Origin of the sequence: Saccharicrinis sp. 156, assembly GCF_050589685.1 — a bacterium.
Classification (GTDB): domain Bacteria; phylum Bacteroidota; class Bacteroidia; order Bacteroidales; family Marinilabiliaceae; genus Saccharicrinis.
The window spans coordinates 57,672-115,342 of the sequence record NZ_JBNGOS010000015.1 but is presented as its reverse complement, the minus strand read 5'-3'; the positions used below and the strand labels follow the sequence as shown (position 1 = coordinate 115,342).

Annotated in this window: 30 protein-coding genes (2 of these 30 cut by a window edge); 29 read left to right on the top strand and 1 reads right to left on the bottom strand. The window is 39.6% G+C overall.

Translation table 11 applies throughout. From position 1 onward, the window contains the following. The 23 genes from ACRD64_RS11430 to ACRD64_RS11320 all read left to right on the top strand — a co-directional run. Window positions 1-148: the 3' portion of a glycoside hydrolase family 30 protein gene (locus ACRD64_RS11430; RefSeq protein ID WP_430933488.1), read on the top strand. 1,247 nt of this gene lie to the left of the window's left edge; only the last 148 of its 1,395 coding nucleotides appear in the window; the start codon falls outside the window, past its left edge; its stop codon occupies window positions 146-148. 44 nt (window positions 149-192) lie between these two features. Further along, entirely contained in the window at window positions 193-2,805 is a 2,613-nt protein-coding gene (locus tag ACRD64_RS11425; protein WP_430933487.1) for a glycoside hydrolase family 3 C-terminal domain-containing protein, read from the top strand. A gap of 211 nt (window positions 2,806-3,016) precedes the next feature. Next, window positions 3,017-4,606, top strand: coding sequence for a sulfatase family protein (locus ACRD64_RS11420; RefSeq protein ID WP_430933486.1), 1,590 nt, complete (start codon window positions 3,017-3,019; stop codon window positions 4,604-4,606). A 170-nt stretch (window positions 4,607-4,776) separates the two neighbouring features. Further along, window positions 4,777-6,099: a sulfatase gene (locus ACRD64_RS11415; protein ID WP_430933485.1), complete on the top strand. Its 1,323-nt coding sequence runs from the start codon at window positions 4,777-4,779 to the stop codon at window positions 6,097-6,099. Between the two features lie 10 nt (window positions 6,100-6,109). Further along, window positions 6,110-7,891, top strand: coding sequence for an arylsulfatase (locus ACRD64_RS11410; protein ID WP_430933484.1), 1,782 nt, complete (start codon window positions 6,110-6,112; stop codon window positions 7,889-7,891). Window positions 7,892-8,153: 262 nt separating this feature from the next. Next, a complete protein-coding gene (locus ACRD64_RS11405; RefSeq protein ID WP_430933483.1) occupies window positions 8,154-10,463 on the top strand; it encodes a glycoside hydrolase family 95 protein in 2,310 nt (769 codons plus the stop codon). 136 nt (window positions 10,464-10,599) lie between these two features. Then, window positions 10,600-11,970 (top strand): sulfatase family protein, encoded by a 1,371-nt coding sequence (locus tag ACRD64_RS11400; RefSeq protein ID WP_430933482.1) that lies wholly within the window; start codon window positions 10,600-10,602, stop codon window positions 11,968-11,970. 52 nt (window positions 11,971-12,022) lie between these two features. Then, window positions 12,023-13,591 (top strand): sulfatase family protein, encoded by a 1,569-nt coding sequence (locus tag ACRD64_RS11395; RefSeq protein ID WP_430933481.1) that lies wholly within the window; start codon window positions 12,023-12,025, stop codon window positions 13,589-13,591. A 225-nt stretch (window positions 13,592-13,816) separates the two neighbouring features. Beyond that, a complete protein-coding gene (locus ACRD64_RS11390; protein ID WP_430933480.1) occupies window positions 13,817-16,501 on the top strand; it encodes a glycoside hydrolase family 3 N-terminal domain-containing protein in 2,685 nt (894 codons plus the stop codon). Between the two features lie 10 nt (window positions 16,502-16,511). Beyond that, window positions 16,512-17,417 (top strand): family 43 glycosylhydrolase, encoded by a 906-nt coding sequence (locus ACRD64_RS11385; RefSeq protein ID WP_430933479.1) that lies wholly within the window; start codon window positions 16,512-16,514, stop codon window positions 17,415-17,417. A 372-nt stretch (window positions 17,418-17,789) separates the two neighbouring features. Continuing rightward, window positions 17,790-19,217 (top strand): glycoside hydrolase family 30 protein, encoded by a 1,428-nt coding sequence (locus ACRD64_RS11380; protein ID WP_430933478.1) that lies wholly within the window; start codon window positions 17,790-17,792, stop codon window positions 19,215-19,217. Window positions 19,218-19,230: 13 nt separating this feature from the next. After that, window positions 19,231-20,028 carry an SGNH/GDSL hydrolase family protein gene (locus ACRD64_RS11375; protein WP_430933477.1) on the top strand — a complete coding sequence of 266 codons (798 nt, stop codon included), beginning with the start codon at window positions 19,231-19,233 and terminating at the stop codon, window positions 20,026-20,028. Between the two features lie 151 nt (window positions 20,029-20,179). Beyond that, window positions 20,180-22,021: a beta-N-acetylhexosaminidase gene (locus ACRD64_RS11370; protein WP_430933476.1), complete on the top strand. Its 1,842-nt coding sequence runs from the start codon at window positions 20,180-20,182 to the stop codon at window positions 22,019-22,021. A gap of 230 nt (window positions 22,022-22,251) precedes the next feature. Continuing rightward, window positions 22,252-23,751: a sulfatase-like hydrolase/transferase gene (locus ACRD64_RS11365; RefSeq protein WP_430933475.1), complete on the top strand. Its 1,500-nt coding sequence runs from the start codon at window positions 22,252-22,254 to the stop codon at window positions 23,749-23,751. Between the two features lie 12 nt (window positions 23,752-23,763). Then, on the top strand, window positions 23,764-26,064 hold the full coding sequence (locus tag ACRD64_RS11360; RefSeq protein WP_430933474.1) for a GH92 family glycosyl hydrolase: 2,301 nt from the start codon (window positions 23,764-23,766) through the stop codon (window positions 26,062-26,064). A 284-nt stretch (window positions 26,065-26,348) separates the two neighbouring features. After that, a complete protein-coding gene (locus ACRD64_RS11355; protein ID WP_430933473.1) occupies window positions 26,349-27,659 on the top strand; it encodes an alpha-L-fucosidase in 1,311 nt (436 codons plus the stop codon). A gap of 267 nt (window positions 27,660-27,926) precedes the next feature. Next, window positions 27,927-30,389: an alpha/beta hydrolase-fold protein gene (locus ACRD64_RS11350; protein ID WP_430933472.1), complete on the top strand. Its 2,463-nt coding sequence runs from the start codon at window positions 27,927-27,929 to the stop codon at window positions 30,387-30,389. Window positions 30,390-30,401: 12 nt separating this feature from the next. Further along, complete coding sequence (locus ACRD64_RS11345; protein ID WP_430933470.1) at window positions 30,402-31,904, top strand: sulfatase-like hydrolase/transferase; 1,503 nt, start codon at window positions 30,402-30,404, stop codon at window positions 31,902-31,904. 97 nt (window positions 31,905-32,001) lie between these two features. Continuing rightward, window positions 32,002-33,438 carry a sulfatase-like hydrolase/transferase gene (locus ACRD64_RS11340; protein WP_430933469.1) on the top strand — a complete coding sequence of 479 codons (1,437 nt, stop codon included), beginning with the start codon at window positions 32,002-32,004 and terminating at the stop codon, window positions 33,436-33,438. A 212-nt stretch (window positions 33,439-33,650) separates the two neighbouring features. After that, window positions 33,651-35,948 (top strand): family 20 glycosylhydrolase, encoded by a 2,298-nt coding sequence (locus tag ACRD64_RS11335; protein ID WP_430933468.1) that lies wholly within the window; start codon window positions 33,651-33,653, stop codon window positions 35,946-35,948. A gap of 18 nt (window positions 35,949-35,966) precedes the next feature. After that, the gene (locus ACRD64_RS11330; protein ID WP_430933467.1) at window positions 35,967-38,597 is read left to right on the top strand and encodes a transglutaminase-like domain-containing protein; all 2,631 of its coding nucleotides are present in this window, start codon (window positions 35,967-35,969) and stop codon (window positions 38,595-38,597) included. 136 nt (window positions 38,598-38,733) lie between these two features. After that, entirely contained in the window at window positions 38,734-40,554 is a 1,821-nt protein-coding gene (locus ACRD64_RS11325) for an arylsulfatase (protein WP_430933466.1), read from the top strand. A 164-nt stretch (window positions 40,555-40,718) separates the two neighbouring features. Beyond that, complete coding sequence (locus ACRD64_RS11320) at window positions 40,719-42,287, top strand: sulfatase family protein (protein WP_430933465.1); 1,569 nt, start codon at window positions 40,719-40,721, stop codon at window positions 42,285-42,287. Window positions 42,288-42,451: 164 nt separating this feature from the next. On the opposite strand, the gene ACRD64_RS11315 is transcribed toward ACRD64_RS11320, so the two are convergent. After that, a complete protein-coding gene (locus ACRD64_RS11315) occupies window positions 42,452-46,492 on the bottom strand; it encodes a two-component regulator propeller domain-containing protein (RefSeq protein ID WP_430933464.1) in 4,041 nt (1,346 codons plus the stop codon). A 274-nt stretch (window positions 46,493-46,766) separates the two neighbouring features. On the opposite strand from ACRD64_RS11315, the gene ACRD64_RS11310 reads away from it, so the two are divergent. From ACRD64_RS11310 to ACRD64_RS11285, 6 genes are all read left to right on the top strand, one after another. Continuing rightward, window positions 46,767-47,951 carry a glycoside hydrolase family 88 protein gene (locus ACRD64_RS11310; RefSeq protein ID WP_430933463.1) on the top strand — a complete coding sequence of 395 codons (1,185 nt, stop codon included), beginning with the start codon at window positions 46,767-46,769 and terminating at the stop codon, window positions 47,949-47,951. Between the two features lie 75 nt (window positions 47,952-48,026). Then, window positions 48,027-51,182, top strand: a complete 3,156-nt coding sequence (locus ACRD64_RS11305) for a SusC/RagA family TonB-linked outer membrane protein (RefSeq protein WP_430933462.1) — start codon at window positions 48,027-48,029, stop codon at window positions 51,180-51,182. 13 nt (window positions 51,183-51,195) lie between these two features. After that, on the top strand, window positions 51,196-53,004 hold the full coding sequence (locus tag ACRD64_RS11300; protein ID WP_430933461.1) for a RagB/SusD family nutrient uptake outer membrane protein: 1,809 nt from the start codon (window positions 51,196-51,198) through the stop codon (window positions 53,002-53,004). A 76-nt stretch (window positions 53,005-53,080) separates the two neighbouring features. After that, window positions 53,081-54,760 (top strand): DUF4979 domain-containing protein, encoded by a 1,680-nt coding sequence (locus ACRD64_RS11295; RefSeq protein ID WP_430933460.1) that lies wholly within the window; start codon window positions 53,081-53,083, stop codon window positions 54,758-54,760. A gap of 207 nt (window positions 54,761-54,967) precedes the next feature. Further along, window positions 54,968-57,250, top strand: coding sequence for a T9SS type A sorting domain-containing protein (locus tag ACRD64_RS11290; RefSeq protein ID WP_430933459.1), 2,283 nt, complete (start codon window positions 54,968-54,970; stop codon window positions 57,248-57,250). A 10-nt stretch (window positions 57,251-57,260) separates the two neighbouring features. Then, on the top strand, window positions 57,261-57,671 hold the beginning of the coding sequence (locus ACRD64_RS11285) for a T9SS type A sorting domain-containing protein (protein ID WP_430933458.1). Its footprint extends 1,863 nt past the window's final position; only the first 411 of its 2,274 coding nucleotides appear in the window; it begins with the start codon at window positions 57,261-57,263; its stop codon lies beyond the right edge, outside the window.

Genomic DNA, 57,671 nt, shown 5'->3' with positions numbered 1-57,671 from the left:
GCTGGCAGATGAAAAGAACGTATATCTCTTTATAAAAAATGAGTCTGACAAACCAAAGACATTTGATATTTGGCTAAAAGATGAGCAGGCAAATGTAGTTGATATACCCGCTCAGTCCATATCGGTTGTAGTGGTAAATAAAGATTAAAACCATTTAAAAAAGCCAATAATAAATCTAATAAGAAAATAATCATGTTAAGTCTAAAAGCAAATATTTCAAAATTATTCGCCTTGTTCCTTTGGGTGTTTATATGTGTTGCAAGCCATGCTCAGGAAGAAGGTAAACCTGCCTATTTAAACGAATGTTTGAGTTTTGAGGAACGTGTTGATGACCTTGTTTCCCGAATGACCTTGAAGGAAAAGGTGGGGCAAATGATGAACGATGCGCCTGCTATTCCGCGATTAGAAGTTCCTGCTCATGAGTATTGGAACGAATGTTTGCACGGTGTTGCCCGGGCAGGTAAAGCAACTGTTTTCCCGCAGGCTATTGGTTTGGCTGCTACATTTGATAGCGATTTGATTTATCGTTCGGCAATGGCCATTTCCGACGAGGCTAGAGCCAAACATCATGAGGCATTAAGAAACAACTCATTTAAAAGATACGAGGGGCTTACCTACTGGACGCCCAATGTTAATATTTTTCGTGATCCACGCTGGGGTCGCGGACAGGAGACCTACGGAGAAGATCCATACCTGACCGGTCGCATGGGTGTGAGCTTTGTAAAAGGCTTGCAGGGAGATGATGAGAAATACCTGAAACTGGTGGCTACACCTAAACACTTTGCGGTACATAGTGGTCCTGAGCCTGAAAGACACTTCTTTGATGCTGCCGTAAACGAACGTGATTTTCATGATACCTATTTGCCTGCTTTCGAAGCTTGTATCAAAGAGGGTAAAGCTTATTCAGTCATGGGAGCATATAACCGTACCAATGGCGAGCCTTGTTGTGCAAGTCCTCGTTTATTGACCGATATCCTGCGTAAAGATTGGGGATTTGAAGGGTATATCGTTTCGGATTGTAACGCTATTCGGGATGTATATGACTACCATAACTTTACCGACTCTGAAGAAGAAGCGGCAGCGGTTTCTGTTCAGGCAGGATGTGACTTAAATTGTGGTTTTAGATATGCTTACCTTGAAGGGGCAGTTGAACAAGGATTGATTACCGAGGAGGAAATTGATGTGTCTTTGAAACGAATTTTTATGGCACGTTTTAAATTAGGTATGTTCGACTCGCCGGAGAATGTACCCTATGCTCAAATTCCGATGGATTTGGTGAGTTCTCCAAAGCATCGTGCGTTATCGTTGGAAACTGCCCACAAATCAATGGTATTGCTTAAAAATGAAAATAACACCTTACCATTGAAAAAAGAGATCGGATCCATAGCAGTTGTTGGTCCTAATGCCAATCACCTGGAAGTGTTATTAGGTAATTACAACGGTTTTCCTGAAAATTACATTACTCCACTTCAGGGAATTGAAGAAAAAGTTGCTGAGAATACAAAAGTTTATTTCGAAACAGGATGTAACCTGATTGATACAAAACAAGCATTTACGCTTATCCCTTCCTATTTTTTAAGTTATGACGGTAAACCAGGTTTGCAGACTACATACTATAACAGTGGAGATTTAACGGGGACAGCGCTAATATCAAGGATGGAGAAGGTGATTAACTCTAACTGGAATACCACTGAAGTCGAAGGTCTGGAGAAAGATGGAGAGTTCTCAGCAAATGTTAAAGGTATTTTAAAAGTAGATGTGTCGGGTGAGTATACGTTGTCGTTAACGGCAGGTAATGCAAGCAGACTCTCAATCAATGACGAAATATTGATTAATAATTGGGAGGAAGTCAAACGCAGAAGACAAACAGCAAAAGTTTTCTTGAAGAAAGGAAAAAAATACGCCATCAATATCGATTGTAAACATATTGGTTACCCAACAAAGATGATTCTGGAATGGATTAAACCTGAGACAAGTTCTTACGATAGGGCTATCGAAATAGCAAAAAAATCGGAAGCAGTAATTTTTGTGGGGGGTATCTCAGCTGCTGTTGAAGGTGAGCAAATGCGGGTTCCATATGATGGTTTTGATGGAGGTGATAAAACCAACCTTCAATTGCCTGCCATTCAAAAGCAATTAATCAAAGATTTACACGCCACAGGCAAACCAGTCGTTTTTGTCATGTTAAACGGCAGTGCTCTGGCTATTAATTGGGAAGACGAAAACCTGCCGGCTATACTGGAAGCCTGGTATCCCGGAGAGTTGGGCGGAACCGCCATTGCCGATGTGTTGTTCGGAGATTATAATCCTTCAGGAAGACTTCCGGTGACTTTCTATAAATCAGTGAAAGACCTGCCACAATTTGTCAGTTATCACATGAGAGGCAGAACCTACCGATATTTTGAAGGTGAAGCACTTTATCCATTTGGTTATGGTTTAAGTTATACGGATTTTGATTATAAGGATATAAGTGTTTCGGAATCTAAAATAAATGCGGATGAATCTGTAGAAGTAAGTGTTACAATAACCAATACTGGAAGAGTAGCCGGAGAGGAAGTAGTACAGTTATATGTAACCGATAAGGAAAGCAAAGAAGTAAGACCATTAAAAAGTCTTAGAGGCATTAAAAGAATATTTCTTGATCCTGGAAAATCAACCCAAGTTACATTTACGGTTTCACCGGATGACCTTTCATTTTTTGATGTAGCGCAACAGAAAAAAATAGTAGAACCGGGAGAGTTTGAATTAGGCATAGGTTCATCATCCGCAAAAATGATTAAAGCACAGGTTGAAGTTATGGACTAAACCCCATAGGAATGTAGAGTAATAGCCTAGTGCAGCCCAGCGGAGCCCCAGGTATATAATATGAGTAAAACCGATGCATCTCCTTATGTTAGGGATACTTTGGAATACAAAGTTGAATGTATCGGAATGGAGATAATAATCAGCAAAGCACCTGGTTTCGATGTTTTGTGTTATAAAAAAGCCCTAAAAATTAGAATTAATATAATTAACAATGAATAAACAAATTAAATGGGTCCTATCACTAGCTATTATCGTTTCAGGATTAGCTAGTTGTACAAATGCTAAAAAGACCGACAACAAAACAATACCTAAACGTCCAAATATTCTTTATATCATGGCCGATGACCATACTGGACAGGCATGGGGTATTTATGGCGGTATTCTTAAAGATTATGTGCACACGCCCAATATCAGCCGGTTGGCGGATGAAGGCTGTGTGTTGGAAAACTGTTTGGTGTCTAATTCTATTTGCACCCCCAGTAGAGCAACTATTTTAACAGGACAATACAGTCATCGTAACGGAGTTAAAACACTGAGCGGTTCACTTTTCCCAAAGCAAAATAACATTGCCAAAGTCCTAACAGCATCTGGTTACCAAACTTCGATTATTGGAAAGTGGCATCTTAAAAAAGAGCCAACCGGTTTCGATTATTACTGTGTTTTGCCAGGACAAGGAAGATATTGGGATCCAATATTAAAAACAAAAGAAAACTGGGGCGATGGACATGAAGGGGGTATCCCTTATGAGGGCTTTAGTACAGATGTAATCGCGGATATGACCATCGACTGGATTGAGCATCGCGACCAGTCCAAACCATTTATGGCCATGTGTCACTTTAAAGCGACGCATGAACCATATGATTATCCCAAACGCTTCAGTCACTTATATCGTAATGAGGAAATACCGGTACCAGACTCATTTTGGGACAGAGGTGCGGAAGAAACAGGTCGCTCTTTCAAAGGTCAGTCTATTGATAATTTAAAAAAACGTTACCTTTTTGCTACAGAACACCCTGATGAGAAAGCAGATTATATGTTTTATCCCGAGCTGCCTTTTTCGGTCGATGGATTAACGCACGAAGAAGCCCGCATGAAGACCTATCAGAAATTTGTAAAAGATTTTATGCGCTGCGGGGCAGCTATCGACGATAACATAGGTAAACTTTTAAAGTATCTGGATGAATCAGGACTGGCAGAAAACACAATCGTTATTTATACAGCGGATCAGGGATACTTTCTGGGAGAACATGGTTGGTTCGATAAACGAATGATTTATAAAGAATCCATTCATATGCCGTTTGTTATTCGATATCCTAAAGAGATTCCGGCAGGAACCCGTAATACAGATATTATTGAAAACGTGGATTTTTCAGCCTTATTTGCAGATTATGCAAAAGCGAAGTATCCTTCGGAAATGCAGGGGCATAGTTTCCGTTCGAACTTACGAGGGAAAACGCCAAAAGATTGGAGAGAATACGGCTATTACCGCTATTGGGAGCACCAGACCAACCGTCCGGGACATTTTGGTATCCGGGGCGAACGCTTTAAGCTGGCTTTTTTCTACGGTCATGGGTTTAAAGATAATGAGTATGAGGAAGGTGCAAATACAGGTAAATACTGGGATTTCTTTGACTTAGAAAAAGATCCGAACGAATTGCATAACGCCTACGATGATCCCGAATATCAGGAAATCATCAAGGAAATGAAGGAGGAAATCTTAAGGCAAAGAATCGCTCTGGGCGATACAGATGCCGAAAACCCTGAGATACTTGATATTATTGCCAGGCATTGGGATGATTAAAAATTTGACATGATTAACATGTTGAAAAAATAATTTTAGGAAATGTGTATTTTTCCAATAATCTAAAGGCCCTTCCCCTTAGCCTAGAGGCTAAGGGAACTGACGCACCAAAAGTGCGGGGATGGGGATGTTAAAAAACTGTGAATAAAACTGTTTAATAAAGTGGATCAATGATAAAATGTCATTTTATATTATTTTGTGTGTTTTTAGGGGTAATTTTTGTCAATTGTTCGCCTAAAAAAACAGAGCAGCCAAATATTATTATTATCATGGCCGATGACCTTGGTTACGGTGATTTATCTTGTTACGGAAATAAGTACATTAATACGCCAAATCTGGATAAAATGGCTCATGAAGGAATTCGGTTTACTGACTTCCACTCTAACGGACCGGTTTGCAGCCCCACACGGGCAGCATTGTTAACGGGTAAATATCAGCAACGTGTGGGTATTGACGGTGTGGTAACGGCAAAGCATCACCGACATCATGGTTTGGCAACAAGCGAAAAAACATTTGCAGAAAGTTTTAAAGAGGCCGGGTATGTAACCGGAATGTTTGGGAAATGGCATGTAGGTTACCAAACAAAATTTAATCCTGTTCATCAGGGATTCGATGAATATATAGGTTACGTTTCAGGTAATGTGGATTATCACTCGCATATCGATCAGGAAGGTTATGAGGATTGGTGGTATGACGATACACTAAAGAAAGAATCGGGGTATTCAACCGATTTAATTACAAAACATTCCGTTGATTTTATTAAACGTCATAAAGACAAACCTTTTTTACTGTATATCCCGCACGAGGCTCCACACGGTCCTTTTCAAGGTCGAAACTCAAAAGCAGAAAGGTCTATTGGCTGGAAAAACGATCCGAAATTAAAGGTTAATATACCGCAAGAAGAACTAGACTTGATTTACAAAGAAATGGTAGAGGTGATGGATGAAGGTATTGGCAAAGTTATGAGTACCTTGAAAGACTTAAACCTGCATAAGAACACCTTTGTATTCTTTTGTTCCGATAATGGCGGAATTAAAAAAGTAGGAAGTAATGGACCTCTAAAAGGATATAAGTCAAATCTTTGGGAAGGTGGGCATAGAGTTTCGGCCATGGCATGGTTTCCGGGTAAAATTGCCCCCAACCAGGTAAATGACCAGACTATTTTAACCATGGATCTTTATCCTACCATCGTGGATATGATAGGTGCAGAAATGCCTAAGGAAATTGATGGGATTAGTATTAAAAATCTTTTATTCAAAGGAGAAGATTTGCCGCAACGTGAACTATTCTGGGGGTATGTTAAAAGAAGAGCAATGCGCAAGGGTGACTGGAAATTGATGTTGCCAAATAAGGAAGCTGAACCTATGTTGTTTAATCTGAAATCGGATATTGGAGAAACCAACAATGTGGCCAATGAAAATCCGGAATTGGTTAAAGAGATGGTTGAAAAAATAGATTTGTGGGAGAGGGCTATAAAAAACAATATTTACTAACGAAACTGTGATGAGAAAATCCATCGATTATCTGGGTATATTTCTGATATTAGTTTTGGGAGGTTGCACTCATGTTAATGAAACTGGCAAGTCTTCAAAACCTAATGTCATTTTAATCATGACGGATGATCAGGGCTTTGGCGATTTGGGTTATTATGGAAACCCGCATATAAAAACACCTGTTCTGGATAAATTTGCCGGAGAGAGTGCCCGATTCAGCGAATTCCTGGTATCTCCGGTTTGTGCTCCAACACGCGCTTCTTTATTAACGGGGCGTTATTCTTTACGAACAGGAGTACACGATACCTATCAAGGTGGAGCTATCATGGCAACCAGTGAAATAACCCTTGCCGAAGTATTAAAAGATGCAGGATATAAAACGGGTATGATTGGTAAATGGCATTTAGGTGATAACTACCCATTTCGTCCGGAAGACCAGGGGTTTGGCTATACCTTGCGTCATTTGTCGGGTGGAATTGGACAATGGGGAGATTGGCCTAACCATTTAAAATTTAATAAGAGCTATTTTAGTCCTACCTTATGGAGTAACGGTAAAATAGTAGAGCGTGAAGGATATTGTTCCGATGTGTTCACAAATGCCGCTATCGATTTCGTTGAAGAAAATAAGGAAGAACCTTTTTTCCTTTACCTGGCATTTAATGCACCGCATGATCCACTGCAGGTTCCGCAGGAGTATTACAATAGGTATCAAGATATTGATCCGGCATCGGGCTTTGAGAATGATGGCAGACCTTTTCCTGAAATGACAGAACCAATGAAGGAAAAGGCCAGAAAGGTATATGCTATGGTAAGTAATATTGATGATAACCTGGGTAGATTGTTTGCTAAAATTGATCAACTAAATCTAAAAGAAAATACTTTGATGATTTTCATGACCGACAATGGACCCATACCTTATCGATATCTGGCCGGAATGCGAGGTCGTAAATCATCGGTGTACGAAGGCGGGATTCATGTGCCATGCTTTTGGCGATATCCGGCAGCATTTAAAGGAAACAGGGATATTGAGGTAACAGCATCGCATTTCGATATTTTTCCAACTATTGCAGCCTTGTGTGGAGCGAAAATTCCAGATGATAGAAAGATTGACGGTGTAAGTTTATTGCCATTGTTAAAAGAGGAACAAAGCGATTTGCCCGAACGTTCCATTTGTCGCTACTGGACGCGAAGAGAACCTCAACGATATAAAAACATGATGGTTCGCAGGGGGGAACATAAGTTTGTTGGGAATTGTGACCAGTCGTCAGGAATAGAGGAGTTTGAATTGTATAACTTAGCTAACGATCCTTACGAGCAGAACAATATTGTAAACAGCAATACAAAGGTAGCTATACAATTGAAAGAAGAACTGGATACCTGGCTTACAGACATGCAGGCTTCTCCAAACATTGTGCATTCACCACGAATGGTGATTGGAACTGAGTTCGAAAATCCAGTCTATCTTAATTTAAACGATGTGCACTTCACAGCTCACAAGGATGCAGAAAAGGAAGTTGTATATTGGGAAACGGAAATAGCACAAGCCGGCAAATATGAAATTAACCTTTATTTTAAGAAGGTGATTGAAGGTAATGGCGAGGTTCAGCTAAAAATTGGAAAAGAGGAACAAAACTTTTCTTTTGAGCATGTTTTGGATCGAAAGCTTTCGTTGGGTCAGTTTGACCTAGGTAAAGGGGAAGCAGATATTATTCCGGTAGTATTGATAAAAGAAAAGGATAAAATAAAGTACCTCATGCCTTTTTACGTAGAGGTAAAAAAGAGTAAGGAATAAAATCAAAGTTTCAGGCAGCCTTAAATTAGGGTAATAAGGGAGTGCAGTACCAGGCTTGCTTGAACCTGCTGAAGGTAGCAATAATCTTGAAAGAAAAAATGGAGAGCGTCTCCGGCTTTAATAGAATAGAGAGGGTCAATAAACAATGAAGATGTTCCATTATAAAAAAAATAAAGCATCATAGTTTTTCCTTTAGTCTGTTTTTGTGATGAGGAAAATATATCTTTTAGAATTAATTAGTTTGATACTAAATTTGAAAATCATGATAAAAAGTAAGTTAATAATTGCATTTATGTTGGGTTTTGCAGGTGTAATATCCGGCGGTGCAACTGAAAACCAAACTGCTTTTCGTTTGTTCTACAATCAGCCTGCCGATAAATGGACTGATGCCTTGCCCATTGGAAACGGTCGCATGGGAGCCATGATATACGGAGGAGTTGAAAAGGAACATATCCAGTTTAACGAAGAAACCTTATGGACCGGGCAACCTCATGATTATGCCCATAAAGGAGCACATAAATATCTGGCTCAAATAAGACAGTTGCTTTCAGAAGGAAAACAATTGGAAGCTACACATCTGGCTTCGGATGAATTTATGAGTGTGCCACTCAAACAAAAAGCTTATCAACCTTTTGGTGATGTATTTATCGAATTTCCGGGGCACGAAAACTACACAAATTATTCCCGTACTCTGGATATTGAAAAGGCCATTTCAAGCGTTTCGTATAAAGTGGGTAAAACCAACTTTAAGCGAGAAGTATTGGCCAGCTTTCCCGATCAGGTCATTGCCATTCAATTATCGGCTGATAAGAAAAAAGCCCTCGACTTTAAATTATTTTTTGATGCGCTGCATGAGCAGAAATCAGTGAGTATTGCTGAAAATGCAATGACGTTGGAGGTACAAGTAAAAGATGGTGCCCTGAACGGGATCGCCAGCTTGAAAGTAAAAACCAATGGTAAACTGTCGGTTGAAGATGGGAAAATACGGGTAAGTAAAGCCAGATATGCCACCATATATCTTACAGCAGCTACTAATTACATTAATTTCAAGGATGTTAGTGGGATTGCTAAGGATTTGGCAAACTCAGCAATGCAACAAGTAGAGGATAAAAAATTTGAAGATGTAAAAACGGCTCATATTGAAGATTATCAAAAACTGTACAAACGCTTTAATCTCGATTTTGGTGATAACGGTAAATCTAAAATAACCACCGAAAAGAGAATTGAAGCTTTTGCATTAAATCCTGATGATCCTCAACTGCTTGCTTTATATGTTCAGTACGGTCGTTATCTGATGCTAGCGAGCAGCAGGCAGGGAACTCGTCCCGGAACCCTTCAGGGGATCTGGAATGATAACATAAGGCCACCCTGGGAAAGTAAGTATACGGTAAATATCAATACCGAAATGAACTACTGGCCTGTCGAACTGACTAACCTGTCGGAGTGTCATGAGCCTTTATTTACTATGCTTGAAGAGGTAGCTCAATCAGGAAAAATTGTGGCTAAAGAACATTACGATTGTAACGGCTGGGTCCTACATCACAATACAGATATTTGGCGGGGAGCTGCACCTATTAATGCTTCCAATCACGGGATTTGGGTAACAGGAGGGGCGTGGTTATCCACACACATATGGGAGCATTATTTGTTTACGCAGGATAAAGATTTCTTAGAAGAAAAGTACCACCTGATGAAAGGGGCTGCACAATTTTTCACGGAGTTTCTGTATGAAGACCCCAACACAGGTTATTTGATTAGTTCCCCTTCTAACTCGCCTGAAATTGGAGGATTGGTGGCCGGACCAACTATGGATCATCAGATTATAAGAGCATTGTTTGAAATATGTATAGAAGCTTCCGAAATCTTAGGCGTGGATAAAGACTTTTCAAATAAGTTAGCGGCCTTGATTCCGAGAATCGCACCAAATAAAATTGGACAATATGGTCAGTTGCAAGAGTGGTTGGAAGATAAAGATGATCCTAAAATAAAACATAGGCATGTATCTCATTTATGGGCTGTATACCCCGGTAAGGAAATTAATCCGGTTGAAACACCAGAATTCATGAAAGCGGCAAAACAGTCTCTTGAATTCAGGGGCGATGGCGGAACCGGTTGGAGTCTGGCCTGGAAAATTAATTATTGGGCCCGGTTTCTAGATGGGAACAGATCTTATAAAATGATCCATAAACTGTTAAGTCCTGCGGAAAGGCCGGATGGGAAAGTGGGAGGAGGGTCGTATACAAACTTGTTTGATGCACACCCGCCATTTCAGATTGATGGTAATTTCGGAGGAACATCAGGTATTATCGAATTATTGGTTCAAAGTCATTTAGATCATATTCATTTGCTGCCGGCTTTACCGGATGCATTGCAACAGGGTAATATTTCAGGAGTATGCGTACGAGGAGGTTTTGAACTAACTTTTAGCTGGAACGACGGTAAGCTTGAAAAGCTGAATGTGCTGTCTAAAGCAGGAAAAGTCTGCAAGTTAAAATATAAAGACAAGCAAATAGAATTGAATACCGAAATGGGAAAGACGTATTCCTTAAATGGCAGTTTAGAGGCTTTGTAAGTTATTGGAGTAAATATTATAAGGTTTTTTTAAGAAAAAAAAATACTAACCACTGAGAATCAAAAAAAACACAGGGAACCACAACGATTTATTTTTATAATCGTTTGCCGTGGGTAGTATTAAAAAATAATTAAGTATGAATATTTTATCAAGGGGTAGCGGAATAATAAAAGGATTATTGTTTTGTATTAGTTTAATGATGATGGGGTGTACACAAACGCCTCAACCACCCAATGTAATCATTTTTTTTACCGATGACCAGGGCTATCAGGATGTGGGATGTTTTGGCTCACCGTTGATCAAAACGCCTAATCTTGATCAAATGGCCGAGGATGGTATGCGTTTTACAGATTTTTATTCCGCATCGTCAGTGTGTTCTCCTTCCAGAGCAGCTTTATTAACAGGTTGTTATCCTCCAAGAGTAGGGGTGCCAAGAGTTCTTTGGCCTTATAGCGAGACTGGACTTGACACCAAAGAGGTAACCATTGCAGATTTGCTTAAACAACGAGGTTATGAAACTGCCTGTATTGGAAAATGGCATTTGGGCGATAAGCCTGAACACTTGCCTGTTTCACAGGGGTTTGATCGATATTTTGGAATTCCCTTTAGCAATGATATGTCGGTCAACCGTAATTTCAAAGTGGCTTCAGATATTGTTTTAAGGGAAGGAATGACCTTGGATAGCCTTCGGGAAGAAAAATGGCGGGGGGGTAAAGTTCCGTTAATGGAAAATGATGAGGTAATTGAATATCCTGTCGATCAAACCTATTTAACCAAACGATATACCGAAGAAGCGATAAAATTTATTCAGGATAAACGTGATAAGCCATTTTTCTTATATCTGGCTCATACCATGCCACACATTCCATTATATCCATCTCCTGATTTTAAAGGGAGAAGTGAAAGAGGATTATATGGTGATGTCATTGAGGAACTGGATTGGAGTATGGGGCAAATCCTAAAATCGCTTGAAGACCTTGGTTTAGATAAAAATACCTTGGTAGTGTTTACCTCAGATAACGGACCCTGGAATTTAAAGAATGGTCACGGAGGAAGCGCGTTGCCTTTGCGGGGATTTAAGTTTCAAACCTACGAAGGAGGTATGCGCGAGCCAATGATCGCGCAATGGAAAGGAAAAATACCGGCTGGTACCGTCTGTTCCGAAATAGCTTCAACCATTGATCTAATGCCAACTATCGCTAATCTAACCGGATCCTCCCTGACGGAAAAATCGCTGGATGGTAAAGATATCTGGCCGCTTTTATCAGGCCAGAAAGGTGCGAAAACGCCCCACGAGGCTTTTTATTTTTATAAGGACACCGTATTGGAGGCTATTCGTAATGCGGAATGGAAGCTAAGGGTTGTAAACGAAAATGTGGAATTGTATAATCTGAAAAATGATATTTCAGAAACGACCAATAGGGCCGATGAGAATCCTGAGGTGGTTCAAAGATTGCAGAAGATGATGGAAGATTACGATAATGATCTGAAGAATAATCTGCATTAATAGAAGAACTTAATCATCTGGAAAAATGTATAACAGCGTCAATAGAATAACAATGATACGGATTTTATTTATAATTTTTTTATGCGTTACTACTTGCTATAATATATGTGCTAATAGAGGAGAGAAATACAAACCTAATATCATTTACATATTAGCAGATGATTTAGGTTATGGAGATGTCTCTTGTTACAACAATGCGTCAAAAATATCTACTCCCAATTTGGATAAACTGGCTTCGGAAGGAGTTATGTTTACAGATGCACATACCAGTTCATCGGTATGCACCCCTACCAGGTATGGTATTTTAACGGGGCGATATAACTGGCGAAGTAAATTAAAACAAGGGGTATTAAGCGGTTATTCAAAGTCGCTTATAAAACAGGACCGTACAACGGTTGCTGATCTTGTTAAAAAAAATGGATATAACACAGCCTTTATTGGCAAATGGCATCTGGGTTGGGATTGGACTTTAAACAACAGTGACTCTATTGACATTGACAAACTGAACGCCCGTCCGGAAGTGGACTTCACCAAACCAGTTAAAAATGGCCCGAATACTCACGGCTTCGACTATAGTTACGGTTTTTGCGGATCTTTAGATATGCCTCCTTATGTATGGGTGGAAAACGATAAGCCAACAATGGTGCCCACCCACATCACCGTAGGAAAGGTTAAACAAGCTACCTGGCGAAAAGGCTTAACATCTGATGATTTTTCGCACGAACAGGCACTTCCCGAAATAACAAAGAGAACAGTTGATTACATTGGCGCTCATGCCAGTCGGGATAATCCATTTTTTATCTATATGCCGCTGCCGGCACCCCATACACCAATTTTACCGACCAAAGAGTTTCAAGGTAAAAGTGGTTTGGATAATCCTTATGGCGATTTTGTTTTAATGGTGGATTGGGTGGTTGGTGAAGTGATGAATGCTATAAACGAAAATGGCATCTCCGAAAATACACTAATTGTTTTTACCAGTGATAATGGCTGTTCTCCGCAAGCTAATTTTAAACAATTGCTTTCAAAAGGACATGACCCAAGTTATGTGTTCAGAGGTTATAAATCCGATATTTTCGAGGGCGGTCATCGTGTGCCTTATATCATGACTTGGAAAGGAAATATCAAACCAGGTAAATCTGAACAACTGGTTTGTACTACCGATTTTTTTGCAACGGTAGCTGATTTACTGGGAGAAAAATATGAGGATAATACCGCCGAGGACAGTTACAGTCATTTAGGAGCTACAGGAATTTCAAGTACAGCTCCACTTCGAAAAAGTATAATTCATCACTCCGTAAGAGGCGATTTTGCTTATCGCAAAGGAGATTGGAAGCTAATATTATGTCCAGGTTCAGGAGGATGGAGTTATCCTAATGTAAGTAGAAATAAAGCTGTAACGGATACCATGCCCAAAGTGCAACTTTACAATCTGAAAGACGATGTTGAAGAAGTAAATAATTTAGAAGCCGAACATCCTGAATTACTTGAAGTATATCGCAATGATTTATTACAAATTATCGAATTCGGCAGAAGCACCAAAGGAAAAATACTAAGCAATGACGGGGTAGAAGAATGGCAGCAATTAGAGAATGTTAAAAAAGACAAGATACGGGAGTAGGTTCTCCTTCTTGCACAGGAGGGCCTGTTCCGCTCAAACGGAAAGTACCTCGACGCAGGAGAGGGGAGGTGGTTTTAGTACCTTTATTAAGTATATTCTTATATGATGGAAAATAAGTATTTATACCACCTCTCGGTTCGTACCTCACCAGACTCCTCTTGTTAAGGAGGAGAACTGATTTACATGACTTAAGAATGATTTGTTGAAATGATAGAAAAAAGAAATATGAAGAATCTTAAAAGAATATTGAAAGGCCTGCTAATTTGCGGATTGATATTAAGCGCACTTACTGCATCAGCTAAGAAGAAACATCCATATCAAACTCCTAAATTACCCTTGGAAGAAAGGGTGGAGGATCTATTGAGCAGGATGACCCTGGAAGAAAAATTCTGGCAAATGTTCATGATTCCGGGTGATTTGAGCGACGATATGAGCAAATACAAAAATGGTTGCTTTGGTTTTCAGGTAGCCAGTAAAGGGAAACAGGGCAATGCCGCCGAGCAGATGATGGATTATGGTTCCTCAGGTACAGCGTTTGAAATGACCCAGAAAATGAACAAGATTCAACGTTTTTTTGTGGAGGACACTCGTTTAGGTATTCCTTTAATCCCTTTTAATGAAGCGTTACATGGTTTAACGCGCGATGGAGCTACGGCCTTTCCGCAGGCCATAGCATTAGCTGCTACCTGGGATACCACTTTGGTGGGCGATGTAGCCAGGGCTATCACACGGGAAACAAAAACACGAGGCATCAGGCAAATCTTATCTCCCGTTTTAAATATCGCACGTGATGTTCGATGGGGAAGGGTTGAAGAAACTTATGGAGAAGATCCTTATTTGACCACGCAAATGGCTATGGCTTTTATCAGCCAGTTCGAAAACCAAGGAGTAATAACTACGCCAAAACACTTCGTGGCCAATGTGGGAGCAGGAGGACGCGACAGTTATCCCATTAGTTTTAGCGAACGCTTGTTGGAGGAGATTTATTTCCCGGCCTTTAAATCGGTATTTCAAAAAGCAGGGGCAAGATCTGTGATGACTGCTTATAATTCGGTTGATGGCAGTCCATGTACGGCCAGTGAGTGGCTACTGCGTGATAAGCTTAAGAAAGAATGGGGTTTCAAGGGATTTGTAATCTCGGATGCAGGAGCAACAGGTGGATCTAATGTATTGCACTTTACCGCAAAAAACAATGCGGAATCAACTAAAGAAGCAGTGGAGGCCGGGTTAGATGTGATGTTTCAAACCAACTACGATCACTATCCATTGTTTTATAAAGCCTTTAAAGAGGGAATAATTAACGAAGAAGCAATTGATGAAGCAGTAAGTAGAATCCTTAAGGCGAAGTTTGAATTGGGTCTGTTCGAAAACCCTTATGTAGATCCTGAAAAGGCAGCTCATTGGAACGGACACCAAACACACTGGGAATTGGCACGTAAATCAGCTGCCAAATCGATGGTGTTATTGCAAAACAACAATCAAGTTCTTCCCTTAAAAAAGTCAAACATTAATAAGATTGCTCTTATAGGCTATGATGTTAAAGCGGGCCGTTTGGGTGGTTACAGTGGACCGGGCAACAATATTGTGAACATCTATGATGGTGTAAAAAATGTAATAAGTGAGGATAATATTCATTATGCAAGCGGTGTTCCACTCAATAGCAGAACATATCAAGTGGTTCCTTCCGGGTTTTTATCCACAGTAAAAAATGGCGACAAAGTCAACGGATTGACAGGAGAATATTTCAATAACATAAAATTGGAAGGTGAACCTCAAGTAAGTCGTAACGACAAGAAAATTCAATTTGGCTGGACGCTGTTCTCTCCCCATAAGGACTTGGCCTATGATTGGTATTCAGTGCGTTGGACAGGAAAGATCAAGGGGCCTGAAACAGGTGCTTTCAAAGTTGGTATTGAAGGTAACGATGGATACCGTTTATATATTGATGGTAAGTTGTTGATTGATAACTGGAAAAAACGATCGTACCAAACCATTCTTAAAGATTTTTATTTTGAGAAAGGTACAGAGTATGATATAAAAATAGAGTTTTTTGAGTCGGCCGGAAATGCCAGGTTTAAGCTAGTGTGGGATGCCAATGTAGTGCAGGAGTGGGAACAACAAATTGCCGGCGCAGTTGAAGCTGCACAGAAAAGCGATGTGGCTGTCGTTGTTGCCGGTATTCACGAAGGAGAATTTCAGGATCGTGCCCTATTGGCGTTACCGGGTCATCAGGAGGATATGATCAAAGCAGTAGCTGCAACAGGAAAACCTACCGTTGTTGTTCTGGTTGGTGGAAGTGCCATAACCATGAGTAACTGGATGAATCAGGTAGATGGCATCATCATGGCCTGGTATCCGGGTGAAAATGGAGGTAACGGTTTAGCAGACGTCTTATTTGGCGAAGAAAATCCCGCTGGTAGGTTACCGATAACTTTTCCTGTGGATGAAGCGCAGTGCCCGTTGTATTACAACAATAAACCAACAGGTAGGGGTGATAACTACCATAACCTGACTGGGCAGCCATTGTTCCCATTTGGTTATGGCTTAAGCTATACGTCATTTGAATATTCTGATCTAGGTTTTAGTAAAAACGGTATCAACACCAATGAATCAGTTACCATAACCTGCAATGTAAAAAACACGGGTAAAGTAAAAGGAGATGAAGTGATTCAACTTTATATTCGCGATGAATTGGCTTCGGTTTCACGACCTATTAAAGAACTAAAAGGCTTTAAAAGAGTTACATTAGATGCCGGACAGCAAAAGCAATTATCATTTACACTGACTCCCGATGACCTTTCAATGTTAAATATCGATATGGAAAGAGTTGTTGAACCGGGAGACTTTAGAATTATGATTGGGGCTTCTTCTAAAGACATTAGATTAAGAGGTATACTGAACGTAAAATAATTGATTCATCATGATTAGAAGAACTGTATTAATTATATTTCTGGTTATTTGCGCACAAATCGTTAAATCTCAGAATCCAATATTGAATAAAAGCGATCCAGGTTTCTTGTATGCAGCTGATCCTGCAGCAGAAGTATTTAACGGGAAGGTATATGTGTATTGTTCACACGATCAGGATACGGCTGTAAATTTCAGCACGATGCAAGACTATCTGGTGTTGGAATCGGCAGATATGGTCAACTGGAAAAACCATGGTGTGGTTTTAAAACCTCGTGAATATGCCTGGGCACAAGGACAGATGAATGCACCGGATGTGGCCTATAAAGATGGCTGGTATTATTTTTATTTTCCATACGATAAAACACACATTGGTGTAGCAAAGTGTAGAACACCTGTAGGTCCTTGGGAAGAAGCAGTATGTGATAAAATCACCACCATTTTTGATCCAACCGTAATAGTGGATGAAGATGGACAAGCCTATATTTATGGCAATGACCATAAAGTAAATATAGGCGATAAAGGAGCACATATAATGGGAGCAAAACTCAAAGATAATATGGTTGAGCTGGATGGACCATGGGTTCGTTTAAGTAAAGAAACAGTTAGTGAAGCTGTGCACGTATTTAAACGCAATGGCATTTATTATTTTCATGCCAGGGTTGGTAAAGTAACCAAATATTGGATGGCAGATGAACCTTTACCTCAATATGCGACTTTAAAGGGGGTATTGGCGCCGGATGCTCCCCAGGCCCCTAATCATGCATCTGTTATTGAATGTAATGGCAAGTGGTATTTCTTCTATCATAGAGGAGATGTAAACCAAGGTTCTTTTCATAAACGATCAGCCTGTTTTGAAGAAATGTATTTTAATGAAGATGCTACCATCCAAACCATAAAGTATATATTAAATAGGTAATATTTGTACTGAAATAGATCTACGTAATAACAAAATCAACATTCACACTTTAAAAATAAATTAGTGAATGTTGTTTTTTTTCGTGAGTTTAGTCGAAGTTGTGGATATTATATTATGTAAGCGCGGATTGTTCGAGTCTCTGTTTAACCCGGATTAGGCATTAGAACTTCGTCGTGAACATTGAAAATGTAATAAAACAAGGCTTTACTGAAACGAGGCATTACTTGTCCCGATTACTTTCGGGAGCATCGTTATGGTGAGTTGAAGTGAAGCAGCGGAGTGTCTTGTTTTGAAATTATTTCAATGTGTAATAGATTTTCTAATGCATATTGCGGGTTTAAATCAGCATTGTTTCTATAATAAAAAATACATATGAAAACTATCAAATTAAGTCTGCTAGCGGTCATCTTTTCTTGCCTGGCCTGCACAACAACCCCAGATGTAAAATGGGTAAGTACAACAGATCAAGACCGTTGGGTAACAAATGAAATTTCTTCCCCATCGAAAGAAGGATTGCAACATGTAGTTGTAAATATAGATACGGAAAAGCAGCAACAAGAAATAGAAGGTTTTGGCGGTTGTTTTAACGAAATGGGTTGGGAAGCGTTGAATATGGTTACGCCTAGCGAAAAACAACAGCTATTAAACGACTTGTTTAACACGGAAACAGGGTGTAAATTTAACTTGTGTCGTATGCCTATCGGTGCTAATGATTATGCAGTGAATTGGTATAGTCATAACGAAACACCTGAAGATTTTGCAATGGAGAACTTTTCCATCGAACGCGATAAGCAACGTCTGATACCATACATCCATGAGGCTCAGAAACTGAATTCGCAGGTCAGAGTTTGGGCTTCTCCATGGTGTCCGCCATCCTGGATGAAACATAACAAGCACTATGCTTGTAAAGCGAATCCTAATGTAAACGATTTGGATCCTAAATTAAGTTCAACAGAAGAATTAGTTTCCAGGTTTATTACCGAGCCGGAGTATTTTAGAGCATATGCACTTTACTTCTCTAAATTTATAAAAGCCTACGCAAAGGAAGGAATTCCAATTGAGGCAGTACATGTTCAGAACGAACCTAATTCGGCCCAAAACTTCCCTTCTTGTGTATGGAAACCCAAAGACCTGGGGATTTTTATAGCGGACTATTTAGCCCCACAATTCAATGAGGATAACATTGAATCTGATATCTGGTTAGGTACAATTGAGCGTCCGCATATAGAAAGAGTAGACAGTGTACTTCTCTATAAAAATGCACTGGATATCGTAAAAGGAGTTGGTTTTCAGTGGGCTGGGAAAGGAGCTATTGAAAAAGTTCATGCCAAATATCCTCAAATGAGTTTAATGCAAACGGAAACCGAATGTGGAGATGGTTCTAACGATTGGAAAGCAGCAGAGTACACCTTCAACCTGATGAAACATTACTTCGAAAATGGTACCAATGCTTATATGTATTGGAATATGATCTTGGATGAAACGGGAAAAAGCCAGTGGGGTTGGAAACAAAATTCGATGATTTCTATTGATAGCCAAACAAAATCAATCACTTATAATCCTGAGTTTTATTTGATGAAACACCTAAGCGCTTTTGTGATGCCCGGTGATGTGAAAATAGATACTGACGGTAACGACCAAAACACACTGGCATTTTATAGCTCACAAACAAACGAAGTTAAAGTGTTGGCATACAATCCTAACAAAGAAAAGAGCTTGTTGCAACTTAATGTTAACGATAAAGTTGTGAAGGCTGAAGTAGATGCTAAATCATTTAACACTTTTGTGGTCGGATTGTAATTTGTTGTAAGAAATGGAAAGACGAGAGTTTTTAAAATATATGGGTGCGTCCTCAGTAGTACTTGGATTAACTTCTAATTTATGGGCAGGAGGGAGTAAAAGGTGCAAAGAGGAGGTTTGTCGTGAGGCATGGACAAAATTATGTGATTATAGAATCAAAGAGGCAGCATATGCATATGTACATCCACAAAAACGATTGCCGAATGTTTTTTTATATGGCGATTCCATTTCAATTGGTTACACGTTAAAGGTACGTGAACAGTTACAAGGAAAAGCCAATGTATTTCGAACTTACCGCAATGGAGGTGCCACTCAAAATTTTATTCCTGGAATGGAAAAGATGAAAAAAGCCATGTTTCAGCCTTACCTTAAAAATGGTTGGGATTTTAAATGGGATGTGATTCATTTTAATGTTGGCTTGCACGACTTAAAATATATGTCGAAAGGCAAATTGGATAAAGAGAATGGTAAACAGGTATCATCCATCGAAGGCTACAAGGAAAAACTCGATGAAATTTGTACATATCTAATGAAAGAATTTCCTACAGCAACACTGATATTTGCTACAACAACTCCGGTTCCCCAAGGCGCAGCAGGTAGGTTGGCAGGCGACAGTGTAAAGTACAATAAAGCCGCGTTAGATGTATTGGCCAAATACCCTTCTATTATGATCAACGATTTATATGCCTTTACCAAACCCAATTTTAATGAATGGTGCATTGAACCAGGCAATGTGCATTATAATGAAACGGGGAAAAAGGCTCAAGGAAAGGAAGTAGCACGAATCATCGCAGAAAATTTATACAACTAAAATATCTTCTTCCCTCAGTTTGCATGGGCTGGGGGAAGTACCATGCCAATGCCTTTACCATAGGATACGGCCGTCGCTGTAAGATGTGGGATATTAATTAGCTGTATATACTATTCCAATAGTTGATACATCTTTAATAAATTTAATTAGAATGAAAAAGATACTATCCATATTAGCAATTGCATTAATCGCTTTGGCGGTGAAGGCTCAGGAGAAGTCACCAGCCTTTATTCCTCAACCGGAATCAGTGGTGACGAAGGAGGGCAGTTTTTTGCTATCCTCAAATACCACGGTGTATGTGCCAACAAAGTTTAAAAGTGATTTTCAGCCCTATATTGGTGAAAAGTTATTGAATGACACTGGAATAAAGTTTCAGGTTAAGTCAGGAACGCGAACACCTGCATCCAATTATATTCTATTTGATTTAACCAAAGACAAATCAATTGCCAAGGAAGGATATCAATTAGATGTTTCTTCTCATTCAATCATTATAAAGGCAAATACTTATGCCGGTTTGTTTTATGGTTTTCAAACTTTAAGGCAAACTATCCCGGTTAACACTGAAAGTTTTGAGCTTCCATGTTTGGTAGTTAAAGACCATCCTCGTTTCGAATGGCGGGGAATGATGTTGGATGTATCGCGCCATTTTCAATCCAAAGAATGGGTGAAGAAACAGATTGACATTTTTGCTGCCTACAAAATGAATAAAATGCACTGGCATTTAACCGATGACCAGGGGTGGAGAATAGAAATTGATAAGTACCCGAACTTAACTAAAAAAGGAGCCTGGCGTGCTGATAGAAGTGGTATTGCCTGGTGGAGTAGAGAATTAGCCTCACCTGAAGAGCCCAAAACAATAGGTGGTTTTTACACCAAAGAAGATATTAAAGAAGTCATTGAGTATGCACGTGTTCGAAATGTTGAAATCATTCCTGAGATTGATGTGCCCGGACATAGTAAGGCGCTGATTGCCTCCTACCCACATTTATGTTGCGTGGATTCCGCGAATTTTGAAGTGGCTACCGGAGGAAAAGCACCTGACAACGCCTTATGTGCAGGTAAAGAGACTACTTACGAATTTTTGGACAATGTACTTACGGAAGTCGCGGAATTATTTCCATCGGAATATCTTCATATTGGTGGGGATGAGTGTAACAAGACGAACTGGAAAAAATGCCCGCTTTGTCAGCAGGTAATGAAGGACAATGATTTGAAAGACGAAGAAGAACTGCAAAGTCATTTTATCCAGCGCGTAAATAAGCTGGTAACTTCCAAAGGGAAAACCATGATTGGCTGGGACGAGATCTTGAGTGGCAAAGGAGCCCAGGGAGCCACCATTATGGCCTGGAGAAGAAATAAATACACGCCACATATTGATGCGCCTAAGGGAGGTTATCCAACCATTCAGGCATCATACAATCATTCCTATATTGCCCAGGTTCAAGGGCCAACCGATATGGAACCCGAAGGGCCTAAAGTAGTGTTGCCTCTATGGAAGGTATACAGTTATGAGCCTATACCGGAAGAGTTGACTGCCGCAGAAGCGAAATTGGTAAAAGGTACCGAGGCTTGTCTATGGGGCGAGTTTACGCCCACCGAATCGCACAGTGAGTACATGTTATACCCGCGCTCATTTGCCAATGCTGAAGTGGCCTGGAGTCAGCCAGAGTTAAAAGATTGGGCGAGGTTCCAGGGTGCTCTAGAGGCACATTTTCCACGTCTCGATCGCGATAAAATCAATTATTCGACAAGCATGTACACAGTGTATGCTCCTTTTGCAATCAATCAACTTAAAAATGAGGCCATAGTTTATCTCGAAACCGAGATGGTGGGTTACGATATTTATTACACGTTGAATGGAGATGAACCTACAACGGATGCCAGCAAATATGAAGGTGTGTTCAAAACAAAGCCAAGAACATTACTTAAAGCCGGACTGTTTGATAAGAAAGGCAACCTGTTAGGAAAAGTAACAGAAGTTAGGTTGAAGTAGAAAAGAACGCAGGGAAGTACCAGGTGAGAACATTTATAATTTACTTGAAAAGTTCACAAGCGTACATTTAATAGAGATGCAAATCAACCCCTGAGGGGGTTAAGATGAATAGCACGGGGTTTTATTCCCGGTAAGAATAAGAAAACCAAACTGACGCATCATAGTCTTATTTAACAGGCAACGTGATTTTACATCGGAAAATAGATAAATTAAAGAAGAGAACTAGTGATATGCTTAGTAAAATAAATAAAAGTCTTCAGGGAATACTTCTAATACTACTGATAGCAAGTTTGGCAAGTTGTAGCCAGGAGCCGGAAAACAAGTTGCCAAACATTGTTTACATCATTTGCGATGACTTAGGTTATGGCGATGTGCAATGCTTAAATCCTGAAAAAGGAAAAATTAAGACGCCACAAATTGATGCGTTATCAGCTGAGTCGATGACATTTACAGATGCGCATTCTGGTTCATCTGTATGTACGCCAACTCGCTATGGTGTGCTTACAGGACGTTACGCCTGGCGCTCGAGATTGCAAGATGGTGTACTTGGCGGAGGTCAGGAGTTTGAGCCCTTAATTGCAGATGACCAGTTAACTGTACCGGCATTACTAAAAAAAGCAGGTTACCAAACCGCTGCCATGGGAAAATGGCATTTGGGTTTCGCGGTGAATGATGCAGAGGGTAATCCGGTCGATGTATATCAGGGTAAAAGGAGACCGGGTCCGGCGCCTGTTGGTTCAATAGTTCCTAATGGGCCAATTACCCGCGGATTCGATACTTATCTTGGATTTCATCACTCGGCATCCATGGAAACAGTGATTAAAGATGGTAAAGTCATTAAAAACATGCCAACCATTAAAATGTTGCAATTCCTGGGTAAAAACGCCAGTCAATATATAGCCGAAAAAGCAAAAGAAGACAATCCATTTTTTTTATACCTGGCACTGAATTCACCTCATACACCTATTGTTCCATCAGAAGCATGGCAGGGTAAAAGTGGAATGAGTCCTTATTGCGACTTTGTAATGGAAACGGATGACGTGGTAGGACAAGTTATTGATGCCCTAAAAGAAAATGGTGTTGACGAGAATACCCTTGTATTCTTTACCAGCGATAACGGATGCTCCTATCCTGCAGCAAGGGGAGGTAAACTGGAGAAAGAATTTGGTCACTATCCAAGTGCCCAATACCGAGGTTCTAAATCGGATATCTGGGAAGGTGGGCACCGAGTTCCTTTTATCGCAAAGTGGACCGGTAAAATTGAAGCAGGATCTAAAAATGACCATTTGATCTGTCTAACCAGTTTGTTGGGCACTTGTGCTGAAATAACAGGAATACAAATTCCGGAAGACGCAGGAGAAGACTCCTACAGTATACTTTCAATGCTGAAGGATAAGGAGGTAGCAAGTCCTTATGAGGCAGTAATCCATCATTCCATTCAAGGAAAGTTCTCCATACGCAAAGGAAAATGGAAACTGGAATTGTGCCCTGGTTCTGGCGGTTGGTCGGGACCTAACGATAAACAAGCCAGAAAGCAGGGGTTACCTGAGATACAGCTCTACAACCTGGAAAATGATGAGGCAGAACAAAACAATGTATTCCAGGATTATCCTGAAGTTGTAGAGGAATTAAAAGCGGAACTTGTTAGCCTGGTAGAAAATGGACGAACCACCAAAGGAGCCGTGAAACAAAATGATGTTGAAGTAGATATCTATAAGTCAGATAAATAATATCCTAAGATTATGGTAGCGGTAAGAATGAGCAAATTTATAAGTGTGGGCTTTTTATGGGTGATGGTGTTGAGTTGTTCACCAAAACCGGATAAAGAAGCTGTTGATTATATCGACCCGATTATCGGGGCCATTACTTACGGAAAAAAAACAAAGGATGCACACGGTTTCGGTAAGACCTTCCCGGGGGCAGCTACACCATTTGGATTGGTTCAGCTAAGTCCGGATACATATACAGGTGGAGATAATGGAAGTGGTTATTCGTACGAACACCCAACCATGGAAGGTTTTAGCTTTACTCACATGAGCGGTGTGGGCTGGTTTGGCGATCTGGGTAACTTTTTGGTTACACCAACGGTGGGAGAACTGATTACCAACCGGGGAAATCCCGCCGAGCCAGAAGGAGGATATCGTTCCAGATATACTCACGATACGGAAGTAACGGAAGCAGGATATTACGCTGTAACCATGGATGATTATAAGGTTAGAGCCGAACTCACCGCGGCTCCACGTGCCGGAATCATCCGTTTTACCTATCCCGAAAGCGACAGTTCGCGAATTCAAATAGATTTGTCGCGCAGGGTTGGCGGTACATCCACAGAACAATATGTTAAGGTTGAGAACGAAAATACAATTTCCGGTTGGATGAAATGTCCACCTGAAGGAGGCGGTTGGGGTGCCGGAGCCGGTAAAGCTGATTATGTCGTATATTTCTGGTGCCAGTTTAGCAAACCTCTTGAAGATTATGGCATCTGGAGCGCAGATATTCCTGACGAAGGAAGGAAAATGCGACATATTCGCAAAGAAGCCTATCAAAATGCGGTTAAAAATGCTCCCCGTTTTGAAAACGCAAAAGAAATGCAGGGAAAACACCTTGGCTTTTACTCCAACTTTAAAACCACCGAAGGGGAACAGGTTCTTGTAAGAAGTGGAATATCCTTTGTGAGTGTTGAAGGTGCCAAAGAAAACCTGGAACACGACATCAACCACTGGAATTTTGATAAGGTACGTCAGCAAGCAAGGAATTTATGGAGCGATGCGCTTAAAAATGTGAAAGTTTCAGGCGGCAGTGAAGATGAAAAAACCATTTTCTACACGGCGCTTTACCATACCATGATCGATCCTCGGACTTTCTCCGATGTAAACGGAAAATATATAGGTGCAGATAAACAGGTACATCAAACCAATGATTTTACCTATCGTACCATTTTTAGCGGTTGGGACGTGTTCCGATCTCAGTTTCCGCTTCAAACCGTCATCAACCCTTCCATGGTGAATGATGAAATCAACTCCTTATTGCAAATGGCCGAACTGAGCGGCAGAGCGTATCTGCCCCGCTGGGAAATGCTCAATTCCTATTCAGGTTGTATGTTGGGTAACCCTGCGGTTTCTGTTATTGTGGATGCGTACGAAAAAGGAATCAGAAATTATGATATCGACAAGGCTTTTGAATATTGTAAAAATTCCGTAGATACATTTACAAATGAACCTCTTGGATTTATTCCTAAAAAAGTATCTATGACTATGGAATACGCGTATTCTGACTGGTGTATGGGTAAGTTTGCCGAATCGTTGAATAAACCAGAAATTGCTGAAGAATATTATAATCGATCTGAAGATTATAAGAATTTATGGAGCGACGAGGTAAAATGGTTCAGAGCAAGAACTGCTGATGGAGGGTGGACCGAATGGAAAGGGAAAACTACTCACGGACAAGGATGTATCGAGAGTAATCCTTATCAGCAGGGATGGTTTGTTCCTCATGATATTGAAGGTTTAAAAACTCTTATGGGTGGGGAAGCGGCTTACAGGGATTCGTTGATTTCTTTCTTTGAAAAGACACCGGGCGATTTCTTGTGGAATAACTATTATAATCATCCCAATGAACCTGTGCATCATGTGCCTTTTATGCTGAATACAGCTGGAGTGCCATATCTTACACAGAAATGGACACGCAGAATATGCAGTGCTGCCTATGGAACAGATGCTTATGGACTTTGTGGAAATGAAGATGTAGGTCAGATGTCTGCCTGGTATGTGTTAGCAGCCATGGGTATTCACCCTATTTGTCCGGGAGATAATATTTATCAGATAACCAGTCCTGTATTTAATAAGATTGAAGTACAGTTGGATGAAAAATATTATTCAGGTGAAACTTTTACTATTGAAGCGAAAAATAATTCACCAGAAAATATCTATATCCAATCGATGAAATTAAACGGTGAGCTGTTAAATCGTTTCTGGATAACACATGAAGAAATTGTTTCGGGTGGAGTATTGGAAATGGAGATGGGACCAGAACCAAAAATGTAAAAAATAGAGATGTCACTCTGTACGGGAGAATGGTGTAAGGAACGGGGAGAAGGGTATCAACATGTGAATCAAAGAATAATACAAGCTCCAACAGAGCGTAGTCTCATAGCCAAGTCTGATAGGAGTGTATATAAATAATGTCAATTTAGCATTTATTGGTGTGGTGAAAAAAATATTAATTGGCTATGAAAAACCGGCATTTTATTTTTACACATAGGCTATGGCTCTATTATTCATAGGAATTATTAGATTAAATGATAAAACAACTATAACATTATAAAGAAATGAAGAATTTAATTTTAATTGCGGTATTCTTGGTATTGGGATTTACTGCACAAGCACAGCAGTATTCATTTCCAATGGATGAATATACGCCAACAGAGGGGAATCTGGAAGCCCGTAAAGAATTTCAGGACATGCGATTTGGCATGTTTATCCACTGGGGTATCTACAGCATCCTTGGCGATGGCGAGTGGGTAATGTTGAACCAGAAAATACCTTACGACAAATACAGTCGTTTGGCCTCGTTCTTTAACCCTATTGATTTTGATGCCAAGGAGTGGGTAGAGATTGCCAAGTCGGCCGGAATGAAGTACATCACTATTACATCCCGCCACCACGATAGTTTTAGTATGTTCGATACCGAAGCTTCGGATTACAACATTGTGGATGCAACGCCTTATGGTAAGGATCCGTTAAAAGAGTTGGCCGAAGAATGTAAAAAAGAAGGCATTAAACTAAACTTTTACTACTCGCTTTTGGATTGGGCTCGTGACGATTATGGTTTCGGGAAGAAGATTGTTGATGGCAAACCTGTTGATACGGATTGGGACAGTTACATCGAGTTTATGAAGAAGCAGTTGACGGAGTTGCTGACCAATTATGGCGAGGTAGGCTGTATCTGGTTCGATGGCCACTGGGAACGTAAAACCGTGGATTGGAGATATAACGAAATCTATCAACATATTCATCAGTTAAGTCCAAATACCTTAATTGCCAACAACCATCACTTGACACCGATCCCGGGAGAAGATATTCAAACATTTGAAAGGGACCTTCCTGGTGAGAACAAAGGTGGCTACAGTGCAGGAGTAAAGGTGAGTGAACTTCCTTTAGAATCTTGCGCCACTATGGCTAAATTCTGGGGTTTTGGGTTAAACGACAAGAACTTTAAATCCACGAAACAAATCATCCACTTCTTAGTAAAAGCAGCCGGTAAAAACGGAAACCTGTTGTTGAATGTTGGACCTATGCCAAACGGCGAAATTCAGCCCGAATTTGTGGAGACCTTAAAAGAAATTGGTGAGTGGACCTCAAAATATGGTGAAACCATTTACGGAACACGAGGCAAAGTAACAGGAGCTCAGGAATGGGGAACCATCACGGCTAAAGATAAGGATCTGTACGTCCATATTCTAAATCCAACATATAACGACTATATCTTTATTAAAAATATGGATCTAAAAGTGTTATCTGCACAAACTTTCGATGGGCAAAAAATCAAGTTCAAGCAAATTAAGGAAGGTGTATTCCTTTATCCGGGAGAGATTGATGAAGATGCTCTTGATACAATTATCAAGCTTAAAGTAAAATAAAGAGCAAAGGGCAGCGTGCACAAAACAACCGCATTTACAGAATATTTCACCTTAAATCGCATCAAGCACTGAAAAATGAAATGGACACGCCTATTTGTTTCAGTAGATTCAGTGTTTTAAGTGGTTAATAAGGAAAAATGAAGTGTTTGTTTATTTAATGCTTTTACCCTTGCTGGGGGCATAGAGTAAAAAACTGTGGTATTATTTATATACTAAGCAATATACGCTCTGAATTACTCAAATAGAAAGATACCAAAATTGATAGAAATGCTGAAGTTTAAACTTTTACTCTGTGTATTAACCTTTATGATCTTGCATAACAGCTTTGCACAGGATACAATATCTTTAAAAAAAGGATTGGTTGTGGGAGCCGTTGATATAAGTTCGCGCTCAGTAGTAAATACCGATCCCGTTTTTTATCAATTGATTACCAATAACGATTTTAAGCCACAGTTAAACGATTCTGTTGGTGTTAACCGTCATGGAGATACTGAACGTTGGGACACAATTTCTGCAAACGCAGAAGGATTGTTTAAAACACCTAAACTGAGGGGAGGTTATTTATTCCAGACCTATAACTCTCCTGAAGAATGTATCCGTATTCTTGAGATTTCAGGCCACAGAGAGGTATTTGTAAACGGGAGTCCCCGCGGTGGCGATATATACAATAAGCACCTGACTTTTCATCCGGTTCAACTGAAAAAAGGCAAAAATACTTTCCTGGTAAAAGGCTCCAGGGGTCAGGTCAAAATTCAATTATTACCGGTCGAAAAAAACATCTCCTTTATGCAAAGGGACTTAACTACGCCGGATTTTATCACTACGGAAGACAATGAGAAAGTGGGGGCTGTTCGAATTTTAAATGCCTCTTCCCAGACCCAAAAAAGTTTAAAGATTGTTGCCGAGAGTAATGGAATTAAAACAGAGACGAATGTGTCAACAATCGTTCCATTGACCATGCGAAAAGTAGCTTACTGGGTTAAGGATGCTTATACCCGGAAAGATACAGTGGATGTAAATCTGAAGCTGTACGACGGAAATGAGCTGCTGGATGAAACAACAGTTCGCTATAAAGTTAGAGCCAAGGATCAGTTTTATGTGCGAACGTTTATTTCGGATATGGATGGCAGTGTGCAGTATTTTGCTGTTCGCGAAAGTAATGTTGATACATTGACAAATCCGGCCATGTTCCTATCCTTGCACGGTGCTGCGGTGGAGGCACGCGGTCAATCGGCAGCATACCAGCCAAAAGAATGGGGACATATAATTTGTCCAACCAACCGCAGAGATTACGGATTCGATTGGGAAGACTGGGGACGTTGGGATGCCATGGAAGTGCAAAAGATTGCGGAAAACATGTATGGCACGGATCCCGAAAAAACATATTTAACCGGACATTCAATGGGTGGTCATGGAACCTGGCAAATTGGAGCTACCTTTCCTGGAAAATGGGCTGCCCTTTCACCAATGTCGGGCTGGTATTCATTTTTTTCGTATTCAAATAAGGAAAAACTGGAAGAGCCAGATCCTTTACAGAAAATGTTTGAAAGAGCAAGCCATTCAAGCCATACGCTGGAATTGTCCAGAAACTATCTGCATCATGGGATTTACATTCAGCATGGGGATTCAGACCACGTAGTCCCGGTGGGTCAGGCTCGCTTTATGAGGGAGCACCTAAGTGCCTTTCATCCTGATTTTGCCTACTACGAACATCCCGGAAGAAAACATTGGTTTGGGATAGATTTTCCTATGATATTCGATTATTTTAAGTGGCACAGTATCCCTGAAAATGAAAAGGTAAAAACATTTGAATTCAGAACGGCAAGCCCCGGGGTTTCTGCAAGTAGCCGTTTTATCACGCTGTACCAACAGGATAAACCCTTTGAGTTTTGTGGGGTAAAAGTGTCTCAAAGAATCCCGACCGAAAAAGAAATCAAACAGGGCATTGTTCTTAAGACTCGTTGGATTGATATTGAAACAGAAAATCTATCCAAGTTCAAGCTCGATATTACACATTGTGCCCCATCGGATACAGTTGAAATTAGAATTGACCAAACAAGCTTTGAGCATGCTGTAGCTGATGTGGGCGAGGTTGTTTGGTTTGAAAAAGAGAATGATAACTGGAGAATACGCCAGGCACCAACGAACACCTTTGAAAAGAACCCGGTTCGTTACGGGAATTTTAAGGATGGCTTCCGTAATAATATGATATTTGTGTATTCAACCAAAGGTACAGAGGCTGAAAACAAGTGGTCGTTTAATAAAGCCCGTTTCGATGCTGAAACTTTTTATTACCGTGGTAATGGTTCTATTGATATTATTTCCGATAAAGAATTTAAAGCATCCAAATATAAAGACCGTTCGGTAATTCTTTATGGAAATGCGTCTACCAATGCTGCATGGAAAACGCTATTAAAAGACTGCCCGGTACAAGTAAAAAACGGAGAGGTGATAGTGGGCGATAAGTTATTGAAAGGAAATAGCTTGAGTGCTTATTTTATTTATCCGCGAATGGATAGTGAAAAAGCCTCGGTAGTAGCAATTTCCGGTACGGGAATGGAAGGGTTTAAGGCAGCATCGCCAAATAGGTACTTTGTTTCAGGAGTGGGCATTCCCGACCTGATGGTTTTTACTCCATCACTTTATAACAAAGGAATTAAAGGTGTGAAAGCTGCCGGTTATTTTGGAAATGATTGGAGTGTTGAAAAAGGGGATATTGTTTGGAAATAATGGAATTGAAAAATGATGGTAAGCTTTAACAATATTACTCGATTATTCGTTGGATGGCTATTTTTAGTATTATCGGGATGTAATAGCGAAAATCAAAATCAAAAACCCAATTTAATCTTTATTCTGGTTGATGACTTAGGGAAAGAATGGATTCCCAGCTATGGAGCAACCGAGATTGAAACTCCCAATATCGATAAATTGGCAGCCAATGGAATAAAGTTCAATAAAGCATATTCGATGCCGCAATGTACGCCAAGTCGAATAGCACTAATGACCGGGCAGTATCCGTATACCAGTGGATGGGTTAATCATTACGATGTGCCACGCTGGGGACATGGTGCAAACTTCGATGCGCAGAAAAATCCTGGTTTTGCAAAGGTGCTTCGCGAAGCTGGCTATAAAACTTGTGTTGCAGGGAAATGGCAGGTCAATGATTTTAGGATTGAACCGGATGCCATGACCAAGGCGGGCTTCGATGAATATTGTATGTGGACAGGTTATGAAAGCAATAATCCACCAAGTGAAAAGCGATACTGGGATCCATACATCCATACAAAAAAAGGGAGTAAAACATATACAGGCCAGTTTGGCCCCGATGTTTTTTCTGATTTCATTATCGATTTTTTACGCGAAAACAAAGCGAACCCAATGTGTGTGTATTACCCTATGGTGTTAACACATACCCCATTTGTACATACCCCACTCGAACCAAATGCAAAAACATTCTATGAGAAGCATCTGGCCATGGTTCGATATACCGATTTTATTATCGGTAAGATTGTTGATGCTCTTGAGGAATTACAAATTTCAGATAACACCTACCTGATATTTACAACCGATAATGGAACAACCAATAAAATTATTGGCAAACGCGATTCGGTTTATGTTAGGGGCGGTAAAGCATTCTTAACAGAAAATGGTGTAAATGCACCTTTGATTGCAGTTACACCCAAAAAGTTAAAAAAAGAATCAAATGCATTGGTCGATTTTACCGATTTTTACCCAACCTTGCTTGATTTAGCAAATATTGAAAATAATTCCGGGTTTATAACGGATGGGGTGTCGTTTGCAGATGTTTTAACGGACAGAACGTATGAAGGAAGCCGTAATTGGGCATTGGCTATGGGAGGACTACCTGCAGTGATTACCGAGGACAGTCTGGTACAGAATAGGTTTGAGTTTAGAGATCGCGTAATCAGAACCCCAAAGTATAAGGCCTATGTCGATACCGTAAAGCAGGTGGTACGACTTTTTGATATGGAAAAAGATCCTTATGAAACGACTAATTTGATCGATCAAGAAGAATTAGAGTCAGTTGTTGGTCAGTTTAATGAGATACTAAAGGATATTCCATCTGTTGATAATAATCCGACCTATAGAAGGTTAGAATCCAATGGGAGCGATGTTTCAATAGAAATGCTGCAAAATGGAGCTAAAAGAACAAGAAAAAGGGGGAATATGCTTCCTTTATCCAATCACGAAGCATTTAAAAAAATGAAGGAAAATCGTAAATAATTTGTTAGTAACTTCCAATGAATTGCTGTCCCGATAGCTCTCGGGTATTAAAATTCATCTGGAGTTAAATCTAACAAATGAAAATAAATTAGAGTATATGAAAATAAAAGTTGCAATAGGTATATTGTTTGTCCTGCTATTCAATTCATGTTCGGATTCGAAAACAAAAAAAACAGAAAAACCGAATATTATTTTCCTTTTTGCCGATGATCAGTGCTATAACACTATCAATGCATTGGGCAATAAAGAAGTGATTACGCCCAACTTAGATAAACTGGCGGGTGAAGGGGTAACATTTACCCAGGCTTACAATATGGGGGCTTGGCATGGTGCAGTCTGTGTAGCCTCAAGGACCATGATCAATAGTGGGCGCTTCGTTTGGAACGCAATGACCATAGAAAAGCAACTGAAAGAACCGGAGGTACAATCGCAACTTTGGGGCAATTTAATGAAAGAGGCGGGTTACGATACGTATATGGCCGGAAAATGGCACGTAAAAGCTATAGCCGATAGCTGTTTCGAGACTTTGGGGACCGTAAGGGGAGGAATGCCCAAGCAGACCAAAGAAGGATACAACCGTCCATTAAGTCCCGAAGATACTACCTGGAAACCTTATGATACTGCCTTTGGCGGGTTTTGGGAAGGCGGTAAGCACTGGAGTGAGGTGCTGGGCGACGAAGCCATCGGATTTATTGACCAGGCTAAAGAAAAAGAGAACCCGTTTTTTATGTACATCGCCTTTAATGCGGCACATGATCCTCGCCAATCGCCCCGGGAATTTGTGGATATGTACCCTCTGGAAAATATCTCAACGCCTGAAACTTACATGGACAAATATCCTTATGAAGATCAAATAGGATGTGGAAAGGGACTTCGTGATGAGCGCTTGGCTCCCTTCCCAAGAACCGAATATTCGGTAAAAGTTAACCGTCAGGAGTACTATGCTATTATTACGCATTTAGACCAACAGATTGGAAGAATATGGGATGCCCTCGAAAAGTCGGGTAAAAAAGATAATACGTATATATTTTATACTGCCGATCATGGATTAGCTTGTGGTAACCATGGTTTAATGGGCAAACAAAATATGTACGAGCACAGCATGCGCCCTCCTTTAATGGTAATTGGCCCTGATTTGCCTAAAGGCGAAAAAGTAGATATGGATGTCTATTTGCAAGATATTATGCCATCGTCACTAGAGTTGGCAGGAGTTGAAAAACCAGCGTATGTTGAATTCAGTAGCTTGATGGATCTGGCGCGTCAGAAAAATAACGAAAGTGCTTATCAAGCCATATATGGATGCTACAAGAATCTCCAGCGTATGATCAAAAAAGATGGCTATAAGCTGATTGCATATCCAAAAGCCAATAAACTATTACTGTTCGATTTGGAGAATGATCCTTTGGAAATGGAAAACCTGGCAGAGAAAGAGGAATATCAAACCAAAGTAAAAGAACTCTTTTTAGAATTGGTAGAATTGCAAAAAAGCATGAGTGATTCGCTTGATTTAGAAGAGGTATTTACGGCATTGTAACATGAACTCTTCTAATAATTTACCCTGCCGGAAGCGGACGGTACAATGGCTAAGAAATTATTTGTTTTATTCGGCCCAGGGGGCGGATAATAAGAACCAAAGATACCGAACTTGCTTCGGGATCAGTACGACTTGAGTATTTTAGGTTGCTATATTCCTAAAATATTTATTATTAATAACATAAAGTAACAAAACGTTTATTTATAAATATTATGAAGAAATTTACATTACTTCTGTTTATGGTTGCCTCCCTGCTGGCATCCTGCTCGAACCCAACCTTCAAGCAGGAAGAAATTTCGATTATACCTAAGCCTGTATCTTTTGAACTAAAAGAGAGTTCATTTAGGTTTGAGTCAAACACTTCAGTAGCCATTCTTGATATAAGCGCCCAAAAAGCTGCAAACTATTTGGTTGGAAAATTAAAAATGGCAGCAGGTTACAATTTGGATATTGAAACTGATGCGGCTGTCAATGGAGTTGTATTTAAAAAGGTAGATATGGAGCCTGAAGCATATCAGCTGGAGGTTACTCCGGAGCAAATTGTTATAACAGCATCTGACGAATCCGGATTTTTTAATGGGGTTCAAACCATTCGACAATTATTACCTTCACAAATAGAGAGCATGGAAAAAACCAAAGCAGATTGGCTGGTTCCATGTTGTGTGGTTGAGGATGCTCCCCGTTTCTCATGGAGGGGCATGCACATGGACTTCAGTCGTCATTTTTTTGATGTGGAAGAGGTCAAAGAGTTTCTGGACTACATGTCATTGTATAAGTTAAACACCTATCATATGCACCTTACGGATGACCAGGGATGGAGAATTGAAATTAAGAAATATCCATTGCTAACAGAAAAAGGTGCCTGGAGAATTGAAAATAACCAGGACACCATTTGTAATGAGCGCGCGGTTGAGAATGAGTTGTACACTATTGATCCTAAAAACTATCGCGAAAAGGATGGCAAAAAGGAATATGGTGGATTTTTTACCCAGGAGCAGATAAAAGAAATTATAACATATGCCGATGAACGATGTATTACAGTAGTTCCGGAAATAGATATGCCGGGACACTTTAAAGCAGCTATCGATAACTATCTGTTTTTATCGTGTACCGGAGAAGCAGGGTGGGGTAGAGTTTTTTCTACGCCTGCTTGCCTGGGGAAGGAAACGACTTATGAATTTATGGAGAATATATTGGCTGAGGTGGTTGAATTGTTTCCATGCAAATATGTTCATATTGGTGGTGACGAGGTGAGAATTGAGTCCTGGGAAGAGTGTCCTAAGTGCCAAAAAGAAATTAAAAAGCACCATTTGGCCGATGAGCATGAGTTGCAGTCTCATTTTAACCGAAGAATAGAAAAGTTCCTGCAGTCAAAAGGTAAGCAATTGATGGGTTGGGACGAGATTGTTGAAGGTGGATTAAGTGAAGGAGCCACTATGATGTGGTGGCGTAACTGGGTTCCCAAAGCACCTAGAATTGCGGCCGAAAATGGAAACGATATGGTGATCACACCAACAGCAGCATACTATTACGATTACTTGAACGACCACAACCCAATTGACAGGACTTATGCTTACGAACCTGTTCCGGATGACTTTACGCCCGAGCAAACCAAGCATGTGTTAGGTATTCAGGCCAACCTTTGGTCAGAGTGGATCCCGAGTTTTAAAAGATTGCAATATCAAGCTTTTCCTCGTTTAATTCCTATGGCCGAAACAGCATGGACTGCAAAAGAATTAAAGGATTTTGATGACTTCAATGCACGTATTCAGCATCATTATAGTCGTTTAGACGAAATGGGCGTTTATTATTACATTCCTGCGGTTAAGGGACTGGACAAAGATATCGTATTTGTGGATAGTGTTTTGGTGGAGCTAAACCTGGCGTATCCGCACAATGGAGCCGAGATCTATTATACCCTGGATGGTACGGTCCCCACCAGGAACGCTTTGCGATATACCGAACCGATTGTTGTAAGCAGTGAAGGAGAAATAAAAGCCAGAACCTACAAAGGGGAAATATTTAATGATCTAATAACAGCAAAAATAGAGCGGCAAAGCTATCAGGAAGCCTCTGATTATATTCCCGGTAATAAGGGTATCAAAAAATACTTTTTAAAAGGTAAGTATAAATCGATGGATGACATCCACGTGTCGGATTCGAGTCCTTATATACAAGCAGATACAATTCAATTGGGACAATATGGCGAAGGAACCGATTTCGCAATCGTGTACAAAGGATTCTTAAATGCTGATAAGGATGGTATCTATGAGTTTGAAATGAAATCCGATGGAGAAAGTCTTTTATATTTGGGGAATGAGTTGGTTATCGATAAAGCAACTGAAGAGCGAAATCCCTATAAGAAGTATGAGAAGGTGGCGCTTAAAAAAGGGTGGCATGCTTTTACCGTGAAATACTTGCCAAGTACAAAGCCCAAGGCCATTGAAGTAAGATATGCCTTGCAAGGAGAGAAGTTGCAAGGGTTTAATACTGCGGTTTGTGCCTATTAAATATCAAAATTCTATAAAATGAAGAACCAGCTACTTTGGTGTTTAGTAAGTGTATGGATGCTAGCAAGTTGTTCGAAGCATTTGGTTACGGATACAAGTAAAAGAAACCAAATCCAAAAGAAGTTTGAGCAGCGTTGCGAGCAGTTATTACATAATAGGCAATCGCAATTGCTGCATGTTTTCGATGCGGATTTAAGCGTTACAGAAAGAGAAGCCCTTGAGTTTCTGTATGCCTACGAAACGTTGAGTGATTTAAGCAATTACGATTCGGATTACTATTTGCAACAAATTCGCTATGCATTTAAAGCGCGGGAAACATTTTCGTGGGGCAAAAAAGTAAGCAATGATGATTTCCTACATTTTGTATTGCCACCGCGGGCAGGAACCGAAAACATGGATTCCGCCAGGGCAGTCATTTTTAATGCGCTCAAAGACCGGGTTAAAGGTTTAAGCATGAAAGATGCTGCGCTGGAGGTGAATCATTGGTGTCACGAAAAAGTAACCTACACGGGTACCGATGCCCGAACCTCAGCGCCCCTGGCAACAATCAAAAATGCCAAGGGACGTTGTGGCGAGGAATCTGTGCTAACAGTAACTGCTTTAAGAGCAGTAGGGATTCCTGCCCGTCAGATTTATACACCTCGTTGGGTACACCAAGATGATAACCATGCCTGGGTTGAATTTTGGGCCGATGGACATTGGTATTTTATGGGCGCCTGTGAACCGGAGGCCGATGTGAATCAGGGATGGTTTGTTGAACCAAGCCGCAGGGCAATTTTAACGGCTGCGCAAACACCAGGTCACTATGCCGCATCCGATATTATTTATAGGCGTGAGAACTATACGCGCCTGAACCAGATTTCAAATTATGCAACCGCAAAAGATCTTTTTGTAAAGGTGGTGGACAAAGAGGATAAGGCTTTGGAAAAAGTCGAAGTTGGATTCCTGGTTTGTAACTATGCCGAATTGTATAACCTCGCATCCTTAAAAACGGATAAAAAGGGTATCTGCAAACTAAAACTGGGTTTGGGAGATGTAATCGTATGGGTTTGGAAAGAGGATGAGTTTGACTTTAAAAAAGTATCGGTTGCAGAAACCGATACCGCAATAATCGTTCTTAATGGAAGTGATTTTTCTGAAAGAGTGATGGACATAGACCTGGTTCCTCCTGCCAAAAAAATACCCTTAGAGGTATCGCCTGAAGGTAAGGCTTTAAATAAAATTCGCTTGGCATATGAAGATTCGGTGCGAATAGCTTATGAAAAAACCTTTATGACAAAAGAACATGCCTTTGCACTGGCTTCAAAAGAAGGTTTGGATAGTACAAAGGTTTGGGAAAAGATGAAAAAAGCCAGGGGGAACTGGAGAAATATTCAGCAAGTTGTTAAACAAACCACTGCTGAACGTAAAAAATGGGTATTACCCTTATTGGATAAGATATCTGAGAAAGATTTAAGGGACGCGCCTGCCCCGGTGTTGTTGAGTCACCTGCAGCATTCGCCGGCTTACGACCATCGATATAGTGAAGAAGATTATGCAGAGTATATCTTAAATCCAAGGATAGCTTTAGAGCAGCTATCAACCTACAAAGCTTTTTTAAAATCCCGGTTCAATAATGATTTTTGGTCTGGTGTCAAAGAAGACCCCGGGAAAGCGGAAGAGTGGATTCTAGAAAATATCAACATTGATAAATCTGAAAATTATATTTGGGTTCCTTCCATTCCACAAGGTGTTTTCGAAATGAGAACATGCGACCTTGGTAGTGCAAAAATTCTTTTTATAGCCATGTGCCGTACTGCTGGATTAGCGGCCCGAATAGATGGGGTTACAGGGATAGCCCAATACAAAACCCGTGATAAGTGGGTGAATGTGCATTTAGGAGAATCACAACCTGAAAAAGCGGAAGCGTTTGGAAGCATTCACTTGGTGGGTGTTGGATTGAAGGGGCAAACTTGCAGCTACTTCAAGCAGTTTACACTAGCCAAGTTTGAGAATGGAAGCTATAAAACACTTGAGTTCGATTTTAAAAGGATGTTGACCGAGTTCCCGGAGAAACTTGATTTAGCGGTCGGTAATTATCTGTTATTCACGGCAGAAAGAGAGAAGAATGGTACCCTTCTTTCTCGTTTGTCGTTCTTTACCATTAAAAAAGACGAGCACAAAATAGTGGAGCTTACGTTAAGAAATGATACCAAACCCATAGAATCATTAGGTAAGTTTTATTTCCCCGCAGATTTAATCCTTTCAGACCAACAAAAGGAAAAACTCCGGGATTGTTCAATAAACAACGGAACGGTATTGGTTTGGCTCGACCCGGATAAGGAACCTACCAAACATGTATTGAAGGATTTTGAAGGACTGAAACCGACTTTTGACGTGTTGAACATCCCATTCATTTTTATTTTGCCCAACGATGACAGGGCTAAAGTATTTAATCCGGCAGAATATCAACTGCCCGCAAATGCTGTTTTTGTGAACGATGATGTTTTGTTAAAAGATTTTGAATCGGCAACAAATAGTAATTTCGACGACCAATTACCCGTGTTAACGTTGTTGTCTGCCAACAATGATATATTCTATTTGTCTTCGGGATATAAGATTGGTGCCGGCGACCAACTTTTAAAAGTCATAAACAAATACCAGGAATAAAATGGACATTGCAATAAATTAAAATTTTATGATTAAATGTTAAAAACATAAGATGATCACTGAAACCGCGATGTCCCAACCTTTGCCATACAGGTCTGTGTCTTTCGGTTTATCTTGATATTTAAACTTTTAAGATATGAAAAATATAAAAATAGCCTTGTTGTTCACGTTGTTATTTGCAGTCGTGCCTTTGTACGCCAGTGGGGCTAAAGATATTACCAGGGAAAAGCCTAACATTATTGTCGTGATAACCGATGACCAGGGGATGGGAGATCTGGGATGTATGGGGAATCCTTATATCCAAACACCTAATATCGATCAATTTTACTCCGACGCAGTCAGGTTTACCAATTATCATGTATCTACCACATGTGCTCCTACACGCGGTGCATTAATGACAGGAAGGCATACCAACCGCTTAAATGTGTTTCATACGATTACAGGGCGATCAATTCTCTTTGAAGATGAAATCACGCTTCCTCAGGTTTTTGCTGAAAATGGGTATACAAACGGAATGTTCGGAAAATGGCATCTGGGAGATAATTACCCTAATCGTCCTGAGGACAGAGGCTTTCATGAAGTAGTACGGCACGGAGGCGGGGGCATTACCCAAGGACCTGATTACTGGGGGAACGATTATTTTGATGACACTTATTGGCATAATGGACAACCTCAAAAGTATGAAGGCTACTGTACTGATGTATTTTTTGAAGAAGCCTTAAGCTTTATCCAAAAAAATAAGGAGAATCCTTTTTTTTGTTACATTTCAACCAATGCACCACATGGCCCTCGTAATGTCCCTGGAGAATATTTTGATAGGTATATTGAAAATAAAAACCTTTCTGAGAAAGAGCAACGTTTTTATGGTATGATTACCAATATCGATGACAATTTTAAATTGTTGGAAGAAAAACTGGATGACTGGGATCTGACTGAAAATACCATTCTTATTTTCACAACCGACAATGGTACTGCCGCCGGACAAAAAGTCCATAATGCTGGTTTACGGGGACAAAAAGGCAGTGTGCTAGAAGGTGGGCATAGAGTGCCCTTATTTATCCGTTGGCCTAATGGTCAACTTACCGGCGGTAAAGATATTGATAAGTTAGTTGCGCATTACGACTTATTACCAACGTTTGTGGATATGCTTGACCTGGATTTTAATCCGGCAAAACCCCTTGACGGAAAAAGTCTTAAGCCCCTTCTGTATAATGAGGGGAGTAAATGGGAAAACCGTATTTTATATGTAGATACCCAAAGACGTCAGAATCTGATTAAATATCGTAATTATTCGGTCATGGATCAGGATTGGCGTTTGGTGAATGGCAGCGAACTATACAAAATGGCGGATGATCGAAAACAGAACAATAATGTGATTGATCAATATCCTAAAGTAGCAGAGCGACTATCTGAAGGTTATGAGAGGTGGTGGCAATCGATTATGAGTGAAGGCCCTAATGAAAAATATGCGTATATAAAGGTAGGTTCGTGCAAAGAGAACCCAAGTCGCATTTCGTCGCATGATATGTTTACAGGTAAGTTTGGGCATATGTGGCACCAGTATGGCGCTGCTTCCGGAGCACAGGCTTCTGGAAAATGGAAAATTGAATTTGTAGAGGATGGAGAATATAAAATTAGCCTTCGCAGATTCCCCCGTGAAAGCGGACTGGCGATTAATGAGACCTTCGCGGCCCAGGAAAAAACGATTGAGCTGGAGGCTGTAATGCCTGCCAGTACAAAAAATGATTTTGTAGAGGCTTATTTATACGTGGCTAATCTTACAAAAACACTGAAAATTGAAAATGGGCAAGCGGAAGTATCTGTTACCGGAAGAATACCTGCAGGCAAATACGATATGGAGGCTCAGCTGATCGATAAACAAGGAAGGGTGCATCCTGCTTATTATATTTATATTGAGAGATTAACAGAAGGTAACAGTTCAGGAACTTCATTATAAGAGAGGTGTTGGAATCTGGCCGTTATTGTTTGACAAAAAAAGACAGGATAATCATTGCTCCTCTGCCAGATTTGAATTATTGTTCAGGGGAAACATTAGAATAGATAATCAGCAAAAAGATAAAACAGTATTACGAATAGAAAATGAATTCAAAATTAAAACACATGAGAAATAAAGTTAATAAATGGTCAATTCTCCCATTTGTATTTTGTGGATTATTCGCATTGCAGACGTCATGCAAAACGACTAACGAGAGCTCAACACAGAGACCAAATGTATTATTTATAATGACTGATGATCACTCTCTGCAAACTTTAAGTGCTTATGACAACAGATTTACCGAAACGCCAAACATTGATAGGATTGCCAGGGATGGGGTGATATTTAGAAATAGTTTTGTCGGGAACTCGATCTGTGGGCCCAGCCGTGCCACCATGCTCACGGGAAAACATACGCATATAAACGGGCAAATTAATAATGATGTTGTTTTTGACGGGAGCCAGCAGACATTCCCTAAGTTATTGCAACAGGCCGGATATCAAACCGCTTTGGTGGGTAAATGGCATCTCAAAAGCGACCCAACGGGTTTCGATTACTGGAATGTACTGCCCGGACAGGGGCACTATTATAACCCTGATTTTATAGAGATGGGCGAGCAAAAACAATATGAGGGATATGTGACTACGGTGACTACCGATTTAGCTTTAAACTGGCTTGAAAACAGCAGGGATCAGAAAAAACCATTTTGCATGCTACTTCATCATAAAGCCCCACATCGTGTTTGGGAGCCTGATACGATGTACTTAGATGATTTTGAAGACCAAACGTTTCCTTTACCGGATAACTTCTTCGATACCTATGAAGGTCGCAAGGCAGCTGCTGAGCAAAAGTTGAGTATCCGATCTGGGGATATGGATTTAATATACGATTTAAAAATGGAAGACCCTAAGGGTGAGATAGAAACCCGTATGAAATGGTATCCGGGGCATACCTCAAGAATGAACGAAGCTCAAAAAGTAGCGTGGGAAAAGCACTATACCCCAATCATGGCCGATTTCAAAAGGCAAAACCTGTCAGGAGATGAGCTTTACAAATGGAAGTATCAACGTTACATGAAGGATTACCTGAGCTGTATTAAATCTGTTGATGAAAATGTGGGCCGTGTATTGGATTATTTGGAAGAAACAGGACAATTGGAAAATACGTTAGTTGTTTATACTTCAGATCAAGGGTTTTACATGGGCGAGCATGGTTGGTTCGACAAAAGATTTATGTACGAGGAATCATTCAGAACCCCCTTATTGATGCATTTGCCAAAATCGTATAGCAAAAGAGGTGACATAACCGAGTTTGTTCAAAATATTGATTATGCCCCAACTTTTCTGGATGTGGCAGGTGTAGCTGTTCCCGAAGATATCCAGGGGGTATCATTAAAATCTTTATTCAGCTCGGAAAAGCCTGAAAATTGGCGTAAAGGATTGTACTACCATTACTATGAATTCCCTAACGAGCATATGGTAAAGCGCCATTACGGTATCAGAACTGATCGATATAAATTGATTCACTTCTACCATGATATTGATGTATGGGAATTATATGACCTGGAAAATGACCCCCATGAGATGAACAATCTGTACGGGAAAGAAGGTTATAAGGATATTACCGAACAACTGAAAAAAGAACTTAAAGAATTGCAAACATTATATCAGGATACTGATAAGTCCACGTTTTAAATAAGGATTAGATTTTCCTATTCGAATTGGTGTTTAGATAAAGTCTAATGACCATTTTAGCATGATAGTTTTTCTTATTAGTCCCTGAGTTATTGATTCACATTACAATACTCAGGGATTTGTTTTTAATAAAAAATTCTAACCAGACCTCCTTTGAGAAGATTCTAGCCATGATTGTTCAAGTACTCCTTAGGCGATTGATTATGTATCCTTTTAAAACATTTAGTAAAATAAGAGTGACTGTTAAACCCTGATTTAAATGCTATTTCGTCGATGGTATAATTACCTGACGATAGCATGGTAGTTGCTTTTTTAATCTTAACCATATTAATATACTCCGAGGTGGAATGATTGGATATTTGCTTTAATTTCCTGTGGAGTTGGCTTCTGCTCAAACCCATTTCGGAGGCTAAAAAATCAACGGAGAAGTTTTCATTACTAATATTGTCTTCGATAATTGAGTTTAGTTTGTTTAAGAAGTAGTTATCCAAACTTCCCACATCAATAGGTTGTTTTGAAATATATTTTTGGGCGTAACTCACTTGTAACCTTTTTCGTTGCGTGAGTAGGTTTTCAATTTGCGATTTTAATAACTGTTCATTAAACGGTTTCGAAATGTACGCATCCGCTCCTTTTTCCAGTCCGGTTGAGGTATTTTCAACAGATGACAGTGCCGTTAATAAAATGACGGGAATATGACTGGTTTCTATTTGCGATTTAATGGTTTGGCAAAACTCAAAACCGTCCATTTCAGGCATCTTCACATCCGATATTACCAGTTGGATATTATGGGCTTTTAAAGAATCAAGTCCCTTTGTCCCATTTACGGCACTATAAACAGTATAAAAATCTTTTAACAGGCCAATAATGAATTTTCGCAAGTCGTCATTATCTTCAACTACCAGTATCTCTATATCCTTTTTTACGCCTTCGGGTTGCTGCTTGGTGCTTGTAGGTGTTTCCATCGATTCCATGTTTTCAGCTTCATTGTCGACGGTGTAAAGCATTTTACGGGCCTTTTGATGAATAGGTAATTGAACCGTAAAACAAGTGCCTTCGTTGGGTGTGCTTTGAACAATGATGGCACCATGGTGCATCAAAGTGTAGTCTTTACATAAGTGTAGTCCAATACCTGTACTGTATTCTTTAGATGTGTTTTTATCGGCTCTTTCAAAACGGTCAAATATTTTAGGTAAGTCCTGGGAGCTAATGCCCGGGCCATTATCTATTACGGCTATTTCAAGGTAATCGTCATGACCAATTGTTCCAAAACTTAATTGGTTGGAGTACTTATTGTGGGTTTGCTGACTGTCGTTGATAGAAACGGTAATTGTGCCTTTTGCGGGTGTGTATTTAAAGGCATTGGACAGGAGATTGAAAACAATCTTGTCCAATTTTTCTTCATCTATTTCAATACGCCAATCCCGGTTACCATATTCAAATGAGAAGCTGATACCTTTTGACCTGGCTTCATGAGCAAAATTGAGGATTCTCCTATCTATAAAATCAACCAGTTCTATTTCTGAGATATTTAACTTGGATAAACCTTTCTCCATCTTTCTCAAATCCATAATCTGATTGATTAACTGTAACAATCTGTTGGTGTTTCTTTTTACTGTGTCCAATTGATCAAGTTGATCATCTTCCAGGTTTTTCGATTTCAGTAAATTGTTAACAGGCCCGTTTATCAATGTCAATGGAGTTCTGAACTCATGCGAAATGTTTGTAAAGAATTTCAATTTTAATTCTGTTAGTTCTTCTTCCTGTTCATGTTTTATCTTTTCTATTAATAAGGCTTTTTTTAAATTCAAACTTTCGCGATAAAATCTAAAAATTAAAAAGGCTATCGTTAACAATAATAAGGTATAAAACGAAACGGCTATATTCGATTTATACCAGAACTGTTTTATGACGATAGAAATGGTTGCAGGTGTTTGGTTCCAGATGCCATCGTTATTGCTGGCTAGTGTTTCAAAAATATATTCTCCTGCAGGAACATTTACATAAGAGGCCACGCCGCGATTGTCGGTTTCAACCCATTGATCGACATAGTTGGAAAGGCGATATTGATATTTGTTTTTATCAGCTAACAGGTAATTGTCGGCTGAGAAATGAAAACTCAAATTTGTTTCTTCGGGGTTTAAAACAAGCTTCTCGTATCTGTTAATTCCTGATTGGATGGGTATCACATCACGGTTGTTAACGGTTATTTTATTGATAAGAACATTGGGTTTTCTTCTGTTTATTTTAATCTTTTTTGGCTCGAGCAGGCTAAAACCATTGGTGCCCCCAAAATATAGATTCTGCTCACGGTCTTTAAAAATCGCATTAGGATTGAATAGGTTTCCCTGGATACCATCCTGAATTACAAATCTTCTCGGGTTTTGTTCCTTCTTATTGTAGATAATTAAACCATCGTTGGTGGTAATCCATATATTATTCCGGCTGCCTTCAACGATTCCGTATACTTCCTTGCCCTTTAAAAGGTTATTGGCATCAAAAAAAGTAAGAATATCATTTTTGGGATGATAGATTTGAATACCTCCTCCTTTTGAGCCTATCCAGATATTCCCGTCAGAGAGTTGCTCCACACAATAAAATGATGGAGACTTTGTTCTGTGTTTTGGAATAGCGTTAGAAGTGAAATGTGCCGATTTACGTGTAGGTAAATGTATCTTGTAAATGCCGTTTGATGTCGTCGTGACCCATAAGTTCTTTTCTGTGTCAATATGAAGTGAAGAAATAGAAAGCCCAATAGTTTGACTATACGGCGCTTCTTTTGAGGTGAATTGGATTTTTCCGGATTTGGAGTGATAGAAGTTTAGTCCCCCAAAAATGGTCCCAATCCACATTCCCGAGTCTGATTTACATAAAGCATATGCTTCTTTGGAAGAAACATGAAAGCCATCTTCGGGTCCTTCATTAAAATGTTTAAATCTACTCTCATTGGCAGGCCGATAAAAAACGCCGTTGAATGCCGTTCCAATCCACAGTCCTCCTTGATTGTCCACTTCTAAATCTTTTATGTCGATAACGCCTTTGTTTTCCAGGAGGTGGATTTGCTTGAAACGAGACGTTTCCGGATCGAATTGATTAAGCCCGCTAAGCTCTGTCCCCACATAAATATCTCCGTTGGGTGTTTGTGCAAAGGAACTGACCATGTTATCGGAAATGGAGAATGGTTCACTGGTGTGCCTGAAATTTATAAATTTATTGTCGGAATGGTGGACATAGGCAATTCCTCCCGACCAGGTACCTATCCAGATACCTCCCTGTTTATCTTCGTAAATATCAAAAATAGAATTGTGTGGTAATCCTTCTGAATTATCTGTGGTAAAATGTGCAATTTTGTCTCCAACACTTACAAACAACCCATAATACGACCCTATCCATATATTCCCCCGTGTATCTCTTATAATTTTGCGGATACTGGCCGATTGTAAATCTACTTCCGAACCGGAAGTATCACGGTATACTTTTTTAAGGTTTCCGTTAAAATCATATAACCTGGCTCCATGCTCCTGGTAACCCACCCATATGTTATCAGAACTGGTGCATATTGTTCGAACACGGGATCCGGTGCCATCTACTATGTGAATTAACTTGTTTTGTTCATGGTTGATTTTGTACACGGAGCCGTTAAGGGTCCCTAACCAAAGTCGGTTGGCTTGGTCGTTATACAAGATGCAAGGAGAAGAAACAATACTATTTTTTATTCTGATCAAATATTTCTTATTATAATCCAAATACCCAACGAAATTGTCATCTGCAATCCATAATTTCCCAAAACCATCCAATTGCAGAGAACGTATGTTCATATTGGCGTTACTGCCATCTTCGTAGGTATACACAATCTTTTCAAATTCCTGTTTTTCCCTATTAAAAATGCACAGTCCTTTGTCAGTACTGACGCAAATATTATTGTCGCCATCGTTAACTATTCCTGTAATTATATTACTGGGGAGTCTGTTAGGCTGGTCGGGATCGTAAAAAAAACGGGTGGTTTCTTTTGAGTTATATCGGATGATACCGTTAAATCCCCCTATCCACATATAGCCATATACATCCTGGTTGAATGAATGGATGGCCTGAAAACTATACCCTCCGGGTGGTGAAAGATGCCTGAAGGTTATATCATCCATCTGTGACCATATATGAATGGCATTTAATAGTAATGCCAGTGCGATTGCAATAACTGTTCTCATTTGTTAATGAATTTTTACAAAAATAGAGTTTTCATCAACTTAATACTAATAATCATGTTGCATGGACGCATCATATGTTGTAGCATGCAACAAATATTCAAAAGATTACAACATTTTAACAAGCTGAGTGCCGGTTGTTAACATTATTTTAGTGATGGAAGAAATTTAGATAAAAAGTATTAATAATAACGAGTGTGAAAATTGAAACCCGATGCATATAATTAATAATAGTGTATCTCAATTTAAAACCTTAAAAACATAAAATAATTGTCCTATGAAAATTAAACTCGCAAGCCTTTTTTTGTTCATCGTGGTTATGTTAATTGGATGTAACAATCCGGCATCCAATGGGGTGCAAAACATTGTAGATAACGTAGAGGCTCAATTTGATTACGCTCTCGGAGAAATTGAAAAAGTTAAAACGGATAGTCTTCTGTGGCCCCGTTCTGTAGAAAAGGGAGCAATAACCATGGTTCCGTCCAAGGACTGGACGAGTGGCTTCTTTCCCGGAAACCTATGGATGCTTTATGAATTAACGCAGAACGATAAATGGAAAGAACTGGCCATGGATTATACCTTGCCGCTTGAACCCGAAAAATGGAACGATGATAATCATGATATCGGTTTTAAAATGTATTGCAGTTTTGGGCATGCCATTAAATATAGCGACGACCCAAAACTTAAGGAGATATTGATACAGTCTGCTAAAACTTTGTCTACCCGGTATAATCCTGTTGTGGGATGTATTCGCTCCTGGAACTCACTTACAGAACAATGGGCTTATCCGGTAATTATCGACAATATGATGAATTTGGAACTGTTGATGTGGGCGGCAAAAGAAACCGGTAACGAAGGATTCAGGGAAATAGCGATTAAGCATGCACAAACCACCATGAAAAACCATTTTCGCGATGATTATTCGTGTTATCACGTGGTGGGTTATAACCCTGAAACCGGTGCGGCAGAAAAGAAAAATACGCACCAGGGATATGCCGACGATAGCGATTGGACAAGAGGACAGGGCTGGGCATTATACGGGTATACCATGATGTATCGCGAAACCGGAATGGAAGAATTTTTAAATCAGGCAATTCATGTGGCGCAGTATTTAATAAATGAAGCGGATATAAAAAACGGAGATGTGCCGTACTGGGATTTTGATGCTCCCAATATTCCAAATGAACCCAAAGATGCTTCGGCAGCCGCGGTTATTTCTTCGGCGTTATTTGAACTATATCAATATTCGAAAGACCAGGAACATTATGATGTGGCTAAAAAACTACTGGACACCATGAGTTCAGATGATTTTTTTGCTAAAACAGGAGAGAATGGGGGATTCCTTTTGAAGCACTCAACTGGCTCTAAACCTTATAACTCGGAAATTGATGTGCCACTGGTGTATGCGGACTATTACTTTTTGGAATCACTAATAAAATATAAAGCTATGCACAAAATTTAGTTAAATGAAAAAAAATACTGGTAATACTTTCAAATCAGTAAAGCAATTTTAGAAATTTGATAAAATCTTTTTTTTATGAAAAACAACAAATTAGACTTGAAAGGGAAGGGTATATTGATGCTTTGTCTCTTTATTATGGTAACTTCTTTTAGTGCTTTTGCACAACAAAAGACGGTTACAGGAACAGTTGTTGACGAAACAGGTCAGCCACTACCGGGGGTAGCAATTATGAAAAAAGGAACTACCGATGGTACAATTACCGATATTGATGGTGTTTATTCAATAGCAGGTGTAAATGCAGAAACAGTACTTGTATTTTCATTTATTGGAATGACAAACGAGGAAGTTAAAGTTGGAAGCAAAACTAAAATTGATGTAAAAATGACTTCTGATATTGCCGACCTTGATGAGGTAATTGTGGTAGGTTACGGTACGCAGAAAAAAGAAACATTAACGGGTTCTATTGAACAGGTTAAAGCTGAGGTTTTCGAAGACAGAGCCGTATCTAACCCAGCTTTGGCACTACAAGGACAGTCGCCAGGACTTGTGATCACACGTTCTTCTTCAAAACCGGGTGATGAGGGTATCGATTTTAGTATTCGTGGTACAAACTCGATTAACGAACAGTCTCCGTTAATTATTATTGACGGTATTTCAACTATGGGAAACAGTGCTTTTACTTCTTTAAACCCTGATGATATTGAAAGTATCAGTGTGTTAAAAGATGGTTCTGCCGCTATTTATGGTTCTCGTGCCTCTAACGGTGTAATCATTGTAACAACCAAAAAAGGTAAAGGTAAAGTTAAAGTAAATGTATCTAGCCAGATGAAGATTAACACAGTAGGTATCAAACCTCAATTGGCATCTACTCCTCAGGAGTATGGACAAGCTTGGTTAGATTACTGTGAGCAAGATGAATTAGCTGGCTTAACGCCTTCACCATGGGCATTTACCCTTGAGCAATTTCAGTGGATGGCCGACGGGAACACAGGTTATATCAATACACCTTATTGGGGTGATACCTATATCGGTAATAACTACAATTATGATGATTTATATGATACCTCATATTCTCAAGCGCATAATGCTAGTGTTTCCGGTGGTTCAGAGAGTTCCGATTTCCGTGTGTCTACCGGTTATATTGAAGATATGGGGGCTATTAAACCTACTTATGATGGTAAAAAGCAATTTAACTTGCGTGCCAACTATAATTTTGATGTAAATAAATGGTTAAGTTTCCAAACCAGTACTTCTTATTATAAAAGAAACATTGAAGGTCCTTTATATGATGGATCCAGAGCCTTTACACAAGATCCACCTCTATGGCCTGTGGTAAACTCATTTGGTCAATGGGGATCCAACTTTGGACAAAAGGGGGGTGGTATTAACCCAATTGCCCGTATGGTTGATGGTGGTCAGGAATTAAGTAAACGTGAAGAGTTCCGTTTAAAAGTAAGTACTATTTTAAAATTAACTCAGGATCTAAAATTCCGTGGTGATGTGGCAATGGACAGAGCTTGGCAAAGAGGCCAATCATACCAGTTAATTGTACCTACCTACTCGTGGGCTGGCGAAAAAGCGAATTCCACAGTAAATAAAACTAGTTACATCCAAGAATCAAGTAACGAAGATCAACATGAGACCTATCAGGGATTTTTCGATTATAATAAGCTGATAGGTGCGCATAGCATTGGAGCTATGGTAGGTATGTCTGCTGAAAAGAGAACACGTAAAACGTTGTCAGGTTACAGACAGGATTTTGATGACTATGGGATTTACGATTTGAATTTAGGTAGTGAGGAAACCAAGATTGAAGCAGACGGTGGTGCATCTAACTGGGGTTTAGCATCCTATTTGGGTAGATTTAACTATGGATACAAGAATAAGTATTTGGTTGAACTTCAGGGAAGACGCGATGGTTCTTCTAAATTTGATGAAGGTTATAAGTGGAAAAACTTCTTTGGAGGTTCATTAGGTTGGATTCTTACCGAAGAAAGCTTCTTAAAAGACAATGAAATAGTTAACTTCTTAAAGCTTCGTGCAAGTTATGGTGAGTTAGGTAACCAAGGGGGTATTGGTAATCACGATTACGCTTCTTTACTTAGTTATGGTACAACCTATTTTGGTCAGCAAAGCCTAAACTTGTATACAACTGCAACTGCAAATACCATTACTACTAACGAAAGAACCTGGGAAACCATTAAAACCACCAACTTTGGTGTTGACTTTCGCATGTTGGACAGCAGGTTAAGTGGAGCCTTTGATTACTACGTTTCCAAAAATGAGGATATGTTAATCTCTATTACTTATCCAGATGTATTGGGAGGTAATCCTAAAACAACCAACAGTGGTACTCTTGAAACGAATGGTTGGGAATTCCAGTTGGGATGGCGCGATAGAATTGGCGAGCTACAGTACAATGTATCTGTTAATATGAGTGATTCTCGTAACGAGCTGGTAAGCATGGAAGGTGCAGATACCTGGAAAGAAGGATTGGTAAGTCGAAGAGAAGGCTATGCTTTAAATACTTATTTCCTATACAAAACGGATGGTTTCTTTGCTACACAAGAAGAAGCCGACGAATATTATGCTATGTATAGTGCAGGAGGAGGAGAGGTTCCTCAGGATGTTAACCTAAGAGCTGGAGATGTTAGAATTGTAGATGTAGATGGTAATGGAAAAATCGATGCCATTGGTGATGGCGTTAATGATATAGGTGATGTGGTTGACAGTGGTGATGCAGATCCTCACTATGTATATGGTATTAACCTTGGGTTCAAATGGCGTAACTGGGACTTTAGTACGTTCTTCCAGGGAGTATTACAAGATAACGTACTTAGGGCAGGTCAGGCAGCATATCCAAGAGATGCTCACTTTACCAACCAAAATATTTCTTATAACGATAAGACATGGACACCTGATAACACTGGTGCAGCATATCCACGTATGTCATCGTACAATTCTATTGCAAAATGGAATTACGAATACAACGACTTTATGTTGATGAAGGGACGTTATATGCGATGTAAAACCTTAACATTAGGATATACTTTCCCCAAAATTAAAATCAGGGATTTTGACATCAACAAGTTAAGAGTATATTTTTCGGGTAATGATTTATTTGAGTTTACAAACCTTGATTCCGGATGGGATCCTGAGTTTGGTAGTTCTGCGGATTCTTCATATCCATTTATGAGAACCTGGGCAATGGGAGTTAATTTAACATTTTAAATAAGTAAGTATTATGAAAATTATATATATCAGTTCAATTTTTGTCATGCTACTATTAAGTAGTTGCATGGATTACTTTCTTGAGTTAGAAGATCCTGATCAGCTTACTGAGGAGGTTTACTTTACAGAACCGGAGCATTTTAGAGAAGCTGCAAATTATCTCTACACCAGACTTCCTAGTTTTAGAATGGGAAGTTTAGGTGAAAACTTACTGGATTATGCTTCGGATTTATCTACAGCAGCTATTTCTGAAACTGATTATGGTTTTGGCAACATAAGTATACCTATCGATGACAGTAACTGGGGCGGAAGTTATACAAACTTGCGTACAGCCAATAAATTAATTGAGTTTGCCGAAGAGTATGGTGGAGATAAAGCTGAAATTGCACAAGAAGTAGCAGAAGCTAAATTTTTCAGGGCTTGGTTCCACTATAAATTAATGCAATATTTTGGTGGAGTACCTATTGTACTACGTTCTTTAGAAACAGATTCGGAAGAGCTTTGGGCTAAACGTAACAGCCGTTACGAGGTAACAGAACAAATTATTAAAGACTTAAATGAGGCTATTCCTGATCTTCCATTGGAAGGTGCTATTGCTGCAGATAATAAAGGTTTAGTAAGTCAGGGAGCTGCCAAAGCTTTTAAAGCAAGGGTATTGTTGCACGAAGCTACATGGATGAAATATGTAGGTACAACTACTGATGGTGATGGAACAAGCACAGGAGCCGGATCTGCCGGTTACGATGCCGCTAATATCGATGTTTATTTGGCAGAGGCAGCAGAGATGTGTGAAGATGTAATGAACGAAGGATCATATGAACTGTGGGATTATAGCAGTGAGTTAAGCGGTATGAGTCATTATTTTATGGTAAATATTGAAGCTTCAAATTCTAATCCACTTGGTTTGGATAAAACTTCAAATAAGGAGTTTATTTTATATCGCAAACATGATCTTGATTTATTCCACTCAACAAATCCTGCGCAGTCAGGTCGTGCAGCTCCTAACAGAAAGATGATTGATATGATTCTGTGCTCGGATGGTTTACCTATCGAAAAAAGTAGTGTATTCCAAGGATATGATAATATAGGTGATGAATACCTAAACCGTGATTATCGTATGAGAGCCTATTTTGGATCATTCCGTAGCTATGGAGACTATAATGACTTAACAAGTGGAGTTCCTACCAACGAAACAGTATTGTTACCGGGTTATTCAAATGCCGATGCAGGATCAGGTTATAAGTGTCAGAAATGGGAAAGATGGGGTAAAGACGATTCAAGTTTTGACATACCAGACAATGGTGGTGTAGATTTCCCAATCATCCGTTTGGCTGAGGTTTATTTAACTTATGCAGAGGCGTTATATGAATTAAACGGAACATTAACAGATGCCCAATTAAACGCTTCTATTAATAAAACACGTTCAAGAGCTGGTTTGCCTGCATTGACAAACAGCTTTATTACAACAAACGGTTTAGATTTATTGGAAGAAATTCGTCGCGAACGTGCGGTTGAATTCTATGCCGAGGCGAACCGCTTTATCGATCTTCGTCGTTGGAATATTGCAGTAGATGCTTTGGGTGAAGCTACTTGTGGTATGGTTGTAGGAGGTACAGCTATTGAAAACAACACGGCTGTTTACGATCCTGCTGATTATTCTAACGATCCATTGGCCATTACTTTACCGAACGGAGAAACAAGGGATGCTGTACAGTTGGTACGTGAAGATCAGCGTAATTTTGCATTAAAGCATTATTTGTACCCTGTTCCATCAGGTCAGATCTTACTTAATAATAACCTGTTACAAAATCCAGGATATTAAGAAGCTTAATACGATATCACTAAGAATACGCAGATGGTATTCTTAGTGTGTATTTAACTAATAAATATTTCAACGTATGAAAAATATTATAAAAAACAAGTATATATTGGCATCTTTTGTGTTGCTTACAGTGATGCTGTATTCCTGCTTCGATAGAGATTTTGAAAAGGAGGATTATATTATTGAGTACCCGGCAATTACCATTACCGACTTTAATCCGAAGACGGCACGTCCAACAGCTGAGGTAACTATTGAAGGAACTAACTTCCTGGGTGTTAAGGATGGTGCCAGTGTTTCTTTTGGTGGGGTGAGTATAGATCAGGATGATATTTTAAGTTACTCGGAAAACCAAATTGTTGTAAAGGTTCCTGAAGGTTCGGTTTCCGGAGAGCTAGTCGTTAGAGTATATACTCAAACAGCAGTGGCCGCTGATGCCTTCACTTATTTAGAAGGCGCTGTTGTGAATGATTTGGCACCGGCAACTGCCGAATTTGGAGAAACGATTACTATTTACGGTGAGCGCTTTGGTACGAACAAAGAAAGTGTTCAGTTTATCTTTTATGAAGATGTTGAAGCTGAGGTTGTTAGTGTAAGCGATACGGAAATAATAGTTACGGTGCCGGAAGGTATTCGTAGTGGAAATCCAACTTTAATTGTTGATGGTCAGAAAATTGAATGTCCTAAATTTAATATCCCTGTAATTGGAGCGAAATTTGCTTTTGATACAGATGGAGATGCAGAAGGTTGGATGGCTGATGATGCGGATGGTGCAACTTACGAAGTAAGCAATGGTAAGTTTAATGTGACTTATGGATCTGCTCAGGGAGCTGATTTTGAATTGTCGGAAGATATTAAAGTATTGGCTGCAGAGTTTCCAATTTTGGCGATTCGTATTGACGGTGCGCCATATGGTGATAATGCTGAGTTTACTTTCGAAACTGAGCTTGGTAAATACCAGAATATCAGTAATAACTGGGACGGTAAAATGAACGATGATGTGTTTTACTACGATTTACGTAAGAGCTTTGAGTTTGGTCAAACGATTGACCCTGACGTTGCAAGTGCCTTGAGTACTTTCAAATGGACTATCAGTGGAGCTGATGGTGCACAAACAGGATATAGCGTTGATTGGGTGAAGTCTTTCCAATCTGTTGATGACCTTAGAAACCTGGTTAAAGAAGAAACGCCTGCCGGATATTATGTATTTGAGTTTGATGATGAAAATCAAACCGAGTGGGCTGTAGGTGATAAGAATTATAACTATCAGGCAATTGAAAACGGTAAATTAATTGTACCTGTTGATGATAACTCAACTTATTGGGTAAGCCGTTTTACTTATACGCCATTTAGTGGAGAAAAATTTGTGTATTCATCGGAGTATCCAATATTTGCATTTAAACTAAAAATATTTGATACACAGGGTAATGATATTGGTTATTTGCCTTGGGAAAAAACTGCAACGACAAAAAGGAATAATATCAAGTTCCGAAATACAAATAACCGTGGACCTAAAGATACCTATGCTGAAGAGTATGATGGAGTTCTTTACTGGGATTTCCCGAATGCAAACTTGGGAGGTAACGCTCCAGTTGAAGGAGAAAATGATAGTTGGTATATACGTATTCCAAGTAGTTTAGGTCACCCGTATCAGGATTCAGATCCAACACATATTCCACATGGACATATTGAAGTTGACTGGATTAGAACATTCAAGAATACTGGCGAATTAGAAGCTTTCTTAGAAACGCAAAAATAGTCTATTTCCAATATTGGAGAGTATTGCCTGTAATTATGCAGGCAATACTTTTCGTTAAACAAAAATCTACGAATAAATAGGTGTTTTATTATACCTATCATAGCATGGCTTTGCTGAAGATACTAAAATGAATATAAGTTCATTTTTAAGAATACCCAATCCTTAAACGTTATTAGCATGGCAAATTGTTGTATTAAAACATTAGTTATGAACATTTTTACCTTTCGAATTAATAACCTGGTAATCACAATACTTCTTACAATAGTTTGTAATGTTTCCTTTGCACAGAGTTTTGTGCACCCGGGTGTTTCCAACAACAAAGCCGACCTGGACAGAATGAAGTATGCGGTCAAAAATAAAATGGATCCGTGGTACTCCTCGTATTTGCTTTTAATGGCCGATACAAAATCAAATTTTAACTACACGATACAAGGTAATCCGGAGTGGACTTATCTGAACCGAGAAAACCCAAAAGTTAACGGTAACGAATATGAAAGTGATATACAGGCTGCCTATGCCAATGCTTTAATGTGGTATATCACCGAAGATACCCGCCATGCCGATAAGGCGGTTGAAATTTTAAATACATGGAGTAACCTGCAACAAGTAGATGGTATTCCGTTAGGGCCAGGATTATTTGGAGGCCCCTTAGTTGATGCTGCCGAAATCATCCGTCACACCTATGAAGGATGGGCAGAAGAAGATATAAAGAAATTTGAGGATATGCTGGTATATCCCGGCTACTCTTCTAAAGTTGTTCCTGCAGGAGCATATAATGCAACAAACAGTGGTTCCGGTTCCTCTTTTTACTGGCGGACCTATTACGGCGACCCTGCCCGTGCCGGCAACCAGGATGCATCATGTTGGCGAACAGTGATGGCCATAGGGGTGTTTTTAGATAACGACACCATTTACGACAGAGGTTATAATTACCTTATTAGCCAACCTACACGTTCCGATGATGTAGATAACGAATCCGGTCCCTCTCCGCAAGGTGATGTATTGGATTCCTCAGATCAACATAAAACAGAATATGCCTATGTGGGACCACAAAACCAAATACAGGATTATGGTTACAACGGTGCCATTCAAAATTATATTTACGAAAATGGTCAGATTCAGGAAAGCTCTCGTGACCAGGTACATAGTTTATTAGGAACAGGATTGTTGGCCAATGCTGCCGAAATAGCATGGAACCAAGGGGATGATATGTATGGTTATTTGGATAACCGTATTTTATTGGGACTTGAGTTTACTTTAAAATATTGTTTGTCTTATTATAATTCTTACCCTGATCAGTTAACACCATGGGAACCAACTCAGGAAAATGGTCTATACATGGAAAAGGACGACCGCACAGGAAGGTCAACAGCTCATAAAATTAATCCTTATGTAAGTAACAATTATGAACGATGGTCGAGAAAAGAGCCTATTTTCATGAAAACTATAGAAGCTCCTTTGGCGCATTACAAGGGACGTCAACAAGCCGAAGCTAATGATTATCTGTGGTTGGAAAGAACAAGGGATTATGCCCATGAACAAATAGGTCTTGAAAATAGGACTGGTGTTGATTTTAACGGATGGGGTGCTTTGACTGACCGCCGCATTCCTCTTTGTCCGGGAGATCCGATAAAAGGATTTGATGAGAATGGTTTACCGGATTATAATTTGCCTGAATTGCCAGGATTAGTGGGTGCCGAAAACTTCGACTACTTTGTGATGAACGGAGGAGGAGGTCATGGTAAATGTTATTACAAAAACACAAACAACGAAATAACAAATACTTACCGACCCGAAAGTGATGTGTATGCCGATTTTAGTGAGAACGACAAAGGATATTACCTGGCTGATTTAAACAGTGGAGACTGGTATAACTACAGCATATCCTTACCTGAAGATGGAGCTTACGATATTTATGTGCATTATTTAGCCGATAACAGTAATGCATCTGTTAAAATGGATTTTAACGGAGAAGAGGTAGTTTCTGCTTTTACTTTAGCAGAGAGTGTACAAGACCTGGCAGACACCACCATATGGAGCACTGCAAAAATTGGTGATGCTATTCAGTTAAACGGGTTGGTTCAATCCATGCGTTTGCATATTGTTGAGGGAGATAATGAACTTAAGGTTGGAGATATTATTGTTGTGCGTGAAGGAACATCCGCAACAACCATCAACTACCTTCTTAATCAACGTAGAGAAGCCTATGAACTTAAAGAAGATGTTGGAATATTTTCCCCAAGCATAAAAAAAGAAGTTAAGGTTTTTCCTAACCCAACACAAGGTAACTTTAGAATTCAATTGCCTGAAAATAACCGAGCAAAGGATTTAGAGTTATGTGTATATAATCTAACAGGAATATGTGTGAAAAAAGAGCAGGAATATATTGAGTTTGATAATATTGATATTAGTGAGTTGCCCAAAGGAGTTTATATCATCAAAGTGAATGATGGTGTTTATAACTATGTAAATAAAATCACCAAGTTTTAAATAAGCTAAAATGAAAAAAATACGGATATTTTTGATTTCAACCTTGTTGGTTGTTGGAGTATTGGGAGTGATTGCACAAGGATTTGTTCACCCGGGTATTTCAAATACCAGATCTGATTTGGATCGGGTGAAATATGCAGTTAAAAATAAAATGGAACCGTGGTATTCGGCATACCGTAAGTTAATGGCTGATGGTAAGTCTAATTTTAATTATACGATACAGGGAGATCCTAGCTGGACTTATTTAAACAGGGAAAACCCAAGGGTTCATGGTAACGAGTTTCAAAACGATACCCAAGCTGCCTATCATTTGGCTTTAATGTGGTACATTACCGAAGATAGTCGCTATGCTGAAAAAGCAGTCGAAATATTTAAAACATGGAGCAACCTGCAACAAGTAGATGGTATACCATTAGGACCT

Coding starts and splice junctions, on each gene's coding strand:
- ACRD64_RS11425 (WP_430933487.1), top strand. CDS start 193: ATGTTAAGTCTAAAAGCAAATATTTCAAAATTATTCGCCTTGTTCCTT.
- ACRD64_RS11420 (WP_430933486.1), top strand. CDS start 3,017: ATGAATAAACAAATTAAATGGGTCCTATCACTAGCTATTATCGTTTCA.
- ACRD64_RS11415 (WP_430933485.1), top strand. CDS start 4,777: ATGATAAAATGTCATTTTATATTATTTTGTGTGTTTTTAGGGGTAATT.
- ACRD64_RS11410 (WP_430933484.1), top strand. CDS start 6,110: ATGAGAAAATCCATCGATTATCTGGGTATATTTCTGATATTAGTTTTG.
- ACRD64_RS11405 (WP_430933483.1), top strand. CDS start 8,154: ATGATAAAAAGTAAGTTAATAATTGCATTTATGTTGGGTTTTGCAGGT.
- ACRD64_RS11400 (WP_430933482.1), top strand. CDS start 10,600: ATGAATATTTTATCAAGGGGTAGCGGAATAATAAAAGGATTATTGTTT.
- ACRD64_RS11395 (WP_430933481.1), top strand. CDS start 12,023: ATGATACGGATTTTATTTATAATTTTTTTATGCGTTACTACTTGCTAT.
- ACRD64_RS11390 (WP_430933480.1), top strand. CDS start 13,817: ATGAAGAATCTTAAAAGAATATTGAAAGGCCTGCTAATTTGCGGATTG.
- ACRD64_RS11385 (WP_430933479.1), top strand. CDS start 16,512: ATGATTAGAAGAACTGTATTAATTATATTTCTGGTTATTTGCGCACAA.
- ACRD64_RS11380 (WP_430933478.1), top strand. CDS start 17,790: ATGAAAACTATCAAATTAAGTCTGCTAGCGGTCATCTTTTCTTGCCTG.
- ACRD64_RS11375 (WP_430933477.1), top strand. CDS start 19,231: ATGGAAAGACGAGAGTTTTTAAAATATATGGGTGCGTCCTCAGTAGTA.
- ACRD64_RS11370 (WP_430933476.1), top strand. CDS start 20,180: ATGAAAAAGATACTATCCATATTAGCAATTGCATTAATCGCTTTGGCG.
- ACRD64_RS11365 (WP_430933475.1), top strand. CDS start 22,252: ATGCTTAGTAAAATAAATAAAAGTCTTCAGGGAATACTTCTAATACTA.
- ACRD64_RS11360 (WP_430933474.1), top strand. CDS start 23,764: ATGGTAGCGGTAAGAATGAGCAAATTTATAAGTGTGGGCTTTTTATGG.
- ACRD64_RS11355 (WP_430933473.1), top strand. CDS start 26,349: ATGAAGAATTTAATTTTAATTGCGGTATTCTTGGTATTGGGATTTACT.
- ACRD64_RS11350 (WP_430933472.1), top strand. CDS start 27,927: ATGCTGAAGTTTAAACTTTTACTCTGTGTATTAACCTTTATGATCTTG.
- ACRD64_RS11345 (WP_430933470.1), top strand. CDS start 30,402: ATGATGGTAAGCTTTAACAATATTACTCGATTATTCGTTGGATGGCTA.
- ACRD64_RS11340 (WP_430933469.1), top strand. CDS start 32,002: ATGAAAATAAAAGTTGCAATAGGTATATTGTTTGTCCTGCTATTCAAT.
- ACRD64_RS11335 (WP_430933468.1), top strand. CDS start 33,651: ATGAAGAAATTTACATTACTTCTGTTTATGGTTGCCTCCCTGCTGGCA.
- ACRD64_RS11330 (WP_430933467.1), top strand. CDS start 35,967: ATGAAGAACCAGCTACTTTGGTGTTTAGTAAGTGTATGGATGCTAGCA.
- ACRD64_RS11325 (WP_430933466.1), top strand. CDS start 38,734: ATGAAAAATATAAAAATAGCCTTGTTGTTCACGTTGTTATTTGCAGTC.
- ACRD64_RS11320 (WP_430933465.1), top strand. CDS start 40,719: ATGAGAAATAAAGTTAATAAATGGTCAATTCTCCCATTTGTATTTTGT.
- ACRD64_RS11315 (WP_430933464.1), bottom strand. CDS start 46,492: ATGAGAACAGTTATTGCAATCGCACTGGCATTACTATTAAATGCCATT.
- ACRD64_RS11310 (WP_430933463.1), top strand. CDS start 46,767: ATGAAAATTAAACTCGCAAGCCTTTTTTTGTTCATCGTGGTTATGTTA.
- ACRD64_RS11305 (WP_430933462.1), top strand. CDS start 48,027: ATGAAAAACAACAAATTAGACTTGAAAGGGAAGGGTATATTGATGCTT.
- ACRD64_RS11300 (WP_430933461.1), top strand. CDS start 51,196: ATGAAAATTATATATATCAGTTCAATTTTTGTCATGCTACTATTAAGT.
- ACRD64_RS11295 (WP_430933460.1), top strand. CDS start 53,081: ATGAAAAATATTATAAAAAACAAGTATATATTGGCATCTTTTGTGTTG.
- ACRD64_RS11290 (WP_430933459.1), top strand. CDS start 54,968: ATGAACATTTTTACCTTTCGAATTAATAACCTGGTAATCACAATACTT.